Here is a 53,422-nt window from a genome sequence, read left to right as displayed (position 1 = left end):
CAATCTCTACTCGACTTGAGACTAACATGCTCAGGCTCAATTAATTAGTTTTTTTTGATGTAGCTCTATCAGCCCCTATGCCACTACCTATAGCGTACCTGCGTAAGTCCTGAGCTGTTAATTTCACGTTCAAGTGCAAATTTCCCATGTAGGAGTCGATTTAGGTTTCGACGGCAAATGCTTCTGGGTCAACGTCCCAGTTTACCCAGCAAATCGCCTCTCTGGCAGAGGTGAGGGTGGGTGGAACGCGCAGGACGTGAAGATGGTTTGTGCTGGGACAGGTCATTTTCAGCAGATGAATGGGTTCGACATCAACGTCTGCATCAATTTTGAGCAGGGTATATTCGCGCCAGGTATCGATTGTTTGGGTTGCCAACTGCTGACAAATGCGATCGCAACCAATCTGCTGAATCAACACTCGCCGGACTTCCGCATTGGGTTCTGTCAGCAGCCATTCGGCTTGCCACTGGTTCAGGTGCGTCCAATAGCGGCGAGGAAGCTCAACACCAAAACAATCAACCCTCAGTTCTGGATTGGGATGGTTGGCTAACAGCGATAAATCTTGAATGGAATCGTCACTCAGATTGAGATATGTCAAGGAATGTAGTTGCCCGATCTCTGGTGGCAGGGATGCGAACTGGTTGTCACCCAAATCTAGCTCTCTCAAGGAATGCAGTTGCCCAATTTTTTCTGGTAGGGATGCAAGCTGGTTGCCTTCCAGATAGAGATATGTCAAGGAATGCAATTGCCCAATTTCTGCTGGCAAGGATGCCAGTTGGTTGTACTTCAAATCGAGATATGTCAAAGAATGCAGTTGCCCAATTTTTGCTGGTAGGGATGCAAGCTGGTTTAAGCTCAGATTGAGATATTTCAAGGAATGCAGTTGCCCAATTTCTGCTGGCAAGGATGCAAGCTGGTTTAAGCTCAGATTGAGTTTTGTCAAAGAATGTAGTTGCCCAATCTCTGCTGGCAAGGATGCAAGCTGGTTTAAGCTCAGATTGAGTTTTGTCAAAGAATGTAGTCGCCCAATCTCTGCTGGCAAGGATGCAAGCTGGTTTAAGCTCAGATTGAGTTTTGTCAAAGAATGCAATTGCCCAATTTCTGCTGGTAGAGATGCGAGCTGTTTGCCTCCCAGAGAGAGTTCTGTTTCATCTAAAGAATTTAGAATTAGCTGTCGAAGTTCTTCCATCTGCGACATCGTTTCATCCTTTACCTAAGCGGCGTTGGGTAGGCTCAATTGGGTCGCCTATAACTGAAGCGGCGCGAATACTTCAGCATTTCGTGTTTCTATACACCTATCCCCGGTTTAATTCCAGCTAAGTCTTTACGGCAAATGCTTCCCAGAAAATCTAATTACTACTTGCCGGTGTCTCCCCCGCAATTCGCTTCGCTTCTTCCAAGAGATAATCAAAAAACGTGCGAGCGACAACGGAGAGTTGTTTGCCAGCCGGATAAGCGATATACCAATGACGGCTAATGGGAAAACCCTCCACATCAAGGATAGTGAGTTCGCTGCTGACACCATCCAGCCCTAGCGTGTGGCGAGATAAGACAGAGATCCCTAAGCCACCTGCGATCGCTTGCTTGATCGCTTCATTACTCCCCAACTCCAACCGGACTTTCACCGCAACCTCATGCCGCTCGAATAAATTTTGCACCGATGAGCGCGTCCCCGATCCTGCCTCGCGCATAATAAACGGCTCACCCGTCAGACTAGAGAGAGGGATATTTTTTTGCTGAGCCAGTGGATGATTGATAGGTGCCAACACCACCAACGGGTTTTCTAGAAACGGGTGGCAGCGGATATCCAGATGATCTGGTATTTGGCTCAGAATATACAAATCGTCTAGATTCTCGCTCATACGGCTCAGAATCCGCTCGTGATTCGTCACTTGGAGGGCGATATCAATTCCCGGATAACGCTGGCAAAATGGCCCTAATAAACGCGGGATAAAATACTTCGTGGTTGTAATCACACTCAACCGCAAATTTCCCTGTTTCAGCCCTTTCATTTCAGCCAGAGTCATCTCAAATTGAGCTAATCGCTCGAAGACTTCCCGGCACGTTACCATCAGTTCGCGTCCGGCGTCTGTAAGATAAAGGCGCTTGCCCACCTGCTCAAACAGCGGTGTCCCAACAGCCTTGGTGAGTTGCTTCACCTGCATAGAGACAGTAGGCTGGGTGAGAAATAGTTCTTCTGCCGCACGGGTAAAGCTCCCGTGGCGAGCAACCACTTCAAAAACCTTCAACTGGTGTAGCGTTGCCTGCTTCAAACGCCCTTCTCCTGCCAGTTATAGATAAAACTCTATTGTACCTATCGCAAATAATACCTTTTATCCATGAAGATTCAAGGTTATGATTGAATCACTGAACAAAGTAACAGTCTTCCTTCCTAAAGGCGTTGTACATTTACTTGATGCTTGGTTTGGGAAGTTATCATTCATTTTCATCCTGTGTTTTGCAGGCTGATTTCCCCCAAACATCAGAGTCATAAATGTGCAACGCTTTCCCTATGGCTGAAATTTTCAGCCTCTCTACTGAGTGCTACATTCACAATCTAAGATTTAAATTATTCTTGAACCTGAATTGGTAGCTTAGCTAAATCTGGCAATTCCACCAGCTGTTTTTCCTGTTCCTTGATAGCGACTGGCAATTTCAGGGGTTGGGGTTTCTCCTCTATCCAACAAGCCGCCGCAGGCAGGCATTGCTCCAGGTCGTCCAACGGTCGAGGAATCACCATTAAAGAATTAAATTCCCCAATCCTCTCGGCTTCTTGCATCCCCGCTTCGACAGCCACGGCGACATCTGCCACGGAACCCCGAATAATCGCGGTACATAAACCACCGCCAATCGTTTCGTAGGAAGACAGATACACTTCTGCTGCTTTGAGCATGGCGTCACAAGCTCCAACCATCGCCGGAAAGCCCCGCGTTTCTAATAAACCAACTGCTTGATTGCTGAGACGGCTGTAACCGTTGTTATCGGTAAGTTGGGATAAGTGTTTCCCAAGCGGAAAAATGACTTCCAAATTTGGCAGGGGGCGAGGAATCACCGAAGAGGAAATATACTGACCAAACTGTTCGGCAGTCTGGGCACCCGCTTCGACGGCTAAACGGACATCGGCAATGCCACCTCGGACAATCGCAGTACAGTAACCACTACCAATTTTCTCAAACCCGATGAGCGTTACCCCAGCGGACTTCAGCATCATATCGGCACAGCCGATGATCGCAGGGAAACTCTGAGTCGAAACCATGCCCAAAGCAGTGTCTTTAAAGCTTTTGGATTGACTTTGCCGCTCAAATCGAGCCAGTCCTGGCTGTTGTACCTCCACCGATGACCTCCCAGAGAAACTATTCTTGCGCCTAACTTTAGTATGCCCACAGTCACAGATTAGTTGATAATTGCTAGTGCTGATAACTGCCAAAAGTCAAAACTATGAACTTTGAGTGTCTTTGGGGGGGTGGTTGGCGGATTTATAGTGAGGAAACAAAGTCGTCAGCAGCCGATTGAGGTTCGCTTGTCCATAGACTGGAGTCCCAGCGGTTGGAGATGGCGGCGTTAGCTCGTTCGGGGTGTCTTCGCTGCTGGATGTGGAGAGAGTAGAAGCGATCGCTTGCCCATTTTGAGTTTCCTCGCCAGTGGATGCTGCGGGGACGTCCTCTTGGTTGACTTGCGGATCTAAAACAGCCTCGCTGGAAGCGGCAGTTGGGGTGTCGGCAGTTGGGGTATCAGCAGTTGGAGTATCGGCAATTTGACGAGTGTTATCTCCGAACAGAGAACCCGGTGGCACGACTTGCCAAGACTCCACGTTACTGTTAAAAACCGTCGTCGTGGAACCGATACAGGCATTCGCACCAATCTTGCTTTTGCCGACGACAAGGACGCCAGCTCCCAATACTGCCCCTGTTTCCACTTCTATGGTGCCTTCGTAGGCATGAAGAATGGTTCCCATGCCGATGCAGACACCCGCAGCAATGATAATTTTACTGTCTGGAGCTGCTTGCAGGATTGCTCCCGGACCGATCGCAGCACCGTCATCAATGCTTACATCCCCTTTCACATAAACTTGAGAGTTGCCAAGTGGCGGCAGTAGCGGCAAGTGCATGGGGCTAGAAAGTAAGGAGTGGCGAAATAACTTTTGGCTGAAGGAACAAGAATTGAATTTTTCTTTTTTACCCTTCATCCCTGCTAAAGGATGAAGAATGAAATTTTTCATTCTTCATCCTTACATTCTTCATCCTTGTTCTAGCGGCTACCGCTCTTCGCTGGCTGTTGAATCAGCAACGGTTTGTTGACGCGACGCTTGGCTTTGGGGTCAATTCCAAAGAAGCGCACGTACTCTCCGGCGTGGCTAGCCATGCAAGCTTCCAAAGCAGCGATCGCTTCTACTTCCCGATTTGTTTCAATCGGAGAGCAAGTGTGCCAAGAACTGGTGCGGAAGCGGCGCTCATCGGCGTGTTCCGTGCCAATCTTGTAGCCTTGAGCCAATATATTTCGCACCTGCTCAATCGCTTCTGAATTTAACAGAGAACTGTTTTCAATCTGCGGAGCGCTGGCTGTTGAACTCTTAGCTGTTGAACTATTGCCTGGGGCAGTGTTGGCACCCTTCGCCGTAGGTGCGCCGTCGGGACGTTGGATAATTTGCTCTAGCACCCGTCGCTTGGCTTTGGAGTCAATGCCAATTAAGCGCACGTATTCCCCTGGGTGTTCGGCTACGATTGCTTCTAAAGCTGCGATCGCTTCCGATGCCGACCGAGCTTCGATTGCTTTCCCACTCGTCCAGGAACTGGTGCGGAAGCGGCGTTCGTTCGCATATTCGGTACTAATCTTGTAGCCTTGATTCAGCAGGCTTTGCACTTGTTGTGCCAAGTCGCCGCCGAGCTGTGCGCTAGCGGTGTTAGCCGGTGATTGAGCGCTACCGTTGTTAGATTTAGTGTTAGCAGTTTTAGTTGCTTTGGCTTGTGTGGGTGCCTGCCCGCCGGGACGTTGGATAATTTGCTCTAGCACCCGTCGCTTGGCTTTGGAGTCGATGCCAATCAAGCGCACGTATTCCCCTGGGTGTTCGGCTACGATCGCTTCTAACGCTGCGATCGCTTCTGACGCTGACCGAGCTTCGATTGCCTTACCACTTGTCCAGGAACTGGTGCGGAAGCGGCGTTCGTTCGCATATTCGGTACTAATCTTGTAGCCTTGATTCAGCAGGCTTTGCACTTGTTGTGCCAAGTCCCCACCCTGGAAGCTAGCGGTGTTAGCGGGTGATTGGGTGCTACCGTTATTAGATTTAGTGTTAGCAGTTTTAGTTGCTTTGGCTTGTGTGGGTGCCTGCCCGTCGGGACGTTGGATAATTTGCTCTAGCACCCGTCGCTTGGCTTTGGAGTCAATGCCAATTAAGCGCACGTATTCCCCTGGGTGTTCGGCTACGATTGCTTCTAAAGCTGCGATCGCTTCCGATGCCGACCGGGCTTCGATTGCTTTCCCACTCGTCCAGGAACTGGTGCGGAAGCGGCGTTCGTTCGCATATTCGGTACTAATCTTGTAGCCTTGATTCAGCAGGCTTTGCACTTGTTGTGCCAAGTCACCGCTAAAAGAGGCACTCGTCGAGGCTGGTGTAGCTGCACGGCGATCGCGCCCACCTTGGTTGGGTTGACTCATCTCATCCCGAATAGGTGTAATACACGCAGTATCTCCAGCACACAGATAGCCAGCTCTTAGTGCCTCATTAATCCCAACGACATGACGGCTAAAGTCGGTATCTTGTGCTTGCACATCCGATAAGCGGTCAGCTTGCTGCTGATTGGTAATCACCGCTCCCGAAGGTACATACTTTCCTGGAGGAATCTCTACATCCTGAATCAAGGCGTGCATCATCACAATGCAGCCTTTGCCCACCCTAGCGTTAAATACCGTAGAGCGGAAGCCAATAAAGCAATTATCCCCAACATAAGCGGGGCCGTGAATCAAAGACATATGGGTTAAGGAAGCATTCTTCCCGACCCACACCGAGTATTCCTGATTGTCATCCCCAACGACTCGACCTTGTTCCAAACCGTGAACCACGACACCATCTTGGATATTCGTGCCTTCGCCGATGTAGAATGGCGCTCCTTCATCAGCTCGGATCGAAGTTCCCGGTGCAATTAACACCTGAGGGCCAATCCGCACATCTCCAATAATGTTGGAAAAAGAATGCACGTAAGCGCTTGCGTCAATCTTCGGTTCCGCCAAACTTTTTGACCAAGGGGTCGGGGGAGCCGCAAAGCTGCGGGCTGCCATATCTCTAAACCTCACTAACTGAACAAAGTAACTAACGATATTGTTCTTTCTTGCTGTACAGGAGGCGATTGTCTACACTGACCGTGTCAATAATCGCCACCACCATCGCATCGAGAGGACGCTTTTCGCTGCCATCTACAATCCGGGCAGCACTCCCACGGCTAACCAGAACCCACTCATCTATACCAGCGCCTACCTGATCGCCAGCTACCTCGTATTGGGGTAGGATCTGCCCCTCTTCATCAATAAATTGCAACAGCAATAGCTTGACGCCTCGAAGGCCAGGCTCTTTATGGGTGCTAACAACCGTGCCACGAACTTTGGCAATTTGCATGATCGGTAATTGGGGAAAAAAGGAAACAAGGTAATTGGTAATTGGGAAAAAGGTCTTTTCCCATTACCGATGACCCATTACCCCTTACCCATGACCTAATCTTACGGCCTATTGAAAGGACGAATGCCACTAACACTTTCCCGGAATTGTTCAACAGCTTCCGTGTAACGAATGGGCAGAACGTACTCCAGGTTCTCGTGGGGACGCGCAATAATGTGAGTGGACAGTACTTGACCGCCATTCACTCGCTTTACGGAATCAACGCCCGCCGATACAGAAGCCTGTACTTCCGAAACATCTCCCCGAACGATCACGGTGACGCGACCGCTGCCAATTTTTTCATAACCCACTAGCGTGACGCGGGCAGCTTTTACCATCGCATCCGCAGCTTCCACAACGGCAGGAAAGCCTAGTGTTTCAATCATTCCAACTGCAATTGCCATCAGTTCTTCCTTCGCTTAATTTAAGTGTTTTGACTTGAAAATTTGGACTTTTCGGGGTTTCGAGTTGAGACGCGACCTAAAAATATATAAGGGAACACCGCCACCGGAGCGCTGCTGGCGTCTTCACCCTCCTTACGTCCGGAACTGTTCGACAACTTCCGTGTATCGAATCGGTAGCACATACTCCAGGTTCTCATGAGGACGCGCAATGATGTGAGTGGACAGAACTTCTCCGCCATTCACGCGCTTGGCTGCATCCACTCCGGCGGATACTGACGCCTGCACCTCAGACACATCCCCCCGAACAATTACCGTTACCCGGGCACTGCCAATTTTTTCATAGCCTACCAGTGTAACTCGAGCCGCTTTAACCATCGCATCCGCAGCTTCTACAATCGCTGGAAAGCCCTTGGTCTCAATCATTCCAACCGCAATTGGCATTTATTATCTCCTACCTAGTGGGACCTACACTCGCCTTAATTTGTACTTCTTGTAAAATTTGGACGAGGACACCCATTCTTTCATCTCAAGAACTATCGCTTAGCCTCGCATCATTAAGCATAGAGAAGCGAGGCTTACTTGACAATATAAACTATTATGATATTTTTATATTAAAGAGTTTAAGAAAACTTAACGGTCGTCAAAATGGCGTTTCTGTTCAATAAAAGCTTATCCGTTTCTGGAATGCTTCCTTATGTTTTATAATTTCTTTATTACTTTTGAATAGTCTACAGGATTATCTCCTGTAAACCGCACTGGGGGGGATTTTCAAAAAAAAATGAAGACTTTCCTAGGGCTTAGTCCGTGTCAAAATTAGACACTAATAAGCGAAAGCTTTTCAAGGTATAAATTTTTCAAATTTGCTTTATAAACACAGGTATAGTAGGTAAACATACCGATGTTTTTAATAGCTATGAGGAGAGTTCAAGATGAGTATAAATAATTTTTGGAGTTCTCAAGTGTTAATTTACAGCAAAAAAACGTCATACTGAAAAAAAAATAAACCTATTAATCTGACGTTTACAAGATCGCCATAGTTTGCCTGGGAACTACTTCCGAGTGCCTCTTGGTGAGCAAGTCGATTGATGAAGAAAATAGCAAGGGCTTTCCTAATATGACAGAGTTTCTCACCCAGACAAGTTGGTGGGTGCCTTTCTATGGATTACTGGGGGCAGTTCTTACCCTGCCGTGGTCAACTGGATTTATTCGTCGGACAGGCCCACGCCCAGCAGCTTACTTTAACCTGTTGATGACTATCTTGGCGTTTGTACACGGCACGATTGTCTTCAGAAGTACCTGGAACCAAGAGCCGATAAAGCTTGTATTCCATTGGCTACAGGTGGCAGATTTAGATCTGACCGTTGCTTTGGATATCTCAGCCGTAAGTGTTGGGGCAATGGAGCTAGTGACGGGCTTAAGCCTCCTGGCGCAACTGTTTGCCTTGGGGTATATGGAGAAAGACTGGGCATTAGCTCGCTTCTTTGCCTTGATGGGATTTTTTGAAGGGGCGATGAGTGGCTTAGCCATTAGCGACTCTTTGTTTCTCACCTATGCCTTGTTGGAAGTGCTGACCCTTTCCACCTATTTACTGGTAGGGTTCTGGTATGCTCAGCCGCTAGTGGTGACAGCCGCGCGAGATGCCTTCCTAACCAAGCGGGTGGGAGACATCTTGCTATTGATGGGGGTGGTAGCGCTATCAACTGTAGCAGGAACCTTGGATTTTCCCGATTTATATGAGTGGGCGGAAACGGCTACCTTATCGCCATTAACATCCACGTTATTAGGATTGGCATTGATTGCTGGGCCGGTGGGAAAATGTGCCCAATTCCCGCTGCATCTTTGGCTAGATGAGGCGATGGAAGGGCCTAACCCGGCTTCAATCTTGCGAAACTCGGTCGTGGTGGCTTGTGGTGCTTATGTGCTGATTAAACTCCAGCCAATCTTAATCCTTTCCCCGGTGGCTTCGGCGACCTTGGTGGCGATTGGCACAATGACGGCGATTGGTGCTTCGTTGGTGGCGATCGCGCAGATTGATATTAAACGAGCTTTATCCCATTCCACCAGCGCTTACTTGGGTTTGGTGTTTATCGCCGTCGGGTTGCAATGGACAGGTTTCGCCCTGATGTTGCTGTTTGCCCACGCGATCGCCAAAGCGTTATTGTTCATGAGTATCGGTTCCATCATCATCACCACCAACAACCAAAACCTTACGGAAATGGGCGGTCTCTGGTCGCGGATGCCAGCGACCACCACTGCCTTTTTGGTCGGCAGCGCTGGATTAGTCGGACTCTTACCATTGGGAGGCTTTTGGGCGCTGCGCCTGGGGATTGATGACTTTTTCACAAACCAACCCTGGCTGGTAGCAGTCTTGCTCTTAGTTAACTGCCTGACCGCCGTAAATTTGACTCGCGTGTTTCGTCTGGTTTTCTTAGGCGAACCCCAGGCAAAAACTCGCAGGGCACCAGAGGTTCCTTGGCCGATGGCTGTGCCGATGGTGTCTTTGATCGTAGTCACACTGCTCGTCCCTGTGATGATGCAGCGCTTGTCACTGCTGCCTGATTGGGAATATCTCAACCAACAAGCGTTGCTGCTACTGGTGATTTCCGGCTTAATTGGCACAGTTCTAGGAAGCGTGATTTATCTACCCAGAACTTGGTCTAGATCCGTTCGGATTCCCTTCAGATTTCTGCAAGACTTGTTCGCCTACGACTTTTATATTGACCGACTTTACCGCGTGAGTGTGGTTTTTGCAGTTGACCGACTTTCCCGGTTAAATGCTTGGATCGATCGCTATGTAGTAGATGGATTCGTTAACTTGGTTGGCGTTGCCACAATTTTCAGTGGGCAAAGCTTAAAGTACAACGCTACAGGTCAGTCCCAGTTTTATTTACTCACCATCCTCGTAGGATTAAGCGTTTTAAGCATTCTCATACTCTGGCCCATTTTAAGTGTTTTGAGTTCCGAGTTGTCCTTAGGTAATTGGTAAGAAAGAATGGGTAATGGAATCCCCAATCCATTCCCTCTTACCCTTACGACCAACTACCAACTACCCATTAAAAATTACCCGTTCCCTAGTATGCTCAGTGCTTTGATTTGGTTGCCGGTAATAGGTGCTGCGATAATCGGGTTTCTGCCCGGAACCATGAACCCGCAAGTCCCCCGGAAAGTGGCTCTGGCTGTTATTAGTGGTGTCTTTATCTGGTCTATTTTCCTAGTGAGCCAGTTTCAATATACAGAGGGACTGTTACAGTTTTCTGAGTTTATCCCTTGGATTGACACCTTAGGATTGACCTACCATCTCGGTGTGGATGGCTTGTCTTTGCCTTTGCTCGTTTTAAATAGTCTTTTAACAGGAATAGCGCTTTACAGCACGAATGACTCTATTCAGAGACCTCGGTTCTATTACGCTCTAATTTTATTGTTGAATGGGGCTGTCTCTGGTGCCTTTTTAGCGCAGGATTTGCTGTTGTTTTTCCTCTTTTATGAGGTAGAACTGATTCCGCTATATCTGTTGATTGCTATCTGGGGAGGACAACGGCGAGGCTACGCAGCCACAAAGTTTCTTATTTATACGGCAGTCTCTGGAATTCTAATTTTGGCATCTTTCTTTGGGTTAGTGCTACTCAGTGGTGCCTCGACGTTTGAATTTGAAAAATTGTATGCCCTGTCCCTACCATTAGGGACACAATTTCTGTTGTTGGCAGGAATTTTGGTAGGCTTTGGCATCAAAATTCCTTTAGTTCCCTTCCACACCTGGTTGCCGGATGCTCACGTAGAAGCCTCAACGCCCGTTTCCGTCCTGTTGGCTGGTGTGTTGTTGAAGTTAGGAACCTATGGGTTACTGCGGTTTGGATTGGGTTTGTTTCCCGAAGCGTGGGCGGTTGTGGCACCTTGGTTGGCGACTTGGGCGGTCGTGAGCGCGTTGTATGGTGCATTCAATGCGATCGCTCAAAAAGATATGAAAAAAATGGTGGCTTATAGCTCCATTGCTCACATGAGTTACATCCTATTAGCCGCCGCCGCCGCCACCCCCCTAAGCCTGATGGGAGCCGTCTTCCAAATGATTGCCCACGGCTTAATTTCATCGCTCCTGTTTCTGGTGGTAGGTGTCGTTTACAACAAGACAGGCACCCGCGATATAGAAACTCTCAAGGGTTTGCTCAATCCAGAGCGCGGCTTGCCCCTAATTGGTAGCTTGATGATAGTCGGGGTCATGGCAAGTTCCGGGATTCCCGGCATGGTAGGTTTTATTTCAGAATTTTTGGTATTCCGGGGCAGTTTCCCCGTGTTTCCGGTTCAAACCCTCCTGTGTCTGGTGGGAACAGGTTTAACCGCCGTATACTTTTTGCTTTTGGTTAACCGCGCCTTTTTCGGACGCCTGTCTGAAAAAGCTATGAATTTGCCACCCGTCCAGTGGAGCGATCGCTACCCGGCGATGCTTTTAGCAGTTCTGATTGTCATCCTGGGAATACAGCCTAACTGGATGGTGCGTTGGAGTGAATCCACGATGACAGCCATGCTCAACCGATCGAGTATGGTCGCGGAAGTTTCTCCGATTGCTAAATCGGTGGATATCAAAACCGAATAGACCTAATACCCCAACTTTCTTCCCGACCAGGGAAGCGGGAAAATGACTCCTCTCCCCTCTTAGGGAAGGAGTCGGGGGAGTCAATCAGCAGGCAGTTCTGAAAATATTTCCTCTTTTAATTTTTTCATACACATTTTACGATTACGAATAAGTCTCATGCCAAGCACCGCTTTAAAATTTTCAAATCACCCTCTAGCCGCGTATATTAACCGGCTGCAATCTGGAAAAGCTTTACTTGAGGATACGCCAGAGAATGTATTAGAAGTTGTCGGCATTCTCAAAAGCTATGGAATCGTCCTGGATGCTTATTATAAAAATCTCCTCTACATTGCCGACCATCAATTCTTAGTGCTGTTTCCCTTCTTTAAATACTTCAATGGCGAGATTACTTTTAAGAAGTTGCTGCGCCATTGGTGGCACGACCGGATTAATTATGAGTACGCCGAGTACGTGATGAAGGTGATGCTATGGCACGGTGGCGGTAGTATGGATGCTTACTTAGATTCACCGGAGTTTTACCAGCACGCGAGAACTGCAATCGAAGCCAAAATTAAAACAAACTTGCCCATTAGAGGTCTGGACAAACTGTTTCCAGAGTTTTTGCTCGAACAAGTCCGTCAGCAAGTTTATTACAGCGCTCTCGGTCAATTCTGGGAGGTGATGAGCGAAATGTTTCTCACCTTATCTGACCGCTATGACCGAGGAGAAATCAAATCAATCCCTGATGTGGTAGAACATATCCTGGCGGGTTTGGTCGCAGCGGCGGCTTCGCCAATTACTTACTCAGTAAAAATTCAAGACAAGGTTTATGACATCATTCCCAAATCAGCCGGGTTAACCTTTTTACCTGATGTCGCTGTGCCCTATGTGGAAACGATTTTCTTTAGAGGGACGCCTTTCTTAGGAACGGTTTCCTATAATGCCCAGGCTCAGCAAATTTCTCCCGATCAAAGTAGATTTGAATACGGCGCTCTCTATGCCGATCCACTGCCGGTTGGCGGTGCTGGAATTCCACCGACGCAACTGATGCAAGATATGCGTCATTTTATACCCGAATATTTATACGAGTTATACCGTCGCAGCCTTCGGGGAGAAGATGATTTGCGGGTGCAAATTTGCATCAGTTTCCAAAAGTCGATGTTTTGCGTGACGACTGCCGCAATTTTGGGACTGGCACCCCACCCCATTGACACCACCGATCCCTCTGAGCAAGCAGCGAATCAAGCTTATTTAGCGAAATGGATGGATCGGTTTATCACCTCGCGCTTAAATGACGTGAATGGTTAAAGAGTCGATTACTGGTTAATGTTGATTTGAGAAGTAGGGGCATGGTAGTTTCATGCCCTTACAGATATTTAAAACACGATCGACACAGTACTCAATTCACTCTTCGTTTTTGAAAACTTGTGTCGCGAGCAAAGCTAAGGCAACGGTACTAGCGATCGCGCCCAACTGGAGAGCAGGATTTTTAGCCAACCAGTCAGAAACGCTCGGTATCACCAGATTGCTAAAATCTCCATCAACTCTAGTATCGCCGGGAACAGGCTCATAAAGGTTGTTCCGATCATCAGGGGACTTCGGCTCGTTGGTGCGTTGAGCTTGGAAGCCAACGAGCAGCAACAAAGAATCCACCAGTTCCGGCGATAGCCGCTGTAGCGCATCTAGCGCTCTAGCAGCATCCCCAACCAAGAAGTCACGAGTTGGATGTTCAGCGACGTAGAGGATCGCGTCAGCGACCAGCCTGGGGTCATAGTAGGGCGGTATCCCTGACGGCTTCACGCCTAGCTTGGTGAGACCATTGTTCCAGAAGGGTGTATTGATGACCGCTGGTTTTACACTCGTCACGCTGATGGGGATGCCCTCATGTTGTAGCTCGACGCGCATTGCTTCGAGGAATCCCTCAATCCCATGCTTGGCTGCGGAGTATGCACTTTGATAAGGGAGACTTCGCACGCCCTCCATTGAAGAAATGTGGATTAGCGCCCCCCGTCCCTCTCGCTTGAGATGGGGTAGCGCCGCCATTGCACCGTATACCTGCCCCATCAAGCTAACATCAATAACGCGCTTAAACTCTTCTGGTGTGGTGTTGTCGAATGTGGCAAAGATGCCCACGGCAGGGAGGTGTACCCAGGTATCGAGCCGCCCGTATACCTCTACGGTACGATCTGCGATCGCCTTCACCTGCTCGAATTCTGACACATCAGCTACCACAGCCGTTGCTTCACCACCAAGGCTACGAATCTCGTCCATCAAGGATGCTAGCTTCGACTCACTACGAGCTGAGACAACTAACTTTGCCCCTTTCTTGGCGAACTGAAGGGCTGTCTCGCGCCCGATGCCGCTGCTCGCCCCAACGACGGCAACAACCTGCTGATTGATTGGTTTTAGTTGCATTAATGCTACTCCTTAAAGTTTTTATGCCAAAAAATTCACCTCTAAAGGTAAAGTTTTTCTAGAACGTTTGGTCTAATTGGAATCTACAAAATCAACTTTTCAATAATTACATCATACTAAGCAATAGCGAAACAAACATTGTACTTAAGCAGAGTTAAAAGCGCTCTGGATATTGTAAAAATCAAAAATTAGGATCTTGCCTGATTCCTCATCAGTTAAAAGGGGCATATTGGAAGCCGCGATCGCTTGCTCAATCTACTGATAACTATTCAGACAAATTTATGTGCTTCTAAGCAGAATAATTACTATGCCTTCACTCAACTTCTACCCAAAGCATAGTTTAGCATTAAGCTACGAAGTGCCCGTAGATACATAGAGCTTTAAATTCACGATGAATAAAGTTTTTTATTTGCAGGAACAATAAATTTTCATCCTATTTGTGGATTTTGCTAGTCTCATCTTTAGATATGTTGCATTTATAGGTATTCGCAGGATTCACATAAAGCATTATGGCTGATAAAACTAGGAAAGCAGACAACGAAGGCAATACACGCAAACAAGGAAATCTTTCAGATATACCCATTGAAGATACTGACCTAGTTTCAGATATCCCCGTAGAAGATACTGGCGAACCAATTATTTCAGATTTACCCCAGGCAATTACTGAATCCTTGGGAACGGGTGTTGCCCAAGAGCCAGGACTAGAAATTGGTGGGCGAACCATGCGCGATCGCATGGAGCAGTACACATCGGCTGGCCCAGAACTAACCGGCGGTGATATTGATGCTCGTTGGGATCAGGCGGAAGCGGTTGGTGACGAAGCAGTAGGGGGAACTGTTGCTACTCCCGATCAGAATGTTGTTGACGAACTCGGAGTTGCTGTTGGGCTTGATTATGACGACGGCGTATCTCTTCAGACAAATGAGATTTTGGAGTCACGGGACGCTGGTCGATGGGAGTTAGACCCCATGTCTGCGGAAGATTATCCGGAGCATTGAGTATTGTGTGGAGCGCGATCGCATTTTCAGTGAGATTCCAGTAAACCCTTGCAATCAGGGAACTCCCAGAAAAAAATTATCAATCTAGATTAATCCTACTAAGAGCAGTTTATGGCAACCCCAGATCCCGACACCAGACCAATAGACCTAGAAATCACTGGAAACATTGATACACCAGATACACCATCGATGCCAGCTCCCGATGCCTATGTTAATCTAGGCGATTCGGCAAGCAACCCGCTAATTATTTCGCCGCTGTCGGAAGAAGCAGAAGCAAAGGACTATCAGGAAGAGACTGAAGATGCCGAACGCTCAACAGCAGCTAGTGAGGGAGAGTAACATCTGTTGGCAGGGTTCGCAGGGCGATCGCTCCGAGGACGACAACACTTGCGATCGCGCCCCACTTCAGAACCGGATTTTTATCCACCCAGTCGGTAAGGCTCGGTATCGCTAAGTTGCTAAAATCTCCCTTGACTCGGTCATGGGCTGGGATAGATTCATAAAGATTGTTTGGCGCATCGTCTGACTTTGGCTCGTCGGTGCGCTGGAGTTTAAAGGCAACACGCTGCAATATGGCATCTACCAGTCCAGGCGAAAGCCGTTGAAGCAAATCTAGCGTTCTAGCCGCATCCCCAACGAGGAAGTCACGGGTGGGATGTTCGGCAACGTAGAGAACCGCGTCAGCGACCAAGCTGGGTTCGTAGAAAGGCGGTAGGCTGGCTGGCTTCACACCTAGCCGGGTGAGCGCATTGTTGTAGAGGGGTGTGTTGACGGCGGCGGGTTTGACACTCGTCACGCTGATGGGGATTTTCTCATGTTGCAGTTCGACGCGCAGGGCTTCGATGAATCCCTCCATACCGTGCTTTGCGGTGCAGTAGGAACTCTGAAGCGGGAGACTGCGCCTGCCCAAGACGGAAGAGAGATGGATCAGCGCCCCTCGCCCCTCACGCTTGAGATGGGGTATCGCCGCCATCGCACCGTATGCCTGCCCGACCAATCCGACATCAATAACGCGCTTAAACTCTTCTGGTTTTGTCTTATCGAAGGCGGCATAAACGGCAATCGCGGGGCAATGCACCCAGGTATCGAGTCGCCCATACACCTCTACAGTACGGTCTGCGATCGCTTTGACCTGCTCGAATACCGTCACATCGGCGACGATAGCAGTTGCCTCACCGCCGAAGCTTTTAATCTCGTCCACCAAGGACGCTAGCTTTGACTCACTGCGAGCAGAAACGACCACCTTTGCCCCTTTCTTGGCAAATTGGAGGGCTGTTTCCCGCCCGATGCCGCTGCTCGCTCCCACGACTGCAACGACCTGCTGATTGATTGCCTTCAGTTGCATCAATGCTACTCCTTAAAGTCCTCATTAAAAATTCTTCACCTCTGGTGGTGAAGCCAATCTAGAAATGCTTGATTTAAGTGAAATCTACGAGTTCAACTTCTACCCAAAAAATAAGCCAGAGCAAGCGTGCCTACATCAGCCGCAGGGTTGACAGTTCTCTAAGCACCAACTCCAGCAAGAAACTGGCTCAACTCAGCACTGAAAATCTCCGGGCGTTCGACATGGGGTAAGTGACCGCAATCGGGGATTAAGGCGAGGTGTCCTTGCTTTAGGCGGCTAACCGCGTCGTGAGCTTGCTCTTTTGGGAGAACCAAATCCTCCGTCCCCCACACGACAAGAGTCGGCATTGGTAACTCTCCTAGAGAGTCGAGAAACACTTGATGCTGTCCAAATACATTCAGTTGGGCGCGCAGCGAGGTCAGAGTAGCTTGGAGAAAACCGGGCATCTGAGACATTCGCTCTTGCTCTGCTATCCACACCGCGGGAGCCTGCGCGGGGTGGGCGAAGAACAGTGTCGCCCGTAACCAAGACCGCATTTTAGCGCCAGGAGGCGTTTGGCACCCAACGATCGCTACATCCCCATACCCAGGTAAAGTTAACTGAGACAGCAACGGGGTGACAGCGTAACCAAGCCCGGAACTATCTACCAGCACCAAAGCTGCGACTTGTTCGGGACGGGATAGGGCAAAGCGTAACGCAACTTGACCGCCTAGGGAGTTGCCGACTAGCACCGCCCGCTCAATTCCCAGCGCGTCAAGAAAATCTACCAAGAACTGCTTAAGAAACTCTGGCGTGTACTCAAGGGATGGTTTGGCACTATCACCAAAACCGGGAAAGTCCGGCGCATAGACGTGATAGGTAGCTCCCAGGTTGGGAAGCACCCAAGACCAATCAAGAGCGCTGGCACTATCTCCATGTAGCAGCACTAACGGTAGACCATCATCGCCTGCTTTAAAGTACCGGATGCTTAAACCGCTCACATTGATTCGCCGCTCTTCAACCTCTGTTTTCACGCTTGGCTCCAATCCCATCTAAATAATGAAGTTTAATTATTAGTGTTGAATGTTCATTCAACCCAATGCGATCGCTATCGCCCTTAAGTGTGATGAGCGCCGTTGACTCTCACAACTTCGCCAGTGACGTAGCTGCTTGCGCTCGGTGAAAGCAGGAATGCAACTGCCCAAGCAACTTCCTCCGGTTTACCGAAGCGACGAAGCGGAATCTCGGACACAATGCGCTCTTTCACCTTATCTGGCACCGACTTAACCATATCAGTCTCAATAAATCCCGGTGATACAGCGTTGACTCGTACCCCATAACGAGCCGCCTCTAAAGCGAGGGACTTGGTTAAACCAATCACAGCCGCCTTGGTTGCGGCATAGTTAGTTTGACCGATGTTTCCCCGTTCACCCGAAATCGAGCTGATGCAAACCACAGAGCCTTCTTTCCGCTCGTACATTTTGGGGATAACGGGCATCAAGGTGTTGTAAACGCCTTTCAAGTTAGTGTTAATTACGGCATCCCAGTCTTCGGTTGTCAATTTGGGAAAAAAGTTGTCTTGGGTAATCCCAGCATTCGCCACAATCCCGTAAATTGACCCTAGTTTCTGTTCAACCTGTTCTGCTACTGCTTCCATCGCTGCTTTGTCGGTTACATCAGCTTGGATTGCGATCGCTCCATGCTGACCATTGGTAGCACTGCGGTGGGTGTAAGCTACCTTAGCTCCCAGCTCCTCCAAGAGACTGATGATAGCGGCTCCTATCCCTCTACTACCGCCCGTTACCAAGACGACTTTATCTTCCAGTCCCAAAGATGCCATGAGTCACTTCTACATCCTATTTCGATTACTGATTCCAGTGTCTTCGCCGCAAAACACCAATATTTGCAGTTGTAGTTGAGCAACAGTGAAACCCAACAAATCTTGATTAATGTTGTGAGCCAGCGATTTAGATACCCGACTTCTCCAAAAAGTCGGGTATCTCGGCTTCACGAATCATTTAGGACTGCTATAGGAGCCGTGAATTATTGCAATTACGCTGACATTTCTTGCTGAATCTTGCTCTTAGCGGCTTTAAATTCAGTAGCCATTTGCTCTTTCTGCTCAGTGCTACAATTTTTGTCAATTGCCGTGAACATCGTAAATTCTTCTTGGCGAATGTGGTCGCCAACCACTTCCATTAGGTCTTTAATTTTTGATCTGAAATGGTCGGCATTAGCAGGGTCAATCGCCTTAATTTCATCGAGCATCTGCTTCATTTGCGCTTGCTCGTCGTAAAGCTCTTGAGTGTTGTCATCGCCGTAGAACGAGCGTACTTTCGGGTACACTACTTCTTCTTCTGCTTGAGCGTGTGTTAATAAATCTTTGTAGATTTGCCCGAAATACTCTTGGAGCTTTTGAGGATCTTTCGTCGCTCCAACTTCAGTAAAAAGTGTATTCACTTTCTCGTGATCCAGCCGGATAAGGGTCTGGATATTCATATCTTGCTTGTCAGTGTTTTGCGTAACCACACTGCCAGCTACACCCGATAGGGCGGCAACTGCATCTTGCACCCTTGCCCAGAGTCCCTGATGCGCGTCTTGACCAGTCATTTCGCGGACTCCCACCTGTTCGAGCATCCCCTTGAGTTGTTCTTGGTGAGCGCGACCCTCGAAGTTGACAGTATTCAGAGGCCCAATTGCCACTTCAATATCCGCCCCTACAACCTGAGCGGCTTTGTGGATCATGATTCCACTCATGGCTTGACCATGCTTCATCAGTTCATGGTGAATGAGTTTCTGATAATAAGTAAACTCATCGCCGGACATCATCTGCTCAAACTGCGGAATAAATATCTTGGTTGCAGGACTCGGTTCAGATTGAATGCCGTATTGAACGATTACAGTGTCTATAACGCCCAGATTTTTCTGGTCATCAGAAAGCATATTCTGGAGACGTTCGCGAACATCTTCATAAGGGCAGGCATCAATGAGTTTTTGATCGTTAGAGATGATTAAACTTTGAAAGGCTCTCAGGTCTGCCAATCTTTCGCCAATCGCCATCCGCTTTGTATCGTCTATTGTTGTAACCATGCTTTGTTATCCTGTAGGAAAATAGTTTGATTGATACCCGTTTCACGGCAAAGGTAATGTAGCTCAATACGAGTTACCCAAATATTACTCAGAGAGTTTTTAGAGGCGTTGTTCACGCCTTGCTTTGAGAACCCGAACGAACACCACTACCTTAGTTCTGGAAATGGGTTATTTCAAGCGAAAAAAACCTTGAATATCTTGATTTTGTCGTTGATCCAGTTCTCTTCCACCTAGCCCAGGTTAGATGTTTTGGTTTAGTCCACGAAAAGCTGAGTTGAGTTACTGAACCAAGAATTCTACGGCTATACGTTGTAAAAACCTTGGAAGTGTCAATTATCCAAGCCGCTCAATTGCGATCGCAGTTCCGCCACCAGTTCCATGACACACCGATGCCAGTCCCATCTGTCCATTTCGCTCCTGTAAGGCGTTGAGCAGGGTGACGATAATTCGCGCCCCCGACGCACCGATGGGATGCCCCAGCGCGATCGCTCCCCCATAGACATTCAGCTTCTCGTAAGGAATGCCCAGCTTGCGGTTGAACAGCACGCTGCTTAGAGCAAAAGCCTCGTTGTTCTCGAACAAGTCAAAATCGTAGATTCTCATCTTGAGCTTGTCTAAAAGCTTGTTGACTGCCAGAATCGGAACCTCTGGGAAGCGCCAAGTTTCTCCACCTATCGACGCTCCCCCAAGGATACGGGCTAAGGGTTTGAGGTTATAGCGTTCTACCGCCATTTTGCTTGCCAAAACTAAAGCTGCGGCTCCATCGGATATCTGACTGCTGTTTCCAGCCGTGAACACCCCATCTTCCCGAAAAGCAGGCTTTAGCTTGGCAAGGCTCTGCAAGGTGGTTTCGGGGCGAATCCCCTCATCTTTGTCCACGAGTTGCAAACCTTTTTTTCCCTCTATTTTTATGGGTGCAATCTCCTTGTTGAACCAGCCGTTCTCGGTTGCGATCGCTGCCCTAGCTTGTGAATATAGCGCTACTTCGTCCAAATCCTGCCGCGTCACTTGGTAAGCTGCTGCCAGCCGCTCAGCTTGCTCTCCCATCGTTTCGGTGGTCGTGGAATCGGTAAGACCGTCCTCAAGTAAAATATCGCTGAGTTGCTCTGGCGCACCCAGTAACGTCTTATACCCCCATCTGGCTCGATGCGACAGGAAAAACCCTGTCTGAGACATCGATTCCATGCCGCCAGCCAGTACGATTTCCGCTTCGCCAGAACGGATAGCCGTGGCGGCGTTCATCACGCTCATCATTCCCGACGAACACACCATATCCACTGCATACCCATTCACCGTCTGGGGAATCCCGGTTTTGAAAGCTGCCTGACGGGGCAAAGACTGCCCGTGTCCCGCCCTGAGTACATTACCAAAGATATATAGGTCTAAAGCTTCCCCCGAAACTTCCGCCCGATCCAACGCTGCTTGCATGACGTGGGCACCTAATTCTACTGGGGAAAAACCCGCTAACGCACCTCCGAACCGACCGAGCGGTGTCCGTACTGCCGAGACAATATAGGCTTCTTGCATACATCCTCATTATTTTTTACAATGGCAGGTCTTGTAACTTTACTAACTTAAGGCGGGATATTTCTTGAGGCTACTTTCATTAGTTTCAGGAAGGTTTCACCATTTACAATAAAGTCGAACTAAAGCCAGCCATTGTGATAGCTTTCCGCAAATAAATCAACCCCTATTCTGCGACAAAGGGATTTTTCCCAAGACCGTAACGCCGAGATTCAAAAGATGCTTTTTTGTAAATTATATTTACAATTAACTTAAAAAATTTAGTTTATTTATAAATCATCCATTAGAGCTAATCACCAATTATTATTTGATTAAGATAGTGGACAAATCATCGGGATTCCATAAGAAAGTAACAGGAGTAACACTAATGGATTGGGCAAATAATTTTGAGCAGTTTACCAGACAGTTAAGCGAGTTGCAGAGTGGTATTCTCAAGAGCTGGACTTCTACCATGCCGACTATGCAAGGTTTCAATACACCCAGTTACCGCGAGAATTTCGAGAAAACTTTGAAATTTCAGGAAGAAGTGCTGGCAAGTTCTCTGCAATTTCAGGCTTTGCTGGCTCGTCTGTCAATCGAAACTCAGAAGCAATTGTGGGAGGGATATTTTAATACGATCCGGAGTACACAGAGCCAAAAATCTGAGTGACTATTAGAGTTGTTTTTGAGATACGAGTGGTTTCAGTTTTTTTAGAGTTTGTTTGTAAAACAATTTACTTTACAAACATCCTCTAAGGATTAATAAAGCTCGCCAATGTATTTCTTGGGAGCTTTTTTTACTATAAAACAGTTTTGGAAAAAAGTTTTATATTCGCTTCTTATCATCAAAGCTTTCAATCTAGTAAACAAGCCACAAACCAAAATAAACCTGCTAATTTATTTAATCCTCTACCTACAGAAAGGACATAATGTTAAGCAAGCTTGTACTTTTGAATACAAAGGCCGAAGCTGAACTTTGGAAAGATTTCCTAAAGTCCAGTTACCCGACAAGTAAACTGCGCGATCGCTCAATGTAGAATGATGCCAAGAAGGTTTTGACCGATTCCTCCTCACGCCTCTTGCCATCATGGATTTTAGCCAATTGCTTGTTAGAAAAATAGACGCGATCGCCAAAAACTGGGTTGAAGCAGTCCGCTTGGATAGGCAGATTTCCAGCACTGACGATTTACCCAGATCGGCGATCCGGAATCATATTCCTGATGTGCTAAAAGCGATGGCAACTGTACTTTCCCGCTCCCAAGAAAACGATATTCAGTCCATCGTCCAGAACAGTTTGCATCATGGTGTTCTGCGGGCTGAACAAGGTTTCGCTACCACTGAAATTGCGCGAGAGTATCGTCTACTGCGCCAGACGATCTTTTCCACTTTAGAGGCAGATTTACTAGAGGGTACGGTTCCGGAAGTGATGCGAACCTACAATGCAATTGACGCGACCATCGACGAAGCGATCGCCCAATGCTTCAAAAGTTATGTAGAGGAGCGATTGCAAGAACTACAGCAGGTGCAAAGTCAGGTAGAGTTAACCAATCAAGAACTCACTCGCTTGGTAAAAGCGAATCAGGATAATCTCTCTCAACTAGCCCACGAACTGAAAAATCCTCTGAATTCGATTATTGGCTACTCGGAGCTGATGTTACGCTCTTCACGAAAGAATGTTGAAGTTCAAGACAATTTCCCGAATCTGGAACACATTGAGCGCGTGCTACGCAATAGCAGGCACTTACTGCGCCTGATCAACGATACCCTGGAAATTTCCCGGTATTCAGCAGGGAAGATAGAACTGCACCCAGAACTAATAGATGTACGCTCTTTAATCAACAATGTAGTTGAAATGTTGGAGCCTTTGGCAGCAGCCAAAGAGCTACAAATGGTGGTTGATTGTGATTCGGCTAGTGCCGATAGTTCTGCTGCACGCGCTCCTGAAAAAGTGCTGACAGACGCCTTGCGATTGCAGCAAATTGTCACGAATCTTTTAAGCAACGCAATTCGCTACACAGAGACAGGAAGTGTCCAATTAACGTGTCAGATGTTATCTGATAACCGCTGGTCTATTGCGGTGAGCGACACTGGTATTGGCATTGCTCCTGAAGACCAGGCGCGGGTTTTTGACCCTTTCTTTCAAGCGGGAACTCGCGATCGCATGCCCGATAGCACTGGCTTAGGTTTAGCAATTGTCGCCCAACTGGTAAACCTAATGCAAGGCAAAATCGAGCTGGTATCCCAGGTTGGCCTTGGCTCCACCTTCACCGTCATCTTGCCCCTAGAAGTGAAAACCCTGGAATCAATTTCTTGAATTTTGGTTTTATCTGGTTTTTCTTTTAACTGTATAATTCTTGAAATTATTGAGCAGGATTAACGATACTTTTCAATCGCAAAGATGCTTTAATTCTTGCCATTAACTCCTCAAAATCAATCGGCTTCCGAATGAAGTCATTCGCTCCTAACTCCAATCCTTGAGGGATATTAGCACTCTCACTTGCCGTAATCATCAGAATCGGAATAAAAGGGAGTTGCGGATTTTCCCGAATCCGCCGAGTTACTTCATAACCATCCATTCCTGGCATCATGGCATCCATCAACACTAAATCCGGTGGCGATGCTTCTATCTTGGCTAACGCTGACTTACCATTTCTAGCGCTATCAATCTCATACCCTTCTTCCGCCAAAATCTCCTCTAGGAGGGATACATTATCCTCTAGATCATCTACCAATAAAATGCGTTTAGCTTGAGATTGAGACGATACCATAAAATCGACCCTCCATTTGGGGAAAGATGCTTATAAAAGCTTTTAAATTTTCCAATCTTTTAAATAATAGTTATTTGCTTACTAGCTAACCTCTTACCTAAGGGGAGTTTCACTTAAACCAACGAAAAATCGTGAGAAGAAAAAGAAATCTAAATGTTAAGCCAATTTGTAATTTTGAATACAAAAAGAGATGAAGTGTAACATTTTATAACTACCTCCAGCGTCAGAGGTAGGCATCAAACCGATTCGTGAAAATGGTAAGCAATTTATTCGAGTATCAGCATCGGCAGCATTGGGCGCGATTGCTGCCGAATTGGATGCAGACTGCGTATTCTATTCGTCGGTTGAAAACTCCGTGCAAGCTGATGCGACCGTCAACGCATACGTTATCGAGGATTGCGCTTCATGGAGCCACAACAACTAAGTCAGGAACTGCGGAAAGGACAAAACCCTCACATGAGCCGTCGCCGAGCGATTATCGGCTTGTCTATGCTAGGGGGTTCGATGGGACAGCTCGTTAGCCTATATCAGACCGGGATTATTAGCCATCTACCCGATCCTCCCGGACAAACGCTTTTCGATGCAGACCGCGTTGACGCATCTAACTATGCTTACAGCCGATTTAACTCACCCGATGGCCCGATAATGGTGCTTACTTACGCCATCACCGCTTGGCTGGCGGCTGCGGGTGGTCTCGATCGCGCTAGACGCAACCCGCTCTTACCCATTGCAATGGGTATCAAGATCCTGATTGACGTGGTGACTAATCTTGAGCTAGCTCGTGAAGAGTGGAGCGAGAACAAAGCCTTTTGCGAGTACTGCCAGGTGGCGACGGTTTGCTCGTTAACGTCTCTAGTGCTGGCAGCGCCTGAAGTGATTGCCGCTACTCGCGCCTTGCTGGGGCAGGGCGACAAGAACACCGCAGACGACGCACAGTAAACGATACCAGGAAAGCGCGAAGCACCCTCAATTCCTTGCTTAGGGGCATGGCAGTATGCCCCTACATGAATGATCGGTAAGGGATAAATAAGTTGGTTGTTGCGCTTGGTGAACGAGAAGTGCGCGATTCTCTTTCAGAGACGCTACGCGATCGCTTGGACAATCCCGAAGATTTCGAGCGGATTCAGCAGACGGTGGAAATGTTCAAGGATGTTTTGCCAGAAATAATTGTACAGGATGCCCTATTTCATAGGGGTCTGGCAAATCTTAAACCCGTCACTAAACTTTGACCGGAATTGAGGAGATTTCATCAGATGGTGGTTGAGCGATCGCTGATTTAACGCCTTAAATCAGCAGTGGATACGATTGGCTAAGCCTGTAATGCTTATAGAAAGAGCATTACAGGCTTAGTTTTATCTTCTCAGGAGGAGAAGAGAATTTTGCCTAGATTGACCAACAATCAGACAGTTGCTCTTAGCGACCATTTTTCCCCTGCTAGACAAAGGCGAGTTTCGATAAGCTGGAAGAAACGAACAAGCGCAAGCAGCCTATAAGTTTTTGCTGTTAGCAGTCACAAGAGGATACGACCTACTATTTTTACCATTCATAAACGACTGGACTTGAGTGAGTAGATGCGTTCTACTCTCGCTAAAAATCATGAATTTTGCAAGGTAATCGCCTTTAGTCAAGGAAGATAAGTGATAAAGCCTGAGATCGTCGTCATTGGAGCATCGGCGGGAGGGATGGAAGCCCTGAAAAAGCTCCTTGCTCAACTCCCCTCCAATTTTCCGGGTGCTATTTTTATTGTCTGGCATATTGCCCCAGCGTATCCAAGTGTTTTGCCCCAAATTCTGGATCGGGTTTGCTCGCTGCCAGTCGCCCATGCAATTGACAAAGAGGCAATCAAACCGGGACGGGTTTATGTTGCTCCCCCTGATCACCATCTGCTTGTCGAATCGGGGTATGTCCGAGTCACGAAGGGCCCGAAAGAAAATCGCTTTCGTCCCTCGATTGACGTCTTATTCCGCTCCGCCGCTCGGAGCTATGGAAATCAAGCGATCGGGGTGGTTCTTACTGGAATGCTTGATGATGGGGCATCTGGGCTGTACGCAGTGAAGGAGCAAGGCGGGAAAGCGATTGTCCAAGACCCTTTTGATGCACTTCACGCCTCCATGCCTATCCAAGCGATGAAAGCGGTAGAGGTTGATTGGTGCGTCCCCGTCGCAGAAATGGGCGCTTTATTGATTGAGATGACAAACGAAGCCGTCGAGAAGAAAGGAGGACATCTGGTGTCTGAGCAGATGGACATTGAAGTCAAAGTAGCGCGGGAAGACAATGCTTTTGAGAGCGGCATCATGAAGCTTGGGAAGCTCTCTCCCTATACCTGTCCAGAGTGCCACGGGATGCTTCTGCAACTGAAAGAAGGCAACATTATCCGGTTCCGTTGCCATACAGGACATGCCTATTCCCTAAATTCTCTGCTTGTAGAAGTAACGGAGTCTATTGAAGCCTCACTTTGGAAAACACTTCGCGGGATCGAGGAGAGCGAAATGTTAATGAGCCACATGGCTAAACATCTGGGCGAAACGAACGATAGTGAGATGGCGGAACGCTTTTTGCAAAAATCCGAACAAGCAAATAGGCGAGCTAGCCTAGTTAGGCAGGCGGTGATGAGCCACGAAACGCTAAGTCAGGAGAAGATAATTAACCTGGATGGGTATGAGTAGCGACCAACCAAAAGCTTACAAATCGCCCAAGTTTGCCAAAAATCGACACGATTAAATCACCGCCCTATCTACAATTCACTGAAGATATTGAATCAGGCAAATAACTTTTGAACCGCCATCCTTCAGGCTACCGCCCGCGATCGCAGTACTGAAAAATACGCTAGGCACCTTTTGAACTATCAAGTCTACCTCCACGGCTACTGCTCAGGCTACTGCTCAGACGTTCCCGGCTCAATCCGTGCCCCAAGCTGAAGAATCCGTCCGAGATCGTCAGCGTTTCGCCAAGTTTCAAGTATCTTGCCGTCAGCAATCCAATGAATGAACGTAGCCATGAATGTCTGAGGCTGACCGCGACCGGGTATACCAAGGAAACTGTCTTGGACACAGGTGTTGATCGCACGCACGGCAACTTTGTCACCCTCAGCAATTACGTCTTCAATCGTCCATTTCTGCTCGATAGGCCCCATTGTCCGAAAGAGTTCGCGAACCCCGTCCGGTCCAGGGATAAGCTCTGGCGGACCACCATGCATCCTCCAAGTCGGGGCAGTCATCTCGCAGATATCCTCAATCTTGTGTTCGTTGATGAGTTCAAACCAGCGCCGAGCAATTATTTTGTTGTCCTCGATAGAAGACATGGCTGCCCCTCCTAAGAGTGAGATTAGAAACTGAATGCCACGCACCCATGCAAACCCTAACAGCTAGCTTCCGCGATCGCTTATGAATTTTGCAACACAATCAATAAAGTAATCCTCCGTTCTGGTACAAGCATTTTACTTCAGCCACCCTAGAGAATCCGTTGCGCTCGAACTGCTTGAATGCCTCGCGATTGAAGGAGGGTTCGTCATTTCTGGTCAAACCTTTGGTGTTGTCAACTTAAACAGTTTGGGTTGAGATTAGTAGATTCATGCTTGCAGCCGAGCGATCGCACTATGAATACTGGTGATTTCTTGGGCAATTCGATCCAGTTCTGTGGAAATGGGAGTGCGTTCTCGAATGGCTTGCAGTGTCGGTGTTGCTGTGGCAGTGCGACGATAAACACGATCGAGGTAGTCAGGCTGATGGATAACACCGCTTGCCCAAATAGATTGACAAAGCCTGCAATAAATATCACTAGAAACATCGTTAGAGCCGATAGCCAAAGGGTGCCATCATCTAGATTGGCAAGGAATAGCATCGCTGTAATGCTGATCGCTGCCGCAATCTTGGCTGTTGCCTGCTGGCGATACGCTCCCTCGACGTTTACCAGCGCCACCGACCAGGCTCCCATAACTGCGATCGCGCTAGCAGCCGGATGACCCATCAGCACTCCAACCCCAATTGTGAACCAAAACTAATACAAGGGTCTGCAAACTGGCAGCAATATCAGGCTTACCCGGTTTGAGTTGAAACTGCTGCAACAGCCAGTTCAGCGATCGTTGAGATTGAGAAGACATGCGCCCATCCCATTAGCTGCTATTTGTTATTTGCCTAATGGAAGCACTTTCTGGGTCGGATAGCGATAATGCTGCGTCCAATAATCCCTGTTCCACCGAATACTACCAACTTCTGCATCGCTATTTACTGCCTGTTTTCGCGATCGTTACTATAAACAGTATTAGATGAAGTTCATTGTGCCTCTATCCTTGTGTAGAACTGAAAGGTTTTTGCATTTGTATTGGAACTGTAATATAGCTGCATGACGGTTCCGTAGTTAAGCAGGAAATCTCTGGCACATCTTCATCTGAAGAGAAGAAGAACAGTGCAGAGTAAGCGATCGCAGGAGCGTTGAGCAGAGTACGGCAAGATATCTAAGTGCGGCAACTGTGTATGCAAATCTGCTGAGTCTTGGATCTTTTTGAGCGTATCCCATGTTTGGCAATCCAGCATGGATTCTTGAGAGTGCAAGAAATGTTTCTGTTCTTTTTAATTCAAAATTCTACCAAGAATTTCTTGACATTTTGTTATATTTCTAAATATATTTGCTGGATAAGAATTTAAGTACAGATTGTTTGTTTCACTTACTACATTTTCTAGTAACTTTGAAGTGCATTCCTCAATTTCATTGATTTGTGATGATGTTAAATCAGATGAGCTACTAAAAAAATCTTTTGGCAAACCTTTATAAATAAGGTGTAGGATAAATCGATTACCATGAACTGCAAATAATCGTTCCCTTCCATCTCGTTGTTTTTGTTCTTGTAATAATTTATTATCTACTATTCTTAAGATTTGAACTAATTTCCACACATCAGAACCATTTATTGATGGATTAAATAAAATTTTGTATGGAGGCTTTTCTATGTTCTCCCACAACGAACTAATTTTGTCTTTTACTCGCACAGCAAATCCCACATCATTATGTTTGCAGGCTTGACTAATCGTAGCTTCGTTCAGATCAAACCCTTTTTGTCCCGATGGAATTGATTCCCCTGATTTATAAGCGTAAGTAATTCCTTCTAGCTGAAGCTCGTTTTTTATTCGTTCTTGTTCAGGATCGAGAGAGACAAATTCTCGCCGGTCAATTCTGTTTTGAGTATTATTGAATCTAGTTATTTCTGTAGCAAATTCTTCGGGACAGTTTTCTAGGGATATAAAACGAATAAAAACTTTTGCTTTTTCAACTTGCTCAGGAGAATTTTGATATGCTCTTGCTATAGAACCAACAGTTTGAGCGCCGTTGACTATCTTTACATCTTTACACTCAAATATACCTGTATCTCTCCCACTACCCCCCATAGGTTTTTTGCCAATGCTAGAACATAACGCTGTTATTCCATTATTGTAATACCAAAATTTTTCTGGATCATGTCTAACTGAATTAAATATGCCTTCATTGACTTCACTATCTCTGAGGAAAAACCTAATATTTGAAGAAAACAATCTAGGGGAGTGGTTAGTCCACCAATCAGCTATTTCCCTAGCAGAAACTTGTCCATAATACGATTGATATGGTTCCTTTGTTTGCCCCCAATCAAAAAGGCAAACATCTAAATCTATAGGATAACCTTTTGCTCCTTGAGATATTATATTATATATGTCAGACTGGTTAAAAATTCTTTTGGTTACAATATCTATTGGGTCATTCATCTCGTTCAATAAGTCATCAAGTTCTCTTTGGGGTTCATGCGCTAATGAAGTTTGACCTGAATAGACAAGAATAACTTCAAATCTTGTTCCTGCATCATTAAGTGATTCTTCAATATCTTTGATCTTATTGTTTAGTTTTGAATTGAATCTGTCATATCTAGCATTAACTAAATCCCTGAAACCTTTAACAAACTTCATAACTTCTTCTAATTTTATACCTCCTTTACTCTCATGCTTCCATTTTGACTGTAATACATACAAAACCTTTTCTCTTTTGTCAAAATAGATAGAATCTATACCATTATCTTGTCCACCATCAACTATTGATTTTGATGCTTCTTGCGGGGATATATCAGCTAGCGTCATCAATGCAAATGCAGCTAAACTTCTTGTCAAGAAAATCGATTCTTTGTCTGTTTCTGATTTATTTTGATAGTCCGATAAATCAATCAAACCATTAAATGTTTTCTGGAGATATGACTTTATTTGACGTAAATGAATTTCACTCATAACCGTTGAGAGCTAACTTTACTAGCTTTAATTTTATCAAATTAATATCACCACGCAACTGCGGGATAGCCGCCCTGATAACCGGATGAAGTTGGTGAGAGCGATCGAAAAACCGCAACAGCACATTGGTATCCACCAGGTAGATCGCAACTAGGGATGCTCCTCGTAGATTCCAACCCGACTGACAGCATAATCTGATAGCACTGATGGGTTTGACCTAACAAAACTCGCGAACTCATCAGCTACCTGATTTGCGATCGCCTCGAACTCTTGCTCTTCTTGAGAAGTAACATCACTTTCTACCTGTTGTGAAATTGCACGTTCTTTGTTCCAAGTTAAGAATTCGACAAAATCCAGTACCTCTAGGATTTTTAGTTCAAGTAGATGATGAAGCTTGCGTACAATTTCTTCTATTAATGCTTCCATAGTTAGTCCTGTCTTAAACTTCTCGTAAATATTGAACGTATTGCCGATCGCGTCCGGTCATTCTCTCCAATTATGTCTGATGAAAGATGTTGAGCTAGCGATCATCAAGTGCAATCGTTAGTAGACTTGTTGGGGTGATTGTCCAGCCTGATACAGCACTAATCAATGCTCAATGCATTGGAAAAAAATAGGAACCATCAATGCCTAATTCAACTAACCAACAAATCTTACTCAAAAACCGCCCAGTGGGGGAACCAAAAGAGAGTGATTTCGCCCTGGTGGAAACTCCAATCGCAGAACCAAGGGAAGGCGAAGTTCTCAACCGCACAATATACCTGTCCCTCGACCCCTATATGCGCGGACGTATGAGCGATCGCGAATCGTATGCTTCTCCAGCAGAATTGGGTTCCGTGATGGTCGGTGGCACAGTCAGCCAAGTCGTCAAATCCAACCATCCCCAATTCTCAGCCGGAGATTTTGTGCTGGGTTATGACGGCTGGCAAGCTTATGGCGTATCGAAAGGCGAAATGTTGCGTAAGATTGACCCCAACCAAGCCCCCATCTCCTATGCCTTGGGCATAACGGGGATGCCCGGAATGACGGCATATTTTGCGCTGCTTGATATTGGACAACCCAAAGCGGGCGAAACGGTTGTCGTTTCTGCTGCCTCTGGTGCAGTCGGTTCTGTAGTCGGTCAAATTGCTAAACTCAAAGGCTGTCGGGTAGTCGGGGTGGCTGGGAGTGAGGCGAAATGCGATTACGTCGTGAAAGAATTAGGGTTTGATGCCTGCATCAACCGCAAAACTCAAGACCTAAGTTCAGCATTAAAAGATACTTGTCCTAATGGAATTGATGTTTACTTTGACAATACGGCGGGGCCAATTTTAGAAGCCGTGTTGCAGCAGATTAATCTTGGGGCAAGAATCCCACTGGTTGGTTTAATCTCGCAGTACAACGCAGAAAATCCTCCTCCTGGCCCTAATTTGATGCCCCTGTTGGTTAAACGCGCTTTAATCAAAGGTTTTCTGGTCGGTGATTACCAACAGCGTCAGGCAGAGTTTGTAAATGATGTTTCTCAGTGGTTGCAGGAAGGCAAGCTCAAGTATAAAGAAGACGTTGTAGAGGGGTTGGAAAATGCTCCTCACGCTTTCATCGGTTTACTGCAAGGGAAAAACTTTGGCAAGCTGATTGTTAAAGTCAGTGACGATCCGACACGATGAGCGTGCATTATGTAAGCCTCCAATAGTTTAGATCCTCGACTTGTCTAAGAAGTCGGGAATTTCGCCTTCACTGGACTAGCTCTTGGCGATATAGTTGCCGATTGGTATGAATCTCATGAGCGGGATGACTATAGCCAAGCTGGCAATCTCTGGCGAATCTTCTCTGAAAATGAAAAGAACCGTCCCGCAAAAGCGATCGCAGGAGCGCTGAGTGGAGCAAGGCAAGAGATCCAAACCAGAAAGAGGCAGCAATGAATCTAACAATCCGAAAAGAAGTTACTTCTGATGTGGCGGACATCAAGGCATTGACAACTGCCGCATTTCTCAATGCCGCCCATACTAGCCACACTGAGCAGTTGATTGTTGATGCCTTGCGTAACTCAGGGAACTTGACAGTTTCTCTCGTTGCCGAGGTGAATGGACAAATCGTTGGTCATGTTGCTGTGTCCCCGGTTTCCATTTCCGATGGGAGTCAGGATTGGTATGGACTCGGTCCGATCTCTGTCGCTCCGGAACATCAAGGCATTGGAATCGGGTCACAGCTTATGAAGCAGGCGTTGGCTACTCTACGCGAGCTTGGTGCAGGTGGATGTGTATTGCTTGGCGAACCAAAATACTACAACCGTTTTGGTTTCAGGAGCCAGCCAAATCTTGTTCTACCCGATGTCCCACCCGAATACTTCCAAGCGATTTCGTTCGGCGCACGGATACCCAGTGGAGTTGTCTCATTCCATGAGTCATTTAGCGTACAGAGCTAACAGTGCTATTACAAGATCCAGCTCTCGTGTGCCTCTAGCAAGATGTTATGAAATTTTCCTTGCGTTTGAATTTGCTCATAGCTATATGCACTTAAGCAATCGGTGACAGCCAAGGAGAACAGATGTCAGAAAGTACGCCAAACTCAGAAATGCTATATCGAACTCTCGGCAGTACAGGAGAGCGCGTTTCTGCGATCGGACTCGGTGGCTGGCACATCGGATTGAAGAACGTTGATGAGCAACTGGGTATCCGGATTGTTCGCGCTGCGATCGATCGTGGCATCACTTTTATGGATAACAGTTGGGATTACAACGGCGGAGTCAGCGAGATTCGCATGGGGAAAGCGCTCTTGCATGGCTACCGAGACAAAGTATTCCTGATGACGAAAATTGACGGTCGCTCCAAGAAAGAAGCTGCAAGACAGCTAGACGAATCACTGGAACGTCTGCAAGTTGATTGCATCGATCTCGTCCAACACCACGAAATCCTTCGCTTCGAGGACCCGCATCGAGTTTTCGACCCAGAAGGGGCAAATGCCGCTTTGATAGAGGCGAGGGAATCTGGCAAAGTCCGATATATTGGCTTCACCGGGCACAAAGACCCCCAGATTCATCTGCATATGCTGGAAGTTGCAGCCAGTAACGGGTTTAAATTTGATGCGGCTCAGTTGCCGCTGAATGTGATGGATGCACACTACCGAAGCTTTGCGAAGCTAGTTGTGCCAGAACTGGTTAAACAGGACATTGGCATTCTGGGGATGAAAAGCATGGCAAACGGGATTCTGTTACGGTCAAATACGGTAACGCCAATTGAGTGTCTGCACTATGCATTGAATCTGCCGACATCGGTTGTGATTACGGGAATTGACAGTATGGAGATTCTCGATCAGGCGTTTGAAGCGATGCGGACATTTCAGCCAATGAATGACGAGCAGGTGCGATCGCTGTTAGCAAAAACGGCAGAAGCCGCATCACGAGGCGAGTTTGAGCCATTCAAAACTTCATCAATTTTCGACAGCACTGCCCAGCATCTAGATTGGCTGGGAGAGGAACCACAGCGCATTCAGCAATTGATGCCAACGTGATCGAAGACGCGATCGCAAGTTTATTGCTATTTCTCAAGATCGCAACCCTACATCTGTTTCAGTAATGCAGACAATTGTGTGACTAGCCACTCCTGTTCAACGAGCCATAATCTGGAGCCAATCATATAGTCTTGATAACAGGTACGGATGATACACAACCGCTCGTGTTGATAGCGCAATAGCACCACATACCTCTCATCGAACAGTTCGATACGAAGAACATCGGACAGGGGTAGGTGTACCCAACGTCGGCGAAATGGGGTAAACAGTTGTAATCGCAACGCTTGAGGATCGATGACAATCTCTACAACCGTCCATTGCAAATGATAGCTTTTAGATCGACTTTCATCAAAGCAGCTATTTTACACACCTTCCTAGAAGAATCACAATTTGCTTGATGGCAAGTCTTGCTTCTCGCTCAAATCAATAGCAAATGTTAACTCTAATTGTGCTTTATCATACTTTTTGGCTAATTACCCAGTAATATCTCCTATTAAATTAGTCATAGAGCCAGTCCTAACCGGAGATAGAAAACCCTTAATAAACTAAAGAATATCCTAGTAGAATACCCTGATTTATAAGGTGCAGTTTATGACAATAGAAAATCCTCAAGACAATCGGCAAGATGAGGTTAAATATGACCCTCAAGATAATCCTGGAAGCGAAACAACTGTACCAACCACAGAAGAGGGGGACACTCCGCTTGATGAGAGATATCGTATGACGAGTCAACAAGCCGATTCTGAAACCAGTCCCGGTGCGGAACCTGAAGCTCCAGGAGCTTCTCCTAAGGTGGTAGGCGCTCCGAATCAAGGAACTGATTCTCGTTAAAAAGATTAAAGATTCCTGAAAATTAGGCAAGTCTTTGATGAAAATGAACTGCTCGGCTCGGTTCTATCCCGCTGCTCCAAGGATTCTGGGTTGAGAGCTAGATTTAGCGATCGCAAAACCAAACACGTATGCGATCTCAGCTAACTTTGTAGGTTGGGTTGAGGGAAGAAACCCAACTCAAGGTTTGTCTGTTGAGTTTCGCCGCTCTATACAACGAACTGAAGTGCTAGTTGCTCTGACTGAAATGCTGCTTCTGGCTTGTGTATTTCGTTTTAGTGGTGGCTGATGGCGATCGCGAGTGAAGCTAGTGGAAGGGGAGAGGTTGATACCACAGTAATTGTTCTAAGAGATTCACCGAGAAATTAGAAAAGAGTAATGCATCCATGCCGAATCAAGCAAGTGAGCCAAATCAAGAAGTTGGCGCATCTCAACAGGCTCAAGTTTTTGCATTCTCCGATGCAGGTGGAAGTGCTGTTTTAGATGCAAACATTGCAGCAGGAGTCAGCACAAACCCAGAGGGAGAAGCGATCGCGCATCCCATTGCTTCTAATTTCTCATCCACAACCATAACCACAGGCGATGCCAAAACTGCTGGAGCTTCAACGATTGCAGGCTCTTATGCGGCAGATGGCGAGCAGTCGGAAAAAGGTCGGGTTAATCTTCACAACAATCCCGACGTACCCAGTAGCGATGCTCAAGGAACGCTACCCCATACTGACCCAATTCAACTTCCGATCGATCCTGAAGTCAACCATCCGGAATAAAAGTTCGGGCTTTTCTTCCAAATTTTATCAGTAAATAAGGATGCTTTTTCTTGTGCCGATATTAACAGTTGAACGTTACAAATCGAATCTTTAGATATAGGTAGAATGCAATCCTAACGGTAGACAATACCAGCAAATCTACTCGATAGCATGAAATCAAAACAACGTCATTGAGAACGATTCACTATGAAAAACTCAACCATCAATACTGCTAAAACCCCTACGGTCGCTCCAGCATATAACGGTTCCGATCGCAATGCCTGGATTTTTGGCTGGAACCCACAGCAAGAGCTATGGAACGGTCGCCTAGCAATGCTGGGTTTTGTTGCCTATCTTCTTTGGGATATGGCTGGTTATAGCGTTCTTCGGGATGTACTCCACCTGGTTCGCTAGAAGTTAAATGGTCAGTTAGAAGCTGTCTGTATTTCTCCAACAGCAGCAAAACACTTGTTTAGCCCACACCCAAAATTTTAAAAAACCAAAATACTGCCATGCAAACATCAACATCGCAAACATCAACATCTTCAGTTTCTTCAATTCGTTACGCTGCTCTAATCCTAGGTCTCCTTTTCTTGTCACTTGGCTTAGCTGGATTTATGCCTGGTTTTGTCACTCCTTCTGAGAACTTTACCTCCGAACCAGGTTTCGGCTATATATTCGGAGTATTCCCCACCAACTATTTTCATAATGCAATTGGCGTTTTAGTGGGTGTTTGGGGAATTGCGGCATTTACTAGCTTAAGCGGAGCAATTGTGTTCAATCGCATCTTCGCTATCCTTTATGCAGCAGGTGCTATTTTAGGATTGCTGCCCTTTGCAAATACGCTGTTTGGGCTTACACCACTTTTTGGAAATAATATCTGGCTCAATGCTCTAACTGCTGCGATCGCTTTCTACTTCGGATTTGTGAAGTCAGCAGAAATCGCTATGCCAAGTTCATCGAATGCTCAACCTAGCGCGTAACCAGAATACCTTCTCGAAGTAAAGACAGTGTTCTAATGCTTACGGCTGGAAATTATTTCATCTGCCCTCCTTGGCTCTGATTCTGTAATGCAAAAGTAGTCCTTGTGGGACTACTTTTTTTGTGCTCGTTTCAGTATCAATGCAAGAGATAGCTTGACGTCCTTGAATCACTCAACTGATGATCGCGCAACGTGTAACTTTAAGAAAGCCCCCGATAACAACGAGGGTTCTGAGTATAAAGTTGCACAGGACGTTTATTAATCTCTGCGTGAGGAGAAAAAGCTATCATGAGTCGTTCCCCACTCTTCGACAACTTAGCACGTGCTATCCGCATTGCTCGCTATTGCCAAAAGCAAAATATCTCCACCAACGAGGGAATTGAGCGAATTGCATCTCTTGAGGCATTGATGGCGGTACGGCGCACGAATCGGCGCGAATTTTTTACTGATATGGGCAAGCTGAGTGCGATCGGCGCGACAATAGGAGTAGGCTCAGGATTGCTTCACCGTACCCTCGCAGCTCCTGTACCAGCAGATGTAAGAGTTGGAATTGTGGGGGCTGGTTTAGCCGGACTTGCTTGCGGGTACGAACTGAAGAAAAACGGGATTAACGCTACCGTATTTGAAGCAAGCAATAGAAGTGGCGGTCGCTGTTATTCTCTGGGAGGCGATTTTGCTGGGAGTGTTAATTTTCCCGGTCAGGTTGTGGAAAGAGGCGGCGAGTTTATTGACAACTTGCACAAGACAATGCTGGGATACGTGCGGGAGTTTAACCTCAAGACAGAAGATTTATCAAAACAACCAGGAGAAGTTTTTTACTATTTCAACGGTCAGCGCTATTCAGAGTCAGTGGTTGTGGATGAATTCCGCAATTTTGTTGCCGCTATGCGTACCGACTTGCGATCGCTATCTGCACAGCCCACCGCCGACAATTATACTGATGCTGACAAAAAGCTCGACTTGCTCAGTCTGCGAGACTATCTAGATAGCCGTAATGCCGGAAACCTAATCAAAGGTGTTATCAAAGCTGCTTATATTGCCGAGTACGGTTTAGAGATTGACCAGCAAAGCAGCCTCAGTTTTCTCTTTTTCATTCACGCCGACAAGCGATCGAAGTTTACACCCTTTGGTGTCTTCAGCGATGAGCGCTATCACGTCATTAACGGCAACCAGCAAATTGTTGAAGGTCTGCGTAGCCGACTGCAAGGACAAATTAACTATAACAAGCAGTTAGTAGGAGTCCGCTTTGATAGTGCAGGCAAAGTAGAATTAACATTTAATGATGCTTCATCTGCCAAATATGATGCAGTTGTCTTTGCGATTCCCTTCTCAACTTTGCGCCAAGTTGATTTAAAAGGTCTTCAACTGCCTGCCGAGAAACTATTTGCGATTAATAATTTGCGCTATGGAACCAACGCTAAGATGATGGTTGGCTTTAATAGTCGCCCTTGGGTTGCTCTTGGCAGTGACGGCTCATCCTATTCAGATTTATCAAATCATCAAAACACTTGGGAAACAAACCCACAAAATTCAACTAATAATAGAGCAGTGCTGACCGACTACTCTGGTGGAAATCGAGGCAAAAACATTAATCCTAATCAAGTTCAGCAGGAAGCAGGGGCTTTTCTCAACGACCTTAACCGCGTTTTTCCTGGCACTTTAAAGGCAGCCACACGCAACGGCAATAATTTTTTAGTGCATCTAGAACACTGGCCTTCTAACCCCCTATTCCAGGGCAGTTACACCTGCAATCACCCCGGTTATTTCACAACAATTGCAGGTAATGAAGGTAAACCGTTTAAAAATATTTACTTTGCTGGCGAACACGCTAACTCTTTTTACGAGTGGCAAGGTTTTATGGAAGGTGCTGCTTTATCAGGTATCGATGCTGCCAAGAGAATACTTAAGACTAGAGTTTGATGTTGCACAGGTCCAGTCCCATGCCCATTGAAAGGGTACACCTACTCGTTGGGCAGCTTGTTCATCTTTCGGGCGATCGCTTACATACAGCGAATTTTGCTGCGATCATACCTCCTGCTGTGCTTGAATTTCATCGAGCAACATCTCGTCAGAGTAGGATTTTTCCCATTCACCCTGAAGTTTGAGCCGCACCGACTTCGCGCCACCACTGGGCGTACAAACGACCCAGTAGGTATCCTCCTGCCCTTTAACCTGCGCCGCATCCCGGTTTTCTGCGTTGTTGTCAAGCCCAGAATAGGCTTGAATGCACGTCCAGGTAATGCCGTCGCTATCTGTAATCTCTCGTTCCATGAGTATCCTCTCTTGTTACCGTGCTTCTGTCAGGTTGGGAGCGATCGCTTCTTGATGTTGTGCGATCCAGTCCCATGCCCATTGAAAGGGTACACCTATTCGTTGGGCAGCTTGTTCGTCTTCGGGGCGATCTCCTACATAGAGCGAATTTTGCGGAGTATGTTTGTGTCTCACCATTGCTAGTTGCAACATACCCGATTGCGGTTTGCGATACTGTCCAGACCACTTGGTTTGGCTGTGGTTATGAACATTGTGATGAGTGACGCGGAAACATTTTTTACCCTCAAAGTCTGGGCAAAAGTAAATTTCTCTCAACTCAGGGAATAACTCAAGGGTGTATTGCTGTTCTTGGATGCACCGTTGCATAGACTTATGACCTGCGGCAACTCCACCTTGGTTGGTGATGCCAACAATAATCCAATCATCTTTGTAGGCGCGAATGGCAATATCAGCACCGTCAATAATGCGTTGATCTTTGGGATGTTGGAAGTATTGCTGTCCGCTGAGTGGTTCGCGGAGCGTGCCATCCATGTCTATTAGTAATAAGCCCATCGTTCCTTGATGAAATTCCCTGTGTTATCAGATATCTTAAGCTGCGATTCATTTTTTATCCTCTAGCTAATGGTATGCACTGAGTAAGAGCGATCGCCATATCAACCTATCTTCCAACTAAGTGAAATATTAAATTAATGTGTTATTCAAAATACAAAGGCGAGGGAAACTGTTTTTTATAAAATGTGATAATTCTCACGTTTGGTTCTCTATAACTTATCTATAAATCATTAGATAAATCATCCTAAAGATAAAGTTAGAAATCGATAATTTGCTATAGCGTTAACTTGAGTTAACGGAAGATGTGCGGCGCGAACTGCAATTCGTACTGGTTGATTCCGCTGAGGATGTATTGACAGCAACCCGATCGCCCGTAAAGCGAACAGAACTGATGTTGATTAGCTAAATCTTTTGAGCAAGGGGACGATTTAGTGAAAGCAATAGCCGGATTGGTTGCGAAGCCTACACCATACCTGTACTCAGGTTGGTGCAGGAGATGTCACCAAGAACTCACGGGCGAACAGTTACTCCACTGGGCAGGAAACTCATCTAACCGCAAGGTGGGATGCGAGCGCTGTACTGGGAGCTGTAGGGTTAGCGGTACTGGCGGTGTCAGTGTCTAACACCAGTAAGCTCATCTAGCCTAGACAGGTTGCGAGATAACGGCTTTCATGAACTTTCATCAATATTGAGCTGCGAGAGCAGCTAGAGAGAGAAGCGATCGCTTCTTCCTCTAACAACAACTCTCAACCGTTCTTAGTGCCTAGCAACCTAGCGTACTCGCCCTGGATGATTTGATAACACTCACACGAAACCGCTTCCAATTCTTCCCGATTTAGGATGGTAACTTTGCCACGAGTGTAGCGAATCAGTTCTGCCTGTTGAAGAGCGTTAGCCACCTCCGTGACACCCGCACGTCGTACACCCAGCATCTGGCTCATAAATTCATGAGTCATGGGCAACTCCTTTGACTCTACACGGTCACAGACGAGCAGCAGCCAACGAGCCAGTCTCCCCTCCAGATAATGGAGGCGATTGCAGGCAGCATTTTGGGAAACGAAGGCGTGCAGCGCCTGCATGTAGCGCAGTAGCAGACTTTGCAGTGAAGCACCCCGCTGAAACTCGGTTTTCAGCACGCTTGCCTTCATCCTCATGGCAGAGTCTGGTACCTGCACCATTGCGATTGTAGTGGCGATGTTATCTCCCAAAGCGGCGGGGAGACCGACCACTCCGTCATTTCCCACTAAAGCAACTTCGACCATCGAGCCATCTGCCATCGTGGTGAGGGAAGAAACGATTGCCCGATCGGGGAAATAGACGTATTTAATTGGTTCACCAACCTCGTAAAGGACTTGCTTAAAAGGGAGCGAGACGTGCTCTAGATTGGGAACAAGGCCTTGGTACTCAGCATCTGGCAGAGCAGCTAGCAGTTGATTGACTGGCTTGGGTGAGGCTTCGGACATCGGGTATTAGGAATGTTCTAGGGTTGAGCCGTTGCAAGAAACAACTGACGGCATCGGGAGAAGTATTTAGACCCTAGTCCGAATGTCTTGAGGTGTTAATTGACCAGGAACTGAAAACCTGGCTCATATATGCTAGCGAATTAAAATTCTGTGCCGCCTATACCGCTTGCGGTATAGGCGGCACAGACCTAAGAGGTGGGGGTGTGGAGGGTTGCGATCGCGCGATCGCCAGCTGCTGTAAAGCGTTAGCAAAGCCTTCCGAAAAGCGCTCCGCAAAGCTTATATATAGCGGTTCTCACTCTTAGTGCAATATACACTCGGAACCTCACCCCCATCCCCTCTCCGTTTACGGAGAGGGGAGAATATTGAACCCCTCTCCGTTCGCGGGGAGAGGCAGAGGTGGGGTTAAACCTTACTGCATCCAATAGAGAATTGCTAGATGCCAACTGTTCTAGACTCGCGCCTTCAGCCAATCAACAATCGTGGGAGGAAGGTCTCGCTGCACCTTACTGCTCACATACATCCCGATATGCCCGACTGGGAAGGAGCGCACGGTATAGTCTTCGCTCCCGATATACTTCTCAAGAGCCAAGGAAGAAGCCGAGGGAACTAGATGATCTTGCTCGGCATAAATGTTCAAAACTGGGATGCAAATCTTCTCCAGATTTACTCGCTTCTTGCCAATCTCGATCTCGCCTTTGATGAGTTTGTTTCCCTGGTAGAAATCCTTCATAAACTGTCGATAAGCTTCCCCAGCTTGGTCAGGACTATCAAAAATCCACTTTTCCATGCGGAGAAAGTTAAGCAACGTGTCCTCATCGATAGTATCCAGAAAGTCAATATACTTCTGAATTCCTAACTGAAATGGCTTTAGCATCAAGAACTCTAAATTCATGAAGTCGCCAGGGATATTACCCAGAGTATCTACCATTAAATCCACATCCAGAGCTTGTGACCCCAGAGTGCTTCCACCCCAAACATTGAGCAGTCCCTCATGGGTGTGAAAATCCACCGGAGTGACCATAGTAATTAGGTTTTTTACCTTCTCCGGGTAAATGGAACTGTAGCAGAGACTGAAAGCGCCTCCCTGACAAATTCCTAACAGGTTGATTTGCTCTAGATTGTAGCGATCGCGTACTACGTCCACACAGTCATTGATATAACCATTGATGTAGTCGTCAAGGGTCAAAAAGCGATCGCCTCGACTCGGATAGCCCCAGTCAATCAGGTAAACATCCAAACCAAGATTGAGCAAGTTAGCAACAAGCGATCGCCCTTCCTGTAAATCGACGATGTAGGGACGGTTAACGAGAGCGTAAACAATCAGGATGGGGATATTCAGTGAAGGCTCCACCTTGGGAGTGAAGCGGTACAGCACCACCTTATCTTCGCGGTAAACCTCTTCCTTGGGTGTCACCCCAATCTGAATGTCCTCCTCGCGCAGGTGACTTAAGTTATGGGCACCCTTAAACAGTTTTTCGGTTAGCTCGGTAAACTCGTGCATTGCATCCTCAAGACACTTCGCGGCGTTGGGATTCTGCTAAAGCTTTTTTCAGGCTTTTAATTTCTTTCCGCAGTTCGTAGATGCTGTGGTGCATCTCATCGACTTCGCTGCGAGTTGGCAAGTCATTCATCTTCAGAAACACTTCCATTAGCTGTTGCTGGTGGAGCCTGTAGGTCATGGCTGCATTCAAGAACTTACCCTGGATCTGAAGGGCATTTTCTGAACGGAACGTCTGTGCGAATGCTTGGTCAAATACCCTACTCCAGACTTGCTGAAACTGCCGCCAGTTCTGAAGCGTTTCGCCTTTTTCCTGGGAAGATGCCAATCGCACCAGCTGCTCACAGGCTTTCACCCAGACATCGAGCAGCACTAACTGATAGTCAAAGCTTGCTTTATAGAAATTTGTCCAGGCATCAAAGCTTTTCAGCAGTTTGTTGTTGAACTCACGGGTATATCCCAGGCTTGGGCTTAAAAGAAAGTTGCCAAAGGTCTGTTGATAGTCCCAGTAGAGGTTGGTGGACGGCGACGTTGCATTGTCGCCGCTCATCGCCTGAGTCGCCATCGCTAGTGGTTGCCGCAGTGGTTCTGCCCAAAGCTGACCTAAGTTTTGCAGATTCTTTTCGTAGATTTGCCACAAATCAGCGTAATTGTTGAAGACGGGTTGCCAATCCTTGCCCAATTCAACCAAAAAATTTGTGTCCTTACTGGAGCTGGTCAATCTCTCCAGGAAACGCACAAAGACCGCCTGAGTGTCCAAAAGCGGCTGGGCGTCCTTGACCTCTGCGCGAGCATTGACGAGTGTTTCCGGAGTTGTAACAGACCTCATGAGATCGAACCAGCTTTTCCACATTTTCTCCGTCTCAACCCATATATTCACCAGCTTCTCGGATTGCTCTAGCCAGGGAGTATCGTTTCTTTCCATTGCCTTTACTCAACGATTGGTGACATTAATGGGCAATCATCTGAATTCCTTGTACTTTTAGCTCAAGATGGATTCCCCAGATGTATACCAAAAGAGGTTGAAGTAAAACTGCTAGTAAGGCTTTGCCTGGTTTTCTGGCATGATGAACCAACTCAAAAAAGCCCAGAAACCAAGGCGGTATCTGTTGGAAGCTTGGATGCGATCGCATCCAAGAGCGCAGTCAGCACCCCAGCGATTGTCCAGAACCATTCCATTCGATGCTCCTCAAAAACTCAAAGCTTGCTCGGCGACATAATTAAGTAGAAACCTCATTGACAAATTAACAGTATTTTCAAATCTTATGATTTTACTAAGATTTTGGATTCCACTACTCGTAGAATTACGGAGGCGTTCAGCGGTTTTGTTGAAATAAATCCAATTAATCTTTTAGATCGTATTAAAGAAAAAGAGAATTTATCTCCTGTGAGAGATGCAGAGCAATCAAGTCCTGCAATTGACTCTGAAGAGTGATTGGCTTAGACCTACTCTCCAGAACGCATGCATCCTGACTCTCTCGATGGCAAATCAACAAATACAACGCCCCGGATGGATACAGAGCTATTTCAAGCACTTAAAGCTGGTCAATCCTCTGCTCTGGGCACTCTCTACGACCGCTATGGCGCTCTTGTCTATGGGTTAGCATTAAAAATTTTGCAAAATCCCCAAGAAGCAGAAGACCTCACTCAAGAGATTTTTCTGCATCTGTGGCGTACTAATACTTACGATCCCGCTCGTGGTTCTCTTAGCAGCTTTTTAACTGTAATGACGCGATCGCGTGCGATTGACAAACTTCGCTCTCGTGGCACCACCCACAAATTTCTAGAGCGTTGGCGTCAAACAATGACGACTGAAATCAGCTCTGCAAGCCCTTTTGAGCAAGCTTCGTTAGGAGAGCGATCGCAGCAAGTTCGGGACGCCTTGGCGCAACTTTCAGAAAATCAGCGTCAAATCTTAGAAATGTCCTATTACCAGGGTCTCAGTCAATCGGAAATTGCGGCTCAACTAAATATCCCCTTAGGGACGGTCAAAACTCGCGCTCGTCAGGGACTACTGAAATTGAGGCAAACGTTACAAGATTTTCTAAAATAGTTGCACCATGACCGAACCTTTAAATCCCGAAAACTTAGAAGAATTAATGGCAGGTTATGTCCTCGGCGATCTTAGCGCTGAAGAAGCGGAGGAATTGAGGCAAATTCTCGAAAAAAATCCGCAACTGGCTGAAGAAGTGAGTCGGTTGCAGACATCGCTTGAACTCTTGCCCTACGCCCTTCCTGAAGTCACACCTCCCCCACATCTGCGTTCGACGATTCTGGAAGCTGCCAATCCGACAGTTAACCCCGAACCCGCTCCAAAACAGGTTTCTTTTCCTTGGAGCAAACTTTTTGCTAGTTTGGTAGCACTGTTAGCCCTAGCTTTGGCTTTTGACAATTATCGTCTGCGCCAAAATCTAAAGATAGTGCAATCTCGGCTGCGGCAAGAACTTCAAACGGTGCAGGCTCAGAAAGATGCCCTTGAGGTGCTACAACAGCGGAATACCCGCTTATATACGCTCACAGGTACAGAAAAAGCAAATACAGCGTCTGGAAGTATTCTCGTTAATCTGGACGAACAAAAAGCGGTCATCGCCTTTCAAAATCTTCCGGCTGTCCCATCTGGTCAAATTTATCGACTTTGGGCAATTGTTGACGAGAAAAAGATACCTTGTGCAAATTTTGGGGCAAGTCAGGGGGGAACTGTTTTAGAGCAAATTTCCATTCCCGTCGGTGCTTGTGGTGCTACAACCTCAACCTTAGCTGTTACCTTAGAACCCTCTAGCCTACCTCCGCAGCCAGTCGGTCCCGCAGTCATGGTTGAAAGTAGCTTGTAGCAGAGGGGAAGCAACGAGCGCTGGAATATTGGGAGGTATTTTAAAAGTGTTGAGCTTAAAAGTGTTGAGCTTAAAAGTGTTGAGAAAATATTTTTAACCTTTTAACTGCTTTAAAAACCTATAGGGAATACCTTTGAGAAGGGTTTTCAGGTAAAGAAAACATACTTGAAATGCTCGCACTCACTGCTTTGTTTTGACGCCCATCAGTATAGTTGCCAACCAGCTCGAAAGTATCGAACCAAGCCAGAAAAAAGCTAGGGAAATTCCGGCAAACTGAACGCCAATTTCTCCCAGAGGCGGCTCGGCTAATGATAGACCAATAGCCGCCAGCCATGCGATCGCTAAAACGATCGTGTAGGTTGCCATGAACTTTCTGGGCCATCCTGCCGGACAATTTAACATCGCCGTTATCGGTAGCAACAAAAGTCCTAGTGAGAGGGCGACGATGAGGATGTTGGTGTTTTTAGTCACCAACCACAGACCAATTGCCATTAAGATGCTTAGAAATACTGCCCCGACTAAATTTGAGTTTTTAACCTCTTGTTCGGAAAGGGTTAATCGCCCGAAGCGGTCAAACCGGAGTAATAAGGTGAATAAGGGGTCAGCAATCCAGGTAAGCAGGACAAACAGACAGTAGGCAATCACCACGAACCACAGCAAAGGGTTGCTACTTGCAGCGATGCCGCCCACTAGCAGGCGGAAAGCGAAGTACAAGCCGATACTGAAGCCCAACCTAGCTCCGTTACTCAGCCTAGAACTCCACAGGAAGTAGCGCAGCATCAGCCTGTAGAGCGGGTTCTTTGCCTTGAGCGCTTCGACGATTCCCCGTCGCGCCCACTCAAAGGTTGGTTGAAGCCGTAGTGCTTCGCGGAAACACTCTAAGGCTTTAGCGGGATATCCTCCCTGCGCCAGGAGTATCCAGCCGCGGTTGGCATAGCTTCCTGCATATTCTGGGTCAAGCGCGATCGCACTCTCAATAACCGCCTGAGCTTCTGGTAAGCGACCGAGTTGCATCAGACACATCGCTCGGTAATTTAGGCACTCCACGTCCTCTGGGTCAACGACAAGCCCTTCGGTTGCCGCTTCTAGTGCTGAGTGCCAAAGCTGTAGATTATATCGGATGCGCGAGAGCAGGGCGAAGTAGCTGGGGTTATCAGGACTCAGCCGCAAAGCCTCTTTCAGTACTGTTTCCGCTTCTTGAAGCTGGTTGTAATCGCACAGAATATAAGCCAGGACGTAGTGAGCGTACCCCCAATCGGGAGCCAAGCGAATCGCTCGCTGAGCCATCTGGGTGGCTTCCGGGTACATTTGGCGATAATTCAAGCACAGGGCGAGCAGAGTATGCGCGATCGCACTATCTGGCTCCATTGCCAGTTCCTGTCGCAGTTCTTTCTCTGCCATTTCATACCGCGACTGCTCAATCAGCAGCTGTGCCCGCTCCAAATGTATGCCCATCAGAGTTTCAGATATTTCAGGATGTCATCTCAGGATGTCGTCGTACAAACTGCTCTTATTCGCATATAAGGCATCATTACGAGCAGTCAAAAACCATTCTTTTTCAGGCACTACTTTAACTTGGGAGAGCTTCTTCTGCTCAAAAAAAAGGAAAAAAGCGTTCCCAATGCGAGAACGATGAACCAAGTCAACCAGAACCAAACGTCAACACTTACAAAAGGTAGCCCTGGTAATGGAAGAACTAGCCCTGCCAGCCCAACTAACCCCATGATGGTTGTATATCCCACCATGAGGCTGCTGTGCCACCCCGCTGAAGATCGGAACGTTGCCGATACAGGCAGAAGCAACAATCCGAATAAAACGGGAGCAAACAGAGTTTTAGAATTTCCGGTCATTAACCACAAATAAAATGCGCTTAGTATTGCCCAAACTAAAGTCGTGAGCCAATAGGATTGCTTAAACTTCAGTTGGAGTAATAGGGTTATAAAGAGGTCTACAAACCAAGGCAAAAAGATTAACCAAAACAAAACAATCAGCGCTAACCAAATCAAAGGATTGGGATTAGTTGCAGCAAGATTCAGCAATATACGGAATCCCAAACACAAGCAGGCAAAGAAGCCCAACAAAGCTTTCCCGCTCAAAAATCTGCCTAGTTGTAAACGGCGGTACGGGAATATTACACACCTGTAAACTGGTCTGTATAGTGGGTTTTTTAACTTGATCGCTTGGATGAGTCCATCCTGTGCAGATTCCAAATTGGGGTTGAGTCGGAGTGCTTGGCGGAAATACTCCCAAGCTTTCGTGGGGCTTCCTTCCCGATTCAGTATCATCCATCCCAAGTTGTTGTAGTTGAGGGCATTCTCCGGGTCAAGCGCGATCGCTTGCTCAGTCGTAGCGATTGCCTCCTCTGTTCGACCCAACTCGAATAGGGCAATTCCTTTGTTATTCAAACAGTCAACATTCTCTGGCTCTATGTTAAGCCCCTGCGTCGCTGCTTCTAGTGCCTCCTGCCATCGCTTTTGTTTAACTCGAATGTTTGATAGTAGGATGAAATGGTTGGCATTTTCAGGATTTAGGCGAATTGCCTCTTTGGTTACGTTCTCAGCTTCCAGAAGCTGATTGCGATCGCAGAGAATCCAACCCAGAACGTAATAACCATTCTCCCAATCTGGTGCCAGCTTAATTGCTTGCTCAGCTTCTTTTATTGCTTCCTCGTACTTCTTGAGAAACCTCAAGCACCAGCCTAGCCACGCATAAGCCTGGGCGCTATCTGGATCGACTGCTAATTCCTGCTGCAATTCCTGCGCCGCCATCTCATAACGCGATTGAGCCATGAGGATTTCGGCACGCTCCAAATGTACGCCCATCAGAGTTTCAGATATTTCAGGATGTCATCGTACAAACCGCTCTCATTCGCATACAAGGCGTAGTTCCGAGCCGTTGAAAACCATTCTTTTGTTGAAGGTTTCACGCTTCCCGCCGCCGAGGCTAAATCTTTGGTAGTCAGTGGCTTCGGGATACCTACTTTCATCGCTTCCGCTAACTTCTTTTCTACTGCCACATCCACCACTGCCATTAAGTCTGCGCCTGAATAATTCTCAGTTTTCTTGGCTAAGTGGTTGTAGTCAATATCCTCCACTGGCTTACCCCGACACAGCAAGCGCAAAATCGCCGCCCTTGCTTCTGCATCAGGCGGCGGTACAAACAAGATGCGGTCAAAGCGTCCCGGACGACGGAAGGCTGAGTCTAAGTGCCAAGGGGCGTTCGTTGCAGCTAGGATTAATACCCCTTCATTAGAACTCCTCACGCCGTCCAATTCTGACAGGAATTGGTTAATTACCATGCGGCTAGAATTTTGTCGCAAATCCGCACGACTGGCAGCTAAAGCATCAACTTCATCAAAAAATAATACGCAAGGTTGGTTGCGTCTGGCTTGTTCAAAAAGGTCGTGCAAATTGCGTTCGCTGTTGCCCAACCACATATCTAATACATCGTTAATTCCGACAGAGAGGAAACTAGAATTAATTTCGCCAGCTGTCGCACGAGCCAGGTAAGTTTTACCGCAACCCGGAGGGCCGTACATTAAAATTCCGCCCCCAATTGCCTTCCCGTAAGCTTTGTACAGTTCCGGCTGTTTCAGGGGATAAATAATTTTCATCCGAATTTCGTCTTTGACCGCTTCCATACCGCCAACATCTCGGAATCCGATCGCGGGTTTTTCGACTGGAGTATCTTCTTCTGAGTTTGGAAAGTCTCCCACCCCTGCCCGAATTTTCCCGTCTACGACCTCTTGAACGTCCTCCTGTGCCCCAATTCCCAACCTTTCGGCAAAATCAGCATCTTTGACAGCCGGATCGGCTTCGACTGCCCTGCGATACTGACGGACAGCTTGTTCCACAGCCCCCGTGTTGAGAAGAAGACGCGCATGAAGCAGAAAAGCACCGGCTGGACAATCCAAGCGCTTTATTTGATCTTCCACAATTACCAGCGCTTGGGGATGTTTTCCTTGTTGATAGAAGGCACGAGCTAATCCCAATTTCAACTGCTGATTTTCGGGCGATCGCGCTAAGGCGAGGCGGTATTCTTGCTCGGCTTCCTCTGCCTGACCCAGGCTCAAAAGTGTCTCTGCAAGATGTTGTCGCAAGGGTACATTATCCGGAGAAAATCGGAGAGCCTCGCGCAGTGCCTGGATTGCATCGTTGCTGCTAGTCATCGGTAATTGGTAAGGGGTGATTGGCGATTGGTGAACGGTAATTGGTAATAATTTTTAAGGTTTAATTTTCAGATTAAAAAACTCTCTTGTTATTCAAAACTCTCTTGTTACTCAAAACTCTAAAATTCAAAACTCACTTACCCATTCCCAATTTTAGGAAAGTCAGCCCAGGTTTCTAGGGGTTGAGTGGATTGAACCAGATGCATTCCCGCTGCGGCAAATCTAGCAAAAGCTTCTTCTGCTCCATCCGTGTAATCCACCACTCCAGGAACGACAACAGGTGAGGTGCAATCTTCTAGTAAATACACCTTTTTCGCCAGATTAGCGTCTTTTGCTGTTATTTCTGATAACAAATCATCAATTGTCCAGGCAACGCAGTGACTTTTTGCTTGACCGGCAATAATCACCGCATCATACGCGAGTAACTGTTGAATCAAGCTGGTATTTTTCTGGGCAATCGGGCGTCCATTTACGCTTTCCAAAACTTCCGCTCGTAGGACAGAATAATTTTCAGTTAAAGGATTATCGCCTTTAATTTCAAACTGCGTTTGGCTATTCCGGGCTATACAGTGGAAAAAGAGTGCTTCTTCCACCGCTGACACCAAAGCGTGACCAATTCCACCCAGCATGGAATGATAAGGCCACACCGTCAGCGGATATTTACCAGCTTCACTCAAATGCTTGACATAATGCAAAGCGTGTGAGGAAAGTTCGGCGTAATCGACACCAGCAATCCCGGCAACGGCTGGATTCACCTTCCACACACCTTGGTGAACATCCTCCGGTGTAATCATCGTCACGGCGGCGGTGGGATGTTCTCCGGCGTTGTTAATCCAGAAGACGGGATGGAAAATTTGCATCGCCGTGTGAGTATCCATTGTGGGAGCGATCGCGCTGATGACTCCCAAATTCCGATAAATAAATTCACTCAGCCGCCGATTATCTTCTACCGCACCCGTACCCGTTCTCCCACCGACAAATAATTCAAAATCGGGGATGCAAAACGTATTCTGGACATCGATTAACAATAGGCAAATGCGAGTTTTGTCCTCAGCCGCCGCTGAAATCTGGTGTTTTTTCGCCCACTCCCTCGCATCCGCTGCCCGTTGCTGATAAGGCACCCGCCAGACTTCCCCGACCTTTTTGGCATCAAAGTGAGGCGGAATCGGCAACTGCTTTGTTGTTTGTGCGTTCATTACTTTCTCCTGCTGTCACCACCGGAGTCAGCGGTGGAATTCCGGCTAAATCGAGGATTTGCGAAATCAAATCTTCTCGTTTCACTGCCATCATATGAACCCCTTGGCAGAGTTGACGAGCTAATTTGACTTGTTCGGCGGCAATTAACATCCCTTCTTGCAAGGGATCTGAAGCAGCGGCGAGTCTATCAATAATGTGGTCGGGAATATTTACTCCAGGCACGCATCGATTGATAAATTGAGCATTCTTAGCAGATTTGAGCAGAAAAATTCCCGCCAAAATTGGCTTTCCACAACCAGCCGCGATTTGATCCATAAATTTTTCTAGGCGGTCAAAATCGCAAATCAGCTGGCTTTGGAAAAACTGCGCCCCTGCTGCTAATTTCCGCTCAAATCGACTTTGCAACCCCGACCAGCTAGCTAATTGCGGATCGATAGCCGCACCCACGAACAAGTCAGTCGCCCCATCACTCAAGGGTTTGTCGTTCCAGTCGAAGCCGAGATTCATTTTTTTGATTAATCCCAGCAACCGCACGGATTCTAGGTCAAATACACTCTTAGCATCGGCATGATCTCCAGCTTTTACAGGATCGCCAGTCAAAGCTAAGATATTGCGAATTCCCAACGCATGGGCACCCATCAAGTCAGCTTGCAATCCGATGCGGTTGCGATCGCGACAAGCAATCTGACAAATCGGCTCGATTCCATGCTGGAGCAATATCACCGAAGCCGCCATCGAACACATCCGCAACACCGCCCGACTGCCATCGGTAATATTGACCGCATGAACCCGACCTTCGAGGGTTTTCGCCATTTTCAGCATCTCGGAAGGATCGCCGCCCTTGGGAGGGGCAACCTCGGCGGTCACTAAAAATTCACCCGATTCCACAGCAGTACGCAAATTGGTCTTGTAGGGGCGGGGTTCCCGCGTTCCTGCTGAATTTTGAATTAAATAACTCATTCTGAAGCATCAATCACTAATCGCTTCCATCCTTGATAACTTATATCTGGTTAAAGGGGAACCGAATAACCAAGGGCAGCTTTTACTTGGGCGAGAGTAACGGACGCGATCGCTTCCGCTTTCTGCCTGCCATCGCGCAACACGGACTCCAAATAGCCTTTGTCATCCATCACCGCTTGATACTTTTCCTGAATCGGTTTCAGGGCGTTAATCGTGGTTTCCGTCAGCAATGGCTTGAATTGTCCCCAGCCCATATCCTGACACTCTGCTGCGACTTCTTCCTTCGGTTTGCCCGAAAGCACCATGTATAGCGTCAGCAAATTTCGGGCTTCGGGTCGTTCCGAATCATTAAAAGTTAGACCGCGCACTGAGTCAGTTTTGCAGCGTTTAATCTTATTTTGGATTTGCTCTGGGGTATCGAGCAGGTTAATCCGACTCATATCCGAAGGATCGGATTTCGACATCTTCCGAGTGCCATCCGTCAGACTCATCACTCGCGCCCCTTCAGTCCGAATCAGCGGCTCTGGCAGTTTCAGCACCGGCTTTTCCCGGCAAAATTGGTAATTAAACCGATTCGCAATATCGCGGGTCAATTCTAAGTGCTGCTTCTGATCTTCTCCCACCGGCACTTTATCCGCCTGATACAGCAAAATATCTGCCGCCATCAGCACCGGATAGTCTAGCAAACCAGTATTGACATTTTCTCCCTGCTTAACTGCCTTTTCCTTGAACTGGATCATATCTTCCAGCCAGTTGAGGGGAGTGATGCAATTCAGCAGCCAAGTCAGTTCGCTATGTGCAGGGATGTGGGATTGCACGAAAATACTGGAATACTGCAAATCGATCCCACAAGCCAAATACAAAGCAGCAATTTTATAAGTATTTTCAGCCAAGGTGCTGGCATCGTGCGGCGCGGTAATCGCGTGCAAATCCACCACACAGAAGTAATTTTCGTACTGACTCTGCCCTTCTACCCAGTTGCGAATCGCTCCCAAGTAGTTACCGAGATGCAGATTACCCGTTGGTTGAACCCCAGAGAGAACGCGCTGCTTAACCATGAATTTCAATTTAGCTATCTAGAAGCGCAGCTTTAATGGCTGCGTTAACAAAACTTATCTATCTAGTTTGACATTTTCTGGCATCAGCGCGGCGTTATTTTAGGCGTTATTTTAATAGCCCAGAGACAAAGGAGCGATCGCGTCTTTTGCAATTATTCGTTACCTAAACGCTCCATTTTACCCATAATCAATTTTCTGCTGGGATGGAAAATAACCAACCATGCTCAGAATGCGATCGCGCTTTTCAGGAGTTTTGTTGATTGCACAACGTAGCTAGCTTAAATGTTTAGATTTTTGGCTATGAATTTCCTGCGAGTTATCTCTTGATAATTTTCCCCTCGTAGCCGCTCTAGAAGAAATTGATTATTTATGAAATAAATAGGCGATTAGATGGCAATTGTAAATATTTTTCTGAAGTAATTCACTCGGGTTTGGCTGGCAGAATTTCATCTAGATTGGTAGTGTAGTGGTCATAAGTCTGCTTTTCATAGCAAACAAACATTATCTTCTCAACTGAGGTGTTTCGCTCCAGAAAACGTCTAGCTTCAGAAACTGCGATTTTTGCTGCTTTCTCTACCGGGAAGCCATAGGCTCCTGTACTGATAGATGGAAATGCTACCGTTTTAATTTTATATTGCTCTACCAAAGCAAAGCAATTGCGATAGCACTGAGCCAGCACTTTATGTTCTTCATACCTGCCACCTTCCCATACTGGTCCAACCGTGTGAATAACCCACTTTGCTGGGAGGTTGTAGCCCTTTGTTATTTTGGCATCGCCTTCCGTGCAAACCTTCAGTTGTAGACATTCTTCCTCAAGCCCTAACCCAGCAGCACGATGGATAGCTCCACAAACCCCACCACCAGCCATTAGGGATTCATTCGCAGCATTGACGATGGCATCCACTTGTTGCTGAGTAATGTCGCCTTCTATAATCTCTATTCTTTCACGCATCAGCTTGTTATTCATCCGATACTCATCCAGCCTGGAGAATATAGATTTTCCGGCTGGCTCATAAACAATTGTATTTCCCTGATTTGGTAAAGGTTGGATATGTTTTGTTTGTCCTGAAGCAATCGTTATTGGAATAAAATCAGGGTCAAAAGCAACACAGGTTCCATCAGGGCGATAATGCAGACAGTGATTGCATCCTTTATAATCATTCATAATCACTACTTGGGTGTAATAAATACTACTTGATTGAAAGTCAAAAATAATAATGTATGCCAGTAACTAGATTTCTATATTATCATAGCCATGTGAATTCAGATAAGTGCTTAAGCAAAATTAATTACATATTCGGTTCCGACTTTTTTTAGCACATTTTTGACATACTTTACTAAACTTTTCCAGTCCCGATAAGCCTCTATCTCTATCCATTCATATTTCATAAACTTCCATAAGATTTCAATTAAGTT

The 53,422-nt window shown here is 46.9% G+C and carries 56 protein-coding genes and 1 pseudogene; 23 read left to right on the top strand and 34 right to left on the bottom strand.

Features of this window, described 5'->3' with window-relative positions; all coding sequences use genetic code 11:
• Nucleotides 1-160: 160 nt before the first annotated feature.
• From NC997_RS24825 to NC997_RS24790, 8 genes are all read right to left on the bottom strand, one after another.
• Nucleotides 161-1,198 carry a leucine-rich repeat domain-containing protein gene (locus tag NC997_RS24825; protein ID WP_206753366.1) on the bottom strand — a complete coding sequence of 346 codons (1,038 nt, stop codon included), beginning with the start codon at nucleotides 1,196-1,198 and terminating at the stop codon, nucleotides 161-163.
• A gap of 151 nt (nucleotides 1,199-1,349) precedes the next feature.
• Nucleotides 1,350-2,273 carry a LysR family transcriptional regulator gene (locus tag NC997_RS24820; RefSeq protein ID WP_190412145.1) on the bottom strand — a complete coding sequence of 308 codons (924 nt, stop codon included), beginning with the start codon at nucleotides 2,271-2,273 and terminating at the stop codon, nucleotides 1,350-1,352.
• Between the two features lie 296 nt (nucleotides 2,274-2,569).
• Nucleotides 2,570-3,334 carry a BMC domain-containing protein gene (locus NC997_RS24815; RefSeq protein ID WP_347275941.1) on the bottom strand — a complete coding sequence of 255 codons (765 nt, stop codon included), beginning with the start codon at nucleotides 3,332-3,334 and terminating at the stop codon, nucleotides 2,570-2,572.
• A 102-nt stretch (nucleotides 3,335-3,436) separates the two neighbouring features.
• Nucleotides 3,437-4,219 (bottom strand): carbon dioxide concentrating mechanism protein, encoded by a 783-nt coding sequence (locus NC997_RS24810; RefSeq protein ID WP_242031429.1) that lies wholly within the window; start codon nucleotides 4,217-4,219, stop codon nucleotides 3,437-3,439.
• 29 nt (nucleotides 4,220-4,248) lie between these two features.
• A complete protein-coding gene (locus NC997_RS24805; RefSeq protein ID WP_190412144.1) occupies nucleotides 4,249-6,276 on the bottom strand; it encodes a ribulose bisphosphate carboxylase small subunit in 2,028 nt (675 codons plus the stop codon).
• A gap of 31 nt (nucleotides 6,277-6,307) precedes the next feature.
• Nucleotides 6,308-6,610 (bottom strand): EutN/CcmL family microcompartment protein, encoded by a 303-nt coding sequence (locus NC997_RS24800; protein ID WP_190412143.1) that lies wholly within the window; start codon nucleotides 6,608-6,610, stop codon nucleotides 6,308-6,310.
• Nucleotides 6,611-6,711: 101 nt separating this feature from the next.
• Entirely contained in the window at nucleotides 6,712-7,053 is a 342-nt protein-coding gene (locus NC997_RS24795) for a BMC domain-containing protein (protein ID WP_190412142.1), read from the bottom strand.
• Between the two features lie 132 nt (nucleotides 7,054-7,185).
• Complete coding sequence (locus NC997_RS24790; RefSeq protein WP_190412141.1) at nucleotides 7,186-7,494, bottom strand: carbon dioxide-concentrating mechanism protein CcmK; 309 nt, start codon at nucleotides 7,492-7,494, stop codon at nucleotides 7,186-7,188.
• A 673-nt stretch (nucleotides 7,495-8,167) separates the two neighbouring features.
• Between NC997_RS24790 and NC997_RS24785 the strand changes: the two genes are divergently transcribed.
• The 3 genes from NC997_RS24785 to NC997_RS24775 all read left to right on the top strand — a co-directional run bounded on the left by NC997_RS24785 (nucleotide 8,168) and on the right by NC997_RS24775 (nucleotide 12,928).
• Complete coding sequence (locus NC997_RS24785) at nucleotides 8,168-10,039, top strand: NAD(P)H-quinone oxidoreductase subunit F (RefSeq protein ID WP_190436600.1); 1,872 nt, start codon at nucleotides 8,168-8,170, stop codon at nucleotides 10,037-10,039.
• A gap of 90 nt (nucleotides 10,040-10,129) precedes the next feature.
• A complete protein-coding gene (locus tag NC997_RS24780) occupies nucleotides 10,130-11,641 on the top strand; it encodes an NADH-quinone oxidoreductase subunit M (RefSeq protein WP_190412282.1) in 1,512 nt (503 codons plus the stop codon).
• 156 nt (nucleotides 11,642-11,797) lie between these two features.
• Nucleotides 11,798-12,928 carry a CO2 hydration protein gene (locus NC997_RS24775; protein ID WP_190528613.1) on the top strand — a complete coding sequence of 377 codons (1,131 nt, stop codon included), beginning with the start codon at nucleotides 11,798-11,800 and terminating at the stop codon, nucleotides 12,926-12,928.
• Between the two features lie 96 nt (nucleotides 12,929-13,024).
• Here NC997_RS24775 and NC997_RS24770 read toward each other — a convergent pair whose 3' ends face one another.
• Nucleotides 13,025-14,035: an SDR family oxidoreductase gene (locus NC997_RS24770; RefSeq protein WP_190528611.1), complete on the bottom strand. Its 1,011-nt coding sequence runs from the start codon at nucleotides 14,033-14,035 to the stop codon at nucleotides 13,025-13,027.
• 509 nt (nucleotides 14,036-14,544) lie between these two features.
• Between NC997_RS24770 and NC997_RS24765 the strand changes: the two genes are divergently transcribed.
• Entirely contained in the window at nucleotides 14,545-15,033 is a 489-nt protein-coding gene (locus NC997_RS24765; protein ID WP_190426083.1) for a DUF6335 family protein, read from the top strand.
• Between the two features lie 111 nt (nucleotides 15,034-15,144).
• Complete coding sequence (locus NC997_RS24760; protein ID WP_190528609.1) at nucleotides 15,145-15,372, top strand: hypothetical protein; 228 nt, start codon at nucleotides 15,145-15,147, stop codon at nucleotides 15,370-15,372.
• Here the strand turns inward: NC997_RS24760 and NC997_RS24755 are convergent.
• From NC997_RS24755 to phaA, 5 genes are all read right to left on the bottom strand, one after another.
• Nucleotides 15,356-16,378, bottom strand: coding sequence for an SDR family oxidoreductase (locus NC997_RS24755; RefSeq protein WP_190528607.1), 1,023 nt, complete (start codon nucleotides 16,376-16,378; stop codon nucleotides 15,356-15,358). The two genes, NC997_RS24760 and NC997_RS24755, sit on opposite strands and share 17 nt — an antisense overlap.
• Before the next feature lie 158 nt (nucleotides 16,379-16,536).
• A complete protein-coding gene (locus NC997_RS24750; protein WP_190412135.1) occupies nucleotides 16,537-17,409 on the bottom strand; it encodes an alpha/beta fold hydrolase in 873 nt (290 codons plus the stop codon).
• A 65-nt stretch (nucleotides 17,410-17,474) separates the two neighbouring features.
• Nucleotides 17,475-18,197 (bottom strand): acetoacetyl-CoA reductase PhaB, encoded by a 723-nt coding sequence (phaB, locus tag NC997_RS24745; protein WP_190528605.1) that lies wholly within the window; start codon nucleotides 18,195-18,197, stop codon nucleotides 17,475-17,477.
• Nucleotides 18,198-18,409: 212 nt separating this feature from the next.
• A complete protein-coding gene (locus NC997_RS24740; protein WP_190528603.1) occupies nucleotides 18,410-19,447 on the bottom strand; it encodes a hemerythrin domain-containing protein in 1,038 nt (345 codons plus the stop codon).
• A gap of 333 nt (nucleotides 19,448-19,780) precedes the next feature.
• Entirely contained in the window at nucleotides 19,781-20,974 is a 1,194-nt protein-coding gene (gene phaA / locus NC997_RS24735; protein ID WP_190528601.1) for an acetyl-CoA acetyltransferase PhaA, read from the bottom strand.
• A 364-nt stretch (nucleotides 20,975-21,338) separates the two neighbouring features.
• Here phaA and NC997_RS24730 point away from each other — a divergent pair, with 364 nt between their 5' ends.
• Nucleotides 21,339-21,620 (top strand): hypothetical protein, encoded by a 282-nt coding sequence (locus tag NC997_RS24730; protein WP_190412131.1) that lies wholly within the window; start codon nucleotides 21,339-21,341, stop codon nucleotides 21,618-21,620.
• A gap of 417 nt (nucleotides 21,621-22,037) precedes the next feature.
• Nucleotides 22,038-23,264 (top strand): sensor histidine kinase, encoded by a 1,227-nt coding sequence (locus NC997_RS24725; RefSeq protein ID WP_190412130.1) that lies wholly within the window; start codon nucleotides 22,038-22,040, stop codon nucleotides 23,262-23,264.
• A 46-nt stretch (nucleotides 23,265-23,310) separates the two neighbouring features.
• On the opposite strand, the gene NC997_RS24720 is transcribed toward NC997_RS24725, so the two are convergent.
• The gene (locus NC997_RS24720; protein WP_190412129.1) at nucleotides 23,311-23,718 is read right to left on the bottom strand and encodes a response regulator; all 408 of its coding nucleotides are present in this window, start codon (nucleotides 23,716-23,718) and stop codon (nucleotides 23,311-23,313) included.
• Between the two features lie 405 nt (nucleotides 23,719-24,123).
• Here NC997_RS24720 and NC997_RS24715 point away from each other — a divergent pair, with 405 nt between their 5' ends.
• The 3 genes from NC997_RS24715 (at nucleotide 24,124) to NC997_RS24705 (ending at nucleotide 26,384) form a co-directional block, all read left to right on the top strand.
• Entirely contained in the window at nucleotides 24,124-24,657 is a 534-nt protein-coding gene (locus NC997_RS24715) for a vitamin K epoxide reductase family protein (protein ID WP_190412128.1), read from the top strand.
• A 92-nt stretch (nucleotides 24,658-24,749) separates the two neighbouring features.
• Nucleotides 24,750-24,947: a hypothetical protein gene (locus NC997_RS24710; protein WP_190528599.1), complete on the top strand. Its 198-nt coding sequence runs from the start codon at nucleotides 24,750-24,752 to the stop codon at nucleotides 24,945-24,947.
• A 408-nt stretch (nucleotides 24,948-25,355) separates the two neighbouring features.
• Complete coding sequence (locus tag NC997_RS24705; protein ID WP_339380190.1) at nucleotides 25,356-26,384, top strand: chemotaxis protein CheB; 1,029 nt, start codon at nucleotides 25,356-25,358, stop codon at nucleotides 26,382-26,384.
• 209 nt (nucleotides 26,385-26,593) lie between these two features.
• On the opposite strand, the gene NC997_RS24700 is transcribed toward NC997_RS24705, so the two are convergent.
• The 5 genes from NC997_RS24700 to NC997_RS24680 all read right to left on the bottom strand — a co-directional run bounded on the left by NC997_RS24700 (nucleotide 26,594) and on the right by NC997_RS24680 (nucleotide 30,386).
• Nucleotides 26,594-27,019, bottom strand: coding sequence for a nuclear transport factor 2 family protein (locus tag NC997_RS24700; RefSeq protein ID WP_190412126.1), 426 nt, complete (start codon nucleotides 27,017-27,019; stop codon nucleotides 26,594-26,596).
• A gap of 233 nt (nucleotides 27,020-27,252) precedes the next feature.
• A complete protein-coding gene (locus tag NC997_RS24695) occupies nucleotides 27,253-27,684 on the bottom strand; it encodes a hypothetical protein (protein WP_190528598.1) in 432 nt (143 codons plus the stop codon).
• Nucleotides 27,665-27,817 carry a hypothetical protein gene (locus NC997_RS24690; protein WP_190528595.1) on the bottom strand — a complete coding sequence of 51 codons (153 nt, stop codon included), beginning with the start codon at nucleotides 27,815-27,817 and terminating at the stop codon, nucleotides 27,665-27,667. Before NC997_RS24690 ends, NC997_RS24695 begins: the two co-directional genes overlap by 20 nt.
• Nucleotides 27,818-28,286: 469 nt before the next feature.
• The gene (locus NC997_RS24685; protein WP_190528593.1) at nucleotides 28,287-29,960 is read right to left on the bottom strand and encodes an AIPR family protein; all 1,674 of its coding nucleotides are present in this window, start codon (nucleotides 29,958-29,960) and stop codon (nucleotides 28,287-28,289) included.
• Between the two features lie 150 nt (nucleotides 29,961-30,110).
• A complete protein-coding gene (locus NC997_RS24680; protein WP_190528590.1) occupies nucleotides 30,111-30,386 on the bottom strand; it encodes a hypothetical protein in 276 nt (91 codons plus the stop codon).
• Between the two features lie 200 nt (nucleotides 30,387-30,586).
• Between NC997_RS24680 and NC997_RS24675 the strand changes: the two genes are divergently transcribed.
• The 4 genes from NC997_RS24675 to NC997_RS24660 all read left to right on the top strand — a co-directional run bounded on the left by NC997_RS24675 (nucleotide 30,587) and on the right by NC997_RS24660 (nucleotide 33,449).
• Entirely contained in the window at nucleotides 30,587-31,606 is a 1,020-nt protein-coding gene (locus NC997_RS24675; protein ID WP_190528588.1) for an NADP-dependent oxidoreductase, read from the top strand.
• A gap of 90 nt (nucleotides 31,607-31,696) precedes the next feature.
• Nucleotides 31,697-31,861: a catalase-related domain-containing protein gene (locus NC997_RS24670; RefSeq protein ID WP_190528617.1), complete on the top strand. Its 165-nt coding sequence runs from the start codon at nucleotides 31,697-31,699 to the stop codon at nucleotides 31,859-31,861.
• Nucleotides 31,858-32,364 (top strand): N-acetyltransferase, encoded by a 507-nt coding sequence (locus NC997_RS24665; protein WP_190528585.1) that lies wholly within the window; start codon nucleotides 31,858-31,860, stop codon nucleotides 32,362-32,364. Before NC997_RS24670 ends, NC997_RS24665 begins: the two co-directional genes overlap by 4 nt.
• Before the next feature lie 122 nt (nucleotides 32,365-32,486).
• Complete coding sequence (locus NC997_RS24660) at nucleotides 32,487-33,449, top strand: aldo/keto reductase (RefSeq protein ID WP_190528581.1); 963 nt, start codon at nucleotides 32,487-32,489, stop codon at nucleotides 33,447-33,449.
• 47 nt (nucleotides 33,450-33,496) lie between these two features.
• Here the strand turns inward: NC997_RS24660 and NC997_RS24655 are convergent, their stop codons facing one another.
• Entirely contained in the window at nucleotides 33,497-33,772 is a 276-nt protein-coding gene (locus NC997_RS24655) for a hypothetical protein (protein WP_190528577.1), read from the bottom strand.
• A gap of 268 nt (nucleotides 33,773-34,040) precedes the next feature.
• Between NC997_RS24655 and NC997_RS24650 the strand changes: the two genes are divergently transcribed.
• The 5 genes from NC997_RS24650 to NC997_RS24630 all read left to right on the top strand — a co-directional run bounded on the left by NC997_RS24650 (nucleotide 34,041) and on the right by NC997_RS24630 (nucleotide 37,925).
• Nucleotides 34,041-34,280: a hypothetical protein gene (locus NC997_RS24650; RefSeq protein WP_190436200.1), complete on the top strand. Its 240-nt coding sequence runs from the start codon at nucleotides 34,041-34,043 to the stop codon at nucleotides 34,278-34,280.
• A 383-nt stretch (nucleotides 34,281-34,663) separates the two neighbouring features.
• On the top strand, nucleotides 34,664-35,044 hold the full coding sequence (locus NC997_RS24645; protein WP_190528575.1) for a hypothetical protein: 381 nt from the start codon (nucleotides 34,664-34,666) through the stop codon (nucleotides 35,042-35,044).
• A gap of 186 nt (nucleotides 35,045-35,230) precedes the next feature.
• Nucleotides 35,231-35,437: a chlorophyll a/b-binding protein gene (locus NC997_RS24640; RefSeq protein ID WP_190413854.1), complete on the top strand. Its 207-nt coding sequence runs from the start codon at nucleotides 35,231-35,233 to the stop codon at nucleotides 35,435-35,437.
• A gap of 98 nt (nucleotides 35,438-35,535) precedes the next feature.
• The gene (locus NC997_RS24635) at nucleotides 35,536-36,006 is read left to right on the top strand and encodes a DUF4383 domain-containing protein (protein ID WP_190413853.1); all 471 of its coding nucleotides are present in this window, start codon (nucleotides 35,536-35,538) and stop codon (nucleotides 36,004-36,006) included.
• A 287-nt stretch (nucleotides 36,007-36,293) separates the two neighbouring features.
• Nucleotides 36,294-37,925, top strand: a complete 1,632-nt coding sequence (locus NC997_RS24630; RefSeq protein WP_190528572.1) for an NAD(P)/FAD-dependent oxidoreductase — start codon at nucleotides 36,294-36,296, stop codon at nucleotides 37,923-37,925.
• Nucleotides 37,926-38,030: 105 nt separating this feature from the next.
• Here NC997_RS24630 and NC997_RS24625 read toward each other — a convergent pair whose 3' ends face one another.
• The 3 genes from NC997_RS24625 to NC997_RS24615 form a co-directional block, all read right to left on the bottom strand.
• A complete protein-coding gene (locus NC997_RS24625) occupies nucleotides 38,031-38,276 on the bottom strand; it encodes a hypothetical protein (protein WP_190429206.1) in 246 nt (81 codons plus the stop codon).
• A gap of 15 nt (nucleotides 38,277-38,291) precedes the next feature.
• Nucleotides 38,292-38,828: an HAD-IIIA family hydrolase gene (locus NC997_RS24620; RefSeq protein WP_190528569.1), complete on the bottom strand. Its 537-nt coding sequence runs from the start codon at nucleotides 38,826-38,828 to the stop codon at nucleotides 38,292-38,294.
• Between the two features lie 746 nt (nucleotides 38,829-39,574).
• Nucleotides 39,575-40,291, bottom strand: a complete 717-nt coding sequence (locus NC997_RS24615; RefSeq protein WP_190528566.1) for a Crp/Fnr family transcriptional regulator — start codon at nucleotides 40,289-40,291, stop codon at nucleotides 39,575-39,577.
• Nucleotides 40,292-40,383: 92 nt separating this feature from the next.
• Here NC997_RS24615 and NC997_RS24610 point away from each other — a divergent pair, with 92 nt between their 5' ends.
• Nucleotides 40,384-40,596 (top strand): hypothetical protein, encoded by a 213-nt coding sequence (locus tag NC997_RS24610; protein WP_190678185.1) that lies wholly within the window; start codon nucleotides 40,384-40,386, stop codon nucleotides 40,594-40,596.
• Between the two features lie 146 nt (nucleotides 40,597-40,742).
• On the opposite strand, the gene phaC is transcribed toward NC997_RS24610, so the two are convergent.
• Entirely contained in the window at nucleotides 40,743-41,795 is a 1,053-nt protein-coding gene (phaC, locus tag NC997_RS24605) for a class III poly(R)-hydroxyalkanoic acid synthase subunit PhaC (RefSeq protein WP_190528564.1), read from the bottom strand.
• A gap of 7 nt (nucleotides 41,796-41,802) precedes the next feature.
• Nucleotides 41,803-42,717: a poly(R)-hydroxyalkanoic acid synthase subunit PhaE gene (locus tag NC997_RS24600; RefSeq protein ID WP_190528562.1), complete on the bottom strand. Its 915-nt coding sequence runs from the start codon at nucleotides 42,715-42,717 to the stop codon at nucleotides 41,803-41,805.
• Nucleotides 42,718-42,856: 139 nt separating this feature from the next.
• Between NC997_RS24600 and NC997_RS24595 the strand changes: the two genes are divergently transcribed.
• From NC997_RS24595 to NC997_RS24585, 3 genes are all read left to right on the top strand, one after another.
• The gene (locus NC997_RS24595) at nucleotides 42,857-43,012 is read left to right on the top strand and encodes a hypothetical protein (protein WP_348257830.1); all 156 of its coding nucleotides are present in this window, start codon (nucleotides 42,857-42,859) and stop codon (nucleotides 43,010-43,012) included.
• Nucleotides 43,013-43,254: 242 nt separating this feature from the next.
• Nucleotides 43,255-43,845: a sigma-70 family RNA polymerase sigma factor gene (locus NC997_RS24590; RefSeq protein ID WP_190413845.1), complete on the top strand. Its 591-nt coding sequence runs from the start codon at nucleotides 43,255-43,257 to the stop codon at nucleotides 43,843-43,845.
• A 7-nt stretch (nucleotides 43,846-43,852) separates the two neighbouring features.
• Complete coding sequence (locus NC997_RS24585; RefSeq protein ID WP_190528560.1) at nucleotides 43,853-44,623, top strand: anti-sigma factor; 771 nt, start codon at nucleotides 43,853-43,855, stop codon at nucleotides 44,621-44,623.
• A 180-nt stretch (nucleotides 44,624-44,803) separates the two neighbouring features.
• Here the strand turns inward: NC997_RS24585 and NC997_RS24580 are convergent, their stop codons facing one another.
• The 8 genes and pseudogenes from NC997_RS24580 to NC997_RS24545 form a co-directional block, all read right to left on the bottom strand.
• Nucleotides 44,804-46,078: a tetratricopeptide repeat protein gene (locus tag NC997_RS24580; RefSeq protein ID WP_190528557.1), complete on the bottom strand. Its 1,275-nt coding sequence runs from the start codon at nucleotides 46,076-46,078 to the stop codon at nucleotides 44,804-44,806.
• Nucleotides 46,079-46,188: 110 nt separating this feature from the next.
• Nucleotides 46,189-47,445, bottom strand: coding sequence for a tetratricopeptide repeat protein (locus tag NC997_RS24575; protein WP_190528555.1), 1,257 nt, complete (start codon nucleotides 47,443-47,445; stop codon nucleotides 46,189-46,191).
• A complete protein-coding gene (locus NC997_RS24570; protein ID WP_190528552.1) occupies nucleotides 47,445-48,791 on the bottom strand; it encodes an ATP-binding protein in 1,347 nt (448 codons plus the stop codon). Before NC997_RS24570 ends, NC997_RS24575 begins: the two co-directional genes overlap by 1 nt.
• Nucleotides 48,792-48,928: 137 nt before the next feature.
• The gene (locus NC997_RS24565; RefSeq protein WP_190528551.1) at nucleotides 48,929-49,987 is read right to left on the bottom strand and encodes a cysteine hydrolase family protein; all 1,059 of its coding nucleotides are present in this window, start codon (nucleotides 49,985-49,987) and stop codon (nucleotides 48,929-48,931) included.
• Complete coding sequence (locus tag NC997_RS24560) at nucleotides 49,941-50,948, bottom strand: methylenetetrahydrofolate reductase (RefSeq protein ID WP_190528550.1); 1,008 nt, start codon at nucleotides 50,946-50,948, stop codon at nucleotides 49,941-49,943. The genes NC997_RS24565 and NC997_RS24560 overlap by 47 nt, the downstream gene beginning before the upstream one ends.
• 50 nt (nucleotides 50,949-50,998) lie before the next feature.
• The gene (trpS, locus tag NC997_RS24555) at nucleotides 50,999-52,006 is read right to left on the bottom strand and encodes a tryptophan--tRNA ligase (protein ID WP_190528549.1); all 1,008 of its coding nucleotides are present in this window, start codon (nucleotides 52,004-52,006) and stop codon (nucleotides 50,999-51,001) included.
• A 421-nt stretch (nucleotides 52,007-52,427) separates the two neighbouring features.
• Nucleotides 52,428-53,171, bottom strand: coding sequence for an O-acetyl-ADP-ribose deacetylase (locus tag NC997_RS24550; RefSeq protein WP_347276137.1), 744 nt, complete (start codon nucleotides 53,169-53,171; stop codon nucleotides 52,428-52,430).
• Nucleotides 53,172-53,281: 110 nt separating this feature from the next.
• Nucleotides 53,282-53,422, bottom strand: a pseudogene (locus tag NC997_RS24545) (IS630 family transposase); the annotation flags it as partial.

Source organism: Trichocoleus sp. DQ-A2, assembly GCF_039961915.1.
Taxonomy (GTDB): Bacteria; Cyanobacteriota; Cyanobacteriia; order Cyanobacteriales; family FACHB-T130; genus FACHB-T130.
This window is presented reverse-complemented; position numbering and strand designations above follow the sequence as displayed.

Coding starts and splice junctions, on each gene's coding strand:
- NC997_RS24730 (WP_190412131.1), top strand. CDS start 21,339: ATGGATTGGGCAAATAATTTTGAGCAGTTTACCAGACAGTTAAGCGAG.
- NC997_RS24695 (WP_190528598.1), bottom strand. CDS start 27,684: ATGGGTCATCCGGCTGCTAGCGCGATCGCAGTTATGGGAGCCTGGTCG.
- NC997_RS24585 (WP_190528560.1), top strand. CDS start 43,853: ATGACCGAACCTTTAAATCCCGAAAACTTAGAAGAATTAATGGCAGGT.
- phaB (WP_190528605.1), bottom strand. CDS start 18,197: ATGGCATCTTTGGGACTGGAAGATAAAGTCGTCTTGGTAACGGGCGGT.
- NC997_RS24760 (WP_190528609.1), top strand. CDS start 15,145: ATGGCAACCCCAGATCCCGACACCAGACCAATAGACCTAGAAATCACT.
- trpS (WP_190528549.1), bottom strand. CDS start 52,006: ATGGTTAAGCAGCGCGTTCTCTCTGGGGTTCAACCAACGGGTAATCTG.
- NC997_RS24630 (WP_190528572.1), top strand. CDS start 36,294: ATGAGTCGTTCCCCACTCTTCGACAACTTAGCACGTGCTATCCGCATT.
- NC997_RS24660 (WP_190528581.1), top strand. CDS start 32,487: ATGTCAGAAAGTACGCCAAACTCAGAAATGCTATATCGAACTCTCGGC.
- NC997_RS24685 (WP_190528593.1), bottom strand. CDS start 29,960: ATGAGTGAAATTCATTTACGTCAAATAAAGTCATATCTCCAGAAAACA.
- NC997_RS24560 (WP_190528550.1), bottom strand. CDS start 50,948: ATGAGTTATTTAATTCAAAATTCAGCAGGAACGCGGGAACCCCGCCCC.
- NC997_RS24595 (WP_348257830.1), top strand. CDS start 42,857: ATGATGAACCAACTCAAAAAAGCCCAGAAACCAAGGCGGTATCTGTTG.
- NC997_RS24790 (WP_190412141.1), bottom strand. CDS start 7,494: ATGCCAATTGCGGTTGGAATGATTGAGACCAAGGGCTTTCCAGCGATT.
- NC997_RS24805 (WP_190412144.1), bottom strand. CDS start 6,276: ATGGCAGCCCGCAGCTTTGCGGCTCCCCCGACCCCTTGGTCAAAAAGT.
- NC997_RS24725 (WP_190412130.1), top strand. CDS start 22,038: ATGGATTTTAGCCAATTGCTTGTTAGAAAAATAGACGCGATCGCCAAA.
- NC997_RS24590 (WP_190413845.1), top strand. CDS start 43,255: ATGCATCCTGACTCTCTCGATGGCAAATCAACAAATACAACGCCCCGG.
- NC997_RS24550 (WP_347276137.1), bottom strand. CDS start 53,171: ATGAATGATTATAAAGGATGCAATCACTGTCTGCATTATCGCCCTGAT.
- NC997_RS24650 (WP_190436200.1), top strand. CDS start 34,041: ATGACAATAGAAAATCCTCAAGACAATCGGCAAGATGAGGTTAAATAT.
- NC997_RS24750 (WP_190412135.1), bottom strand. CDS start 17,409: ATGGGATTGGAGCCAAGCGTGAAAACAGAGGTTGAAGAGCGGCGAATC.
- NC997_RS24755 (WP_190528607.1), bottom strand. CDS start 16,378: ATGCAACTGAAGGCAATCAATCAGCAGGTCGTTGCAGTCGTGGGAGCG.
- NC997_RS24635 (WP_190413853.1), top strand. CDS start 35,536: ATGCAAACATCAACATCGCAAACATCAACATCTTCAGTTTCTTCAATT.
- NC997_RS24615 (WP_190528566.1), bottom strand. CDS start 40,291: ATGTCCGAAGCCTCACCCAAGCCAGTCAATCAACTGCTAGCTGCTCTG.
- NC997_RS24720 (WP_190412129.1), bottom strand. CDS start 23,718: ATGGTATCGTCTCAATCTCAAGCTAAACGCATTTTATTGGTAGATGAT.
- NC997_RS24570 (WP_190528552.1), bottom strand. CDS start 48,791: ATGACTAGCAGCAACGATGCAATCCAGGCACTGCGCGAGGCTCTCCGA.
- NC997_RS24740 (WP_190528603.1), bottom strand. CDS start 19,447: ATGGTTACAACAATAGACGATACAAAGCGGATGGCGATTGGCGAAAGA.
- NC997_RS24785 (WP_190436600.1), top strand. CDS start 8,168: ATGACAGAGTTTCTCACCCAGACAAGTTGGTGGGTGCCTTTCTATGGA.
- NC997_RS24700 (WP_190412126.1), bottom strand. CDS start 27,019: ATGTCTTCTATCGAGGACAACAAAATAATTGCTCGGCGCTGGTTTGAA.
- NC997_RS24675 (WP_190528588.1), top strand. CDS start 30,587: ATGCCTAATTCAACTAACCAACAAATCTTACTCAAAAACCGCCCAGTG.
- phaC (WP_190528564.1), bottom strand. CDS start 41,795: ATGCACGAGTTTACCGAGCTAACCGAAAAACTGTTTAAGGGTGCCCAT.
- NC997_RS24770 (WP_190528611.1), bottom strand. CDS start 14,035: ATGCAACTAAAACCAATCAATCAGCAGGTTGTTGCCGTCGTTGGGGCG.
- NC997_RS24645 (WP_190528575.1), top strand. CDS start 34,664: ATGCCGAATCAAGCAAGTGAGCCAAATCAAGAAGTTGGCGCATCTCAA.
- NC997_RS24575 (WP_190528555.1), bottom strand. CDS start 47,445: ATGGGCGTACATTTGGAGCGTGCCGAAATCCTCATGGCTCAATCGCGT.
- NC997_RS24565 (WP_190528551.1), bottom strand. CDS start 49,987: ATGAACGCACAAACAACAAAGCAGTTGCCGATTCCGCCTCACTTTGAT.
- NC997_RS24825 (WP_206753366.1), bottom strand. CDS start 1,198: ATGTCGCAGATGGAAGAACTTCGACAGCTAATTCTAAATTCTTTAGAT.
- NC997_RS24715 (WP_190412128.1), top strand. CDS start 24,124: ATGGAGCCACAACAACTAAGTCAGGAACTGCGGAAAGGACAAAACCCT.
- NC997_RS24680 (WP_190528590.1), bottom strand. CDS start 30,386: ATGGAAGCATTAATAGAAGAAATTGTACGCAAGCTTCATCATCTACTT.
- NC997_RS24580 (WP_190528557.1), bottom strand. CDS start 46,078: ATGGGCATACATTTGGAGCGGGCACAGCTGCTGATTGAGCAGTCGCGG.
- NC997_RS24795 (WP_190412142.1), bottom strand. CDS start 7,053: ATGGCAATTGCAGTTGGAATGATTGAAACACTAGGCTTTCCTGCCGTT.
- NC997_RS24665 (WP_190528585.1), top strand. CDS start 31,858: ATGAATCTAACAATCCGAAAAGAAGTTACTTCTGATGTGGCGGACATC.
- NC997_RS24775 (WP_190528613.1), top strand. CDS start 11,798: ATGCCAAGCACCGCTTTAAAATTTTCAAATCACCCTCTAGCCGCGTAT.
- NC997_RS24800 (WP_190412143.1), bottom strand. CDS start 6,610: ATGCAAATTGCCAAAGTTCGTGGCACGGTTGTTAGCACCCATAAAGAG.
- phaA (WP_190528601.1), bottom strand. CDS start 20,974: ATGCAAGAAGCCTATATTGTCTCGGCAGTACGGACACCGCTCGGTCGG.
- NC997_RS24640 (WP_190413854.1), top strand. CDS start 35,231: ATGAAAAACTCAACCATCAATACTGCTAAAACCCCTACGGTCGCTCCA.
- NC997_RS24810 (WP_242031429.1), bottom strand. CDS start 4,219: ATGAAAAATTTCATTCTTCATCCTTTAGCAGGGATGAAGGGTAAAAAA.
- NC997_RS24620 (WP_190528569.1), bottom strand. CDS start 38,828: ATGGGCTTATTACTAATAGACATGGATGGCACGCTCCGCGAACCACTC.
- NC997_RS24600 (WP_190528562.1), bottom strand. CDS start 42,717: ATGGAAAGAAACGATACTCCCTGGCTAGAGCAATCCGAGAAGCTGGTG.
- NC997_RS24690 (WP_190528595.1), bottom strand. CDS start 27,817: ATGTCTTCTCAATCTCAACGATCGCTGAACTGGCTGTTGCAGCAGTTT.
- NC997_RS24765 (WP_190426083.1), top strand. CDS start 14,545: ATGGCTGATAAAACTAGGAAAGCAGACAACGAAGGCAATACACGCAAA.
- NC997_RS24780 (WP_190412282.1), top strand. CDS start 10,130: ATGCTCAGTGCTTTGATTTGGTTGCCGGTAATAGGTGCTGCGATAATC.
- NC997_RS24625 (WP_190429206.1), bottom strand. CDS start 38,276: ATGGAACGAGAGATTACAGATAGCGACGGCATTACCTGGACGTGCATT.